Origin of the sequence: Acinetobacter sp. AC1-2 (assembly GCF_016124155.1) — a bacterium.
Lineage (GTDB): Bacteria > Pseudomonadota > Gammaproteobacteria > Pseudomonadales > Moraxellaceae > Acinetobacter > Acinetobacter calcoaceticus.
Window position 1 is genome coordinate 749,729 of sequence record NZ_JABFFO010000001.1, and the last position, 57,671, is coordinate 807,399.

Annotated in this window: 57 protein-coding genes, 1 other RNA gene and 1 riboswitch (2 of these 59 running past the window's edge); of the genes, 32 read left to right on the forward strand and 26 right to left on the reverse strand. The window is 37.1% G+C overall.

Going from position 1 to position 57,671, the window contains the following annotated elements; all coding sequences use genetic code 11:
• Window positions 1–1,107: the 3' portion of a molybdopterin molybdotransferase MoeA gene (locus HL290_RS03440; RefSeq protein ID WP_198495603.1), read on the forward strand. It extends 129 nt beyond the left edge of the window; the window shows 1,107 of its 1,236 coding nt (coding positions 130–1,236); its start codon lies beyond the left edge, outside the window; its stop codon occupies window positions 1,105–1,107.
• 216 nt (window positions 1,108–1,323) lie between these two features.
• On the forward strand, window positions 1,324–1,806 hold the full coding sequence (locus HL290_RS03445; protein WP_004643133.1) for a winged helix-turn-helix transcriptional regulator: 483 nt from the start codon (window positions 1,324–1,326) through the stop codon (window positions 1,804–1,806).
• A 16-nt stretch (window positions 1,807–1,822) separates the two neighbouring features.
• On the opposite strand, the gene HL290_RS03450 is transcribed toward HL290_RS03445, so the two are convergent.
• Window positions 1,823–3,214: a PLP-dependent aminotransferase family protein gene (locus HL290_RS03450; RefSeq protein WP_198495604.1), complete on the reverse strand. Its 1,392-nt coding sequence runs from the start codon at window positions 3,212–3,214 to the stop codon at window positions 1,823–1,825.
• Between the two features lie 123 nt (window positions 3,215–3,337).
• On the opposite strand from HL290_RS03450, the gene HL290_RS03455 reads away from it, so the two are divergent.
• Window positions 3,338–4,201, forward strand: coding sequence for a DMT family transporter (locus HL290_RS03455; RefSeq protein WP_198495605.1), 864 nt, complete (start codon window positions 3,338–3,340; stop codon window positions 4,199–4,201).
• Window positions 4,202–4,203: 2 nt separating this feature from the next.
• Here the strand turns inward: HL290_RS03455 and HL290_RS03460 are convergent, their stop codons facing one another.
• Genes HL290_RS03460 through tusD form a run of 4 tightly spaced genes read right to left on the reverse strand, consistent with a single transcriptional unit; the run spans window position 4,204 to window position 5,599 of the window.
• Window positions 4,204–4,515: a TusE/DsrC/DsvC family sulfur relay protein gene (locus HL290_RS03460; protein ID WP_198495606.1), complete on the reverse strand. Its 312-nt coding sequence runs from the start codon at window positions 4,513–4,515 to the stop codon at window positions 4,204–4,206.
• Between the two features lie 18 nt (window positions 4,516–4,533).
• Window positions 4,534–4,818 (reverse strand): DsrH like protein, encoded by a 285-nt coding sequence (locus HL290_RS03465; protein ID WP_198495607.1) that lies wholly within the window; start codon window positions 4,816–4,818, stop codon window positions 4,534–4,536.
• A gap of 17 nt (window positions 4,819–4,835) precedes the next feature.
• Window positions 4,836–5,186 carry a hypothetical protein gene (locus HL290_RS03470; protein ID WP_198495608.1) on the reverse strand — a complete coding sequence of 117 codons (351 nt, stop codon included), beginning with the start codon at window positions 5,184–5,186 and terminating at the stop codon, window positions 4,836–4,838.
• A gap of 44 nt (window positions 5,187–5,230) precedes the next feature.
• Complete coding sequence (tusD, locus tag HL290_RS03475; protein WP_003652216.1) at window positions 5,231–5,599, reverse strand: sulfurtransferase complex subunit TusD; 369 nt, start codon at window positions 5,597–5,599, stop codon at window positions 5,231–5,233.
• Between the two features lie 65 nt (window positions 5,600–5,664).
• On the opposite strand from tusD, the gene HL290_RS03480 reads away from it, so the two are divergent.
• From HL290_RS03480 to HL290_RS03510, 7 genes are all read left to right on the forward strand, one after another.
• Window positions 5,665–6,672 (forward strand): NAD-dependent epimerase/dehydratase family protein, encoded by a 1,008-nt coding sequence (locus HL290_RS03480; RefSeq protein WP_198495609.1) that lies wholly within the window; start codon window positions 5,665–5,667, stop codon window positions 6,670–6,672.
• A gap of 116 nt (window positions 6,673–6,788) precedes the next feature.
• Window positions 6,789–8,183 (forward strand): class II fumarate hydratase, encoded by a 1,395-nt coding sequence (fumC, locus tag HL290_RS03485; protein WP_005039964.1) that lies wholly within the window; start codon window positions 6,789–6,791, stop codon window positions 8,181–8,183.
• A 202-nt stretch (window positions 8,184–8,385) separates the two neighbouring features.
• Window positions 8,386–8,703 (forward strand): hypothetical protein, encoded by a 318-nt coding sequence (locus tag HL290_RS03490; RefSeq protein WP_003652210.1) that lies wholly within the window; start codon window positions 8,386–8,388, stop codon window positions 8,701–8,703.
• Between the two features lie 273 nt (window positions 8,704–8,976).
• Entirely contained in the window at window positions 8,977–9,207 is a 231-nt protein-coding gene (locus HL290_RS03495) for a hypothetical protein (RefSeq protein ID WP_198496378.1), read from the forward strand.
• Window positions 9,208–9,508: 301 nt separating this feature from the next.
• Window positions 9,509–10,060, forward strand: coding sequence for a cysteine hydrolase family protein (locus tag HL290_RS03500; protein WP_198495610.1), 552 nt, complete (start codon window positions 9,509–9,511; stop codon window positions 10,058–10,060).
• Window positions 10,061–10,388: 328 nt separating this feature from the next.
• The gene (locus tag HL290_RS03505; RefSeq protein ID WP_198495611.1) at window positions 10,389–10,880 is read left to right on the forward strand and encodes a hypothetical protein; all 492 of its coding nucleotides are present in this window, start codon (window positions 10,389–10,391) and stop codon (window positions 10,878–10,880) included.
• 150 nt (window positions 10,881–11,030) lie between these two features.
• Window positions 11,031–11,118, forward strand: a riboswitch (glycine riboswitch).
• A gap of 175 nt (window positions 11,119–11,293) precedes the next feature.
• Window positions 11,294–12,538, forward strand: a complete 1,245-nt coding sequence (locus HL290_RS03510; RefSeq protein WP_198495612.1) for a D-amino acid dehydrogenase — start codon at window positions 11,294–11,296, stop codon at window positions 12,536–12,538.
• A gap of 44 nt (window positions 12,539–12,582) precedes the next feature.
• Here the strand turns inward: HL290_RS03510 and HL290_RS03515 are convergent, their stop codons facing one another.
• Entirely contained in the window at window positions 12,583–13,227 is a 645-nt protein-coding gene (locus tag HL290_RS03515; RefSeq protein WP_004643120.1) for a hypothetical protein, read from the reverse strand.
• Between the two features lie 97 nt (window positions 13,228–13,324).
• Here HL290_RS03515 and ispF point away from each other — a divergent pair, with 97 nt between their 5' ends.
• Window positions 13,325–13,816, forward strand: coding sequence for a 2-C-methyl-D-erythritol 2,4-cyclodiphosphate synthase (ispF, locus tag HL290_RS03520; RefSeq protein ID WP_003652198.1), 492 nt, complete (start codon window positions 13,325–13,327; stop codon window positions 13,814–13,816).
• Here the strand turns inward: ispF and HL290_RS03525 are convergent.
• From HL290_RS03525 to glnL, 5 genes are all read right to left on the reverse strand, one after another.
• Window positions 13,804–14,328: a protein tyrosine phosphatase family protein gene (locus tag HL290_RS03525; RefSeq protein ID WP_004643117.1), complete on the reverse strand. Its 525-nt coding sequence runs from the start codon at window positions 14,326–14,328 to the stop codon at window positions 13,804–13,806. The two genes, ispF and HL290_RS03525, sit on opposite strands and share 13 nt — an antisense overlap.
• Window positions 14,329–14,528: 200 nt before the next feature.
• Window positions 14,529–15,443: an ornithine carbamoyltransferase gene (gene argF / locus HL290_RS03530; protein ID WP_003652194.1), complete on the reverse strand. Its 915-nt coding sequence runs from the start codon at window positions 15,441–15,443 to the stop codon at window positions 14,529–14,531.
• 112 nt (window positions 15,444–15,555) lie between these two features.
• The gene (locus tag HL290_RS03535; protein WP_005039977.1) at window positions 15,556–16,209 is read right to left on the reverse strand and encodes a TetR/AcrR family transcriptional regulator; all 654 of its coding nucleotides are present in this window, start codon (window positions 16,207–16,209) and stop codon (window positions 15,556–15,558) included.
• Window positions 16,210–16,463: 254 nt separating this feature from the next.
• On the reverse strand, window positions 16,464–17,957 hold the full coding sequence (gene glnG, locus HL290_RS03540) for a nitrogen regulation protein NR(I) (protein ID WP_005039979.1): 1,494 nt from the start codon (window positions 17,955–17,957) through the stop codon (window positions 16,464–16,466).
• Window positions 17,944–19,053 carry a nitrogen regulation protein NR(II) gene (gene glnL / locus HL290_RS03545; protein WP_003652188.1) on the reverse strand — a complete coding sequence of 370 codons (1,110 nt, stop codon included), beginning with the start codon at window positions 19,051–19,053 and terminating at the stop codon, window positions 17,944–17,946. Before glnL ends, glnG begins: the two co-directional genes overlap by 14 nt.
• A 341-nt stretch (window positions 19,054–19,394) precedes the next feature.
• Between glnL and rimO the strand changes: the two genes are divergently transcribed.
• The 12 genes from rimO to lpxA all read left to right on the forward strand — a co-directional run bounded on the left by rimO (window position 19,395) and on the right by lpxA (window position 31,745).
• Window positions 19,395–20,738: a 30S ribosomal protein S12 methylthiotransferase RimO gene (rimO, locus tag HL290_RS03555; protein WP_080027282.1), complete on the forward strand. Its 1,344-nt coding sequence runs from the start codon at window positions 19,395–19,397 to the stop codon at window positions 20,736–20,738.
• 49 nt (window positions 20,739–20,787) lie between these two features.
• Window positions 20,788–21,516 (forward strand): UMP kinase, encoded by a 729-nt coding sequence (pyrH, locus tag HL290_RS03560; protein ID WP_003652185.1) that lies wholly within the window; start codon window positions 20,788–20,790, stop codon window positions 21,514–21,516.
• A gap of 85 nt (window positions 21,517–21,601) precedes the next feature.
• Window positions 21,602–22,156, forward strand: coding sequence for a ribosome recycling factor (gene frr / locus HL290_RS03565; RefSeq protein WP_003652184.1), 555 nt, complete (start codon window positions 21,602–21,604; stop codon window positions 22,154–22,156).
• A 5-nt stretch (window positions 22,157–22,161) separates the two neighbouring features.
• Entirely contained in the window at window positions 22,162–22,914 is a 753-nt protein-coding gene (gene uppS, locus HL290_RS03570; RefSeq protein ID WP_198080010.1) for a polyprenyl diphosphate synthase, read from the forward strand.
• Window positions 22,914–23,738, forward strand: coding sequence for a phosphatidate cytidylyltransferase (locus HL290_RS03575; protein WP_198495613.1), 825 nt, complete (start codon window positions 22,914–22,916; stop codon window positions 23,736–23,738). The genes uppS and HL290_RS03575 overlap by 1 nt, the downstream gene beginning before the upstream one ends.
• Entirely contained in the window at window positions 23,739–24,935 is a 1,197-nt protein-coding gene (ispC, locus tag HL290_RS03580; RefSeq protein WP_198495614.1) for a 1-deoxy-D-xylulose-5-phosphate reductoisomerase, read from the forward strand.
• Between the two features lies 1 nt (window position 24,936).
• Window positions 24,937–26,292 (forward strand): RIP metalloprotease RseP, encoded by a 1,356-nt coding sequence (gene rseP, locus HL290_RS03585; protein ID WP_198495615.1) that lies wholly within the window; start codon window positions 24,937–24,939, stop codon window positions 26,290–26,292.
• 82 nt (window positions 26,293–26,374) lie between these two features.
• Window positions 26,375–28,852, forward strand: a complete 2,478-nt coding sequence (bamA, locus tag HL290_RS03590) for an outer membrane protein assembly factor BamA (protein WP_413784446.1) — start codon at window positions 26,375–26,377, stop codon at window positions 28,850–28,852.
• 40 nt (window positions 28,853–28,892) lie between these two features.
• On the forward strand, window positions 28,893–29,393 hold the full coding sequence (locus tag HL290_RS03595; protein ID WP_004643108.1) for an OmpH family outer membrane protein: 501 nt from the start codon (window positions 28,893–28,895) through the stop codon (window positions 29,391–29,393).
• A 4-nt stretch (window positions 29,394–29,397) separates the two neighbouring features.
• A complete protein-coding gene (gene lpxD / locus HL290_RS03600) occupies window positions 29,398–30,468 on the forward strand; it encodes a UDP-3-O-(3-hydroxymyristoyl)glucosamine N-acyltransferase (RefSeq protein ID WP_198495617.1) in 1,071 nt (356 codons plus the stop codon).
• A 6-nt stretch (window positions 30,469–30,474) separates the two neighbouring features.
• Window positions 30,475–30,960 carry a 3-hydroxyacyl-ACP dehydratase FabZ gene (gene fabZ, locus HL290_RS03605; protein ID WP_003652176.1) on the forward strand — a complete coding sequence of 162 codons (486 nt, stop codon included), beginning with the start codon at window positions 30,475–30,477 and terminating at the stop codon, window positions 30,958–30,960.
• Entirely contained in the window at window positions 30,957–31,745 is a 789-nt protein-coding gene (gene lpxA / locus HL290_RS03610; protein WP_003652175.1) for an acyl-ACP--UDP-N-acetylglucosamine O-acyltransferase, read from the forward strand. Before fabZ ends, lpxA begins: the two co-directional genes overlap by 4 nt.
• A 57-nt stretch (window positions 31,746–31,802) precedes the next feature.
• Here lpxA and HL290_RS03615 read toward each other — a convergent pair whose 3' ends face one another.
• A complete protein-coding gene (locus HL290_RS03615; protein WP_198495618.1) occupies window positions 31,803–32,663 on the reverse strand; it encodes a YbgF trimerization domain-containing protein in 861 nt (286 codons plus the stop codon).
• 313 nt (window positions 32,664–32,976) lie between these two features.
• On the opposite strand from HL290_RS03615, the gene ffs reads away from it, so the two are divergent.
• An RNA gene (gene ffs / locus HL290_RS03620) (signal recognition particle sRNA small type) lies at window positions 32,977–33,073 on the forward strand.
• Between the two features lie 15 nt (window positions 33,074–33,088).
• Here ffs and HL290_RS03625 read toward each other — a convergent pair.
• From HL290_RS03625 to HL290_RS03640, 4 genes are all read right to left on the reverse strand, one after another.
• Window positions 33,089–33,571 carry a regulatory protein RecX gene (locus HL290_RS03625; RefSeq protein ID WP_056480607.1) on the reverse strand — a complete coding sequence of 161 codons (483 nt, stop codon included), beginning with the start codon at window positions 33,569–33,571 and terminating at the stop codon, window positions 33,089–33,091.
• 56 nt (window positions 33,572–33,627) lie between these two features.
• Window positions 33,628–34,674, reverse strand: coding sequence for a recombinase RecA (gene recA, locus HL290_RS03630; RefSeq protein WP_005040004.1), 1,047 nt, complete (start codon window positions 34,672–34,674; stop codon window positions 33,628–33,630).
• Window positions 34,675–34,819: 145 nt separating this feature from the next.
• Window positions 34,820–35,248 (reverse strand): RNA-binding S4 domain-containing protein, encoded by a 429-nt coding sequence (locus tag HL290_RS03635; protein WP_045431059.1) that lies wholly within the window; start codon window positions 35,246–35,248, stop codon window positions 34,820–34,822.
• Window positions 35,232–35,918, reverse strand: a complete 687-nt coding sequence (locus HL290_RS03640) for an HAD-IA family hydrolase (protein ID WP_198495619.1) — start codon at window positions 35,916–35,918, stop codon at window positions 35,232–35,234. Before HL290_RS03640 ends, HL290_RS03635 begins: the two co-directional genes overlap by 17 nt.
• Window positions 35,919–36,315: 397 nt before the next feature.
• Between HL290_RS03640 and HL290_RS03645 the strand changes: the two genes are divergently transcribed.
• Window positions 36,316–36,609: a hypothetical protein gene (locus HL290_RS03645; protein WP_045431062.1), complete on the forward strand. Its 294-nt coding sequence runs from the start codon at window positions 36,316–36,318 to the stop codon at window positions 36,607–36,609.
• A 47-nt stretch (window positions 36,610–36,656) separates the two neighbouring features.
• Here HL290_RS03645 and HL290_RS03650 read toward each other — a convergent pair whose 3' ends face one another.
• Entirely contained in the window at window positions 36,657–37,193 is a 537-nt protein-coding gene (locus HL290_RS03650; protein ID WP_198495620.1) for a GNAT family N-acetyltransferase, read from the reverse strand.
• Between the two features lie 41 nt (window positions 37,194–37,234).
• Window positions 37,235–37,684 carry an Lrp/AsnC family transcriptional regulator GigD gene (gene gigD / locus HL290_RS03655; RefSeq protein WP_017392227.1) on the reverse strand — a complete coding sequence of 150 codons (450 nt, stop codon included), beginning with the start codon at window positions 37,682–37,684 and terminating at the stop codon, window positions 37,235–37,237.
• 145 nt (window positions 37,685–37,829) lie between these two features.
• Here gigD and kynU point away from each other — a divergent pair, with 145 nt between their 5' ends.
• The 6 genes from kynU to HL290_RS03680 all read left to right on the forward strand — a co-directional run bounded on the left by kynU (window position 37,830) and on the right by HL290_RS03680 (window position 43,793).
• The gene (gene kynU / locus HL290_RS03660) at window positions 37,830–39,080 is read left to right on the forward strand and encodes a kynureninase (RefSeq protein ID WP_198495621.1); all 1,251 of its coding nucleotides are present in this window, start codon (window positions 37,830–37,832) and stop codon (window positions 39,078–39,080) included.
• A gap of 40 nt (window positions 39,081–39,120) precedes the next feature.
• Entirely contained in the window at window positions 39,121–40,527 is a 1,407-nt protein-coding gene (locus HL290_RS03665; protein ID WP_198495622.1) for an amino acid permease, read from the forward strand.
• A 7-nt stretch (window positions 40,528–40,534) separates the two neighbouring features.
• Window positions 40,535–41,281 (forward strand): alpha/beta hydrolase, encoded by a 747-nt coding sequence (locus HL290_RS03670; protein WP_198495623.1) that lies wholly within the window; start codon window positions 40,535–40,537, stop codon window positions 41,279–41,281.
• Between the two features lie 530 nt (window positions 41,282–41,811).
• The gene (locus HL290_RS03675) at window positions 41,812–42,090 is read left to right on the forward strand and encodes a DUF6527 family protein (protein WP_198495624.1); all 279 of its coding nucleotides are present in this window, start codon (window positions 41,812–41,814) and stop codon (window positions 42,088–42,090) included.
• 162 nt (window positions 42,091–42,252) lie between these two features.
• Entirely contained in the window at window positions 42,253–42,366 is a 114-nt protein-coding gene (locus HL290_RS18585) for a hypothetical protein (RefSeq protein ID WP_227602185.1), read from the forward strand.
• A gap of 248 nt (window positions 42,367–42,614) precedes the next feature.
• Window positions 42,615–43,793, forward strand: coding sequence for a S8 family peptidase (locus HL290_RS03680; protein WP_198495625.1), 1,179 nt, complete (start codon window positions 42,615–42,617; stop codon window positions 43,791–43,793).
• Window positions 43,794–43,839: 46 nt separating this feature from the next.
• Here HL290_RS03680 and HL290_RS03685 read toward each other — a convergent pair whose 3' ends face one another.
• Window positions 43,840–45,294, reverse strand: a complete 1,455-nt coding sequence (locus tag HL290_RS03685) for a SulP family inorganic anion transporter (protein WP_198495626.1) — start codon at window positions 45,292–45,294, stop codon at window positions 43,840–43,842.
• A gap of 612 nt (window positions 45,295–45,906) precedes the next feature.
• On the opposite strand from HL290_RS03685, the gene HL290_RS03690 reads away from it, so the two are divergent.
• Window positions 45,907–47,349, forward strand: a complete 1,443-nt coding sequence (locus HL290_RS03690) for a glucose/sorbosone family PQQ-dependent dehydrogenase (protein ID WP_198495627.1) — start codon at window positions 45,907–45,909, stop codon at window positions 47,347–47,349.
• A gap of 57 nt (window positions 47,350–47,406) precedes the next feature.
• Here the strand turns inward: HL290_RS03690 and HL290_RS03695 are convergent, their stop codons facing one another.
• From HL290_RS03695 to ptsP, 7 genes are all read right to left on the reverse strand, one after another.
• Window positions 47,407–47,850, reverse strand: a complete 444-nt coding sequence (locus tag HL290_RS03695) for a universal stress protein (protein ID WP_005040033.1) — start codon at window positions 47,848–47,850, stop codon at window positions 47,407–47,409.
• Between the two features lie 140 nt (window positions 47,851–47,990).
• Complete coding sequence (locus HL290_RS03700) at window positions 47,991–50,087, reverse strand: EAL domain-containing protein (protein WP_198495628.1); 2,097 nt, start codon at window positions 50,085–50,087, stop codon at window positions 47,991–47,993.
• A 596-nt stretch (window positions 50,088–50,683) separates the two neighbouring features.
• On the reverse strand, window positions 50,684–50,899 hold the full coding sequence (locus tag HL290_RS03705) for a hypothetical protein (RefSeq protein WP_003652142.1): 216 nt from the start codon (window positions 50,897–50,899) through the stop codon (window positions 50,684–50,686).
• Window positions 50,900–51,096: 197 nt separating this feature from the next.
• Window positions 51,097–51,561 carry a MarR family winged helix-turn-helix transcriptional regulator gene (locus HL290_RS03710; protein WP_002121027.1) on the reverse strand — a complete coding sequence of 155 codons (465 nt, stop codon included), beginning with the start codon at window positions 51,559–51,561 and terminating at the stop codon, window positions 51,097–51,099.
• Between the two features lie 839 nt (window positions 51,562–52,400).
• Window positions 52,401–54,119, reverse strand: a complete 1,719-nt coding sequence (locus HL290_RS03715; protein WP_198495629.1) for a fructose-specific PTS transporter subunit EIIC — start codon at window positions 54,117–54,119, stop codon at window positions 52,401–52,403.
• Window positions 54,106–55,053 carry a 1-phosphofructokinase gene (pfkB, locus tag HL290_RS03720; RefSeq protein WP_198495630.1) on the reverse strand — a complete coding sequence of 316 codons (948 nt, stop codon included), beginning with the start codon at window positions 55,051–55,053 and terminating at the stop codon, window positions 54,106–54,108. Before pfkB ends, HL290_RS03715 begins: the two co-directional genes overlap by 14 nt.
• Before the next feature lie 15 nt (window positions 55,054–55,068).
• On the reverse strand, window positions 55,069–57,671 hold the 3' portion of the coding sequence (gene ptsP, locus HL290_RS03725) for a phosphoenolpyruvate--protein phosphotransferase (protein WP_198495631.1). Its footprint extends 253 nt past the window's final position; only the last 2,603 of its 2,856 coding nucleotides appear in the window; its start codon lies beyond the right edge, outside the window — the gene reads right to left on this strand; the stop codon is at window positions 55,069–55,071.

The window sequence follows — 57,671 nt, forward strand, 5'->3', positions numbered from 1 at the left end:
AAAGAAATTTATTCAGAAATTAATCTTCCAAGCTTTTCTCAAAGTGCGGTAGATGGTTATGCACTTTGTAGCCATGCGGAAGATTTAAATAATCAAAAATTTCAGGTTACTGGCGAGATTCGTGCTGGAAGCGAAAGTCATGACATTCTGAGTGAAGATCAAGCAATTCGTATATTTACGGGCGGTAAAATTCCTGAAGGCACAACGCATGTAGCTCGGCAAGAAATCGTATCGGTTGTTTCGCCTCAAGAGATTTGTTTAACGGAGCATATACGCCCTCAAGCTGATATTCGTTTTACTGGTGAAGAAGTCCAGAAAGAACAATTGCTTGCACAAACAGGGCAATTCCTTAATATTGGAAGCTTAGCTGCCTTAAGTATGGCAGGTGTGCAAACGGTTGAAGTTTATCGTGCACCGAAAGTCGCTGTTTTGGTGACTGGTGATGAAGTTGCAGAAACGGCAGAAGATCTTGTCGACGGCAAAATCTTTGATGCAAATGGGCCATTATTAAAAGCTTGGTTTGAAGATTATGGCTTGGATGTTGAACTGATTCATGTGGCAGATGAGGCAGAGCAAGTCACACATTACTTTAATAAGCTAAAAGACAGCCATGATGTCATTATAACGACAGGTGGTGTATCTGTAGGTGATTATGACTTTGTACGACCATGTGCTTTTGAGGTTGGTTTTGAACAAATCTTTTGGAAAGTAAAACAGAAACCTGGCAAACCATTGTTCTTTGCTGAATATTCAAACCCAGAAACAGATCATTGTTGTTATTTGCTTGGTTTGCCGGGTAATCCCGCTGCGGTCTATGTGTCTATGCAGGTGTATGGTAAGGTATTACTAGATACCCTACAGGGAAATCCAACAGGGCCGGAGTGGTTTAGTGCAATTTTAGATCATGATTTAAAAGAAGATGCACGTGAACGTTTTTTACGAATGTATGCTTATTTTGAAAATGGACAGCTTAAAATAAAAAGTCTGGCAAAACAGCAATCGCATATGCTGAGTAATTTAATGCAGGCCAATTGTCTGGTTCGTATTCCGGCAGGTGTAAAACTAGAAGCAGGCAATATATTAAAGGGCGTATTTATTTCAAATTAATTATAAAAGATGATAAATATGACTCATTATGAAAATGGGTGGGTTATATTTATTTAGTAATTTTTAATAATAACTTTCTATTTTTTCATAATGAAATTTTTTTTATAAAGTGGATAAGAAGTTATTTTATAATGAATGTTGCATACATCGTAGTAAGTGGTTTAGGGTATAAACAATAGGGCCGTTGGGCTAGAAAATATCGAGGAACGCATAAAGATGAAATGGGATGACATCGGTGATCAACCTTGTTCGGTTGCTCGTATGCTATCAGTGATTGGCGATCGATGGACGATGCTAATATTACGTAATGCTTTTATGGGAATACGACGTTTTGACGATTTTCAAAAATCATTAGGCGTAACTCGTCATGTCCTTTCTGATCGTTTAAAGCGTTTGGTTGAATATGAAATATTAGCCAAAGCTCCTTATTTTGATCGTCAAGAACGCTTTGAATACAAACTCACTGATAAGGGCTTTGAACTTTATCCAATTATTTTGTCTATGGCGAATTGGGCAGATAAATGGATGGACCAAGGCTTAGGCAAGCCACTAGAATATCGTCATAAAACTTGTGGACATAAGTTTGAACCAGTCATGGTATGTTCGGTTTGCCATGAACCTTTACATGCAAAACAAGTGCAAGTTTCAGCTGGGCCAGGTTATTTTGCATATATTGAACAAAAACAGAAACAAGCTTAATTTTTCTCTCTATAAATTATGAAGACTCTTGTTGAATAGCATCAGCTAGAGTCTTATAAATGTGGTCATGATTTGACTGTGTTACATTAAAACGTATGAATTGACCAGCATTAGGAGCTTGGCTAAAAGCATTGCCTGGCGCAAGAATAACATTATGATTAATACAATATTTCGCAATTTTTGAGGCTTCAATACCCTCTGGCAAATGGCACCAAACAAAAATTCCCGCTTGAGGCTTAATCCATGGCTTTATACCCAGAGGTTCAAGTTTTGTAATAGTATCGTGCATGGCTTTTGCTAAACGAACTTTTAGTAATTCTAGGTGCTTACGGTAAGAGCCATCTGTTAAAGCAGTAAGCAAAACTTCAGCAGAAACACCATTGTGAGAAAAACTTGTGGCAATTTTTAGGTCGGTGAGCTGATCCATCCATTCAGGTTTGGCAATAATATAGCCACAACGAATAGAAGCAGATAATGTTTTAGAAAAGCTTCCAATAAAGATGACGCGTGAAAGATTATCTAAAGCAGCGAGCCTAGGAGCTGATGTATATTCAAAATCTGAGAAAATATCGTCTTCAACTACTATTAAGTTAGATTGCTCAATCAATTTTAAGAGTTGGTGCGCCGTAGAAAGAGAAAGCGTTGCTCCAGTTGGATTGTGAATTCCTGAGTTGGTGATATAAAGACGTGGGTTATAAGTATCAATTGCTTCTTTAAATGCTTCTAAGTCGGGACCTGTTGGTGTGTACGGGATACCAATGACCTTGACTTGATGAACTTTAAGCAATGCATGAAAATTAAAATAACAAGGATCATCAATCAGAACGACGTCATCGGGCTTTAGTAAAAACCGGAAAACTAAATCGATCGATTGAGTACCAGAATCTGTTAAAAGTACTTGATTCAGATTTGCATCTATTCCTTTTGATTGTGCACGCCTTGCTAACAAATCCCGCAAAGCTGGTAATCCTAACGGGGTTGAATAACCCATTAAACAAGCGTCTGAACTCCTTGCAGCCATCCTTAAAGCTTTACGAATACTGTCTAGTGGCATCCAGTCATCTGGTAGCCAACCGCAGCCGGGCTTAAAAACATCTGCTTTCGCTTCCAAAGATTGACGTGAAATCCATAATGGATCAACTGAACGATCTAATTTAGGGCCTAATTCACTTAAAGCTAAGGGTGCGAGCGGACCAACAATATAAAAACCAGATCCAGTTCTTGATTCAATTTTCCCTAAAGCAATTAATCTTTCATACGCTTCTACAACAGTTGATACTGAAAAGCTAAGATCATTTGCTAACTTGCGAACAGAGGGTAAGCGTGCTCCGGGCATTAAAGATCGATTTTTTATTTGTTGCTCAATCTCTGAAATGACAATTTCAATTTTTGTTTTGCTCTGGTTCACGGGCTTACAATCTCAACTGTACTGGTTGTGAGTACATAACAGTTCTTTTAAATTGTACTGCTTTGTATCTGGTTTAATCACCTTAGCACAGCTTAAATTCTTCGTATAGTGACGGAGAAAATTATGAATAGGTTTATGAATGGCTGGGTGAATGGTTTTATTGGCGTGGCTATTTTTGCGGGGTCATTACCAGCGACACGTGTAGCTGTAATGGGGTTCGAACCGGGCTTTCTAACCGCAGCACGAGCTGCGATAGCTGGTATTTTAGGGCTTATTCTTATATTGGTTTTAAAACAAAAGAAACCAGCCAAACAAGATTGGTGGCCTCTTGCCATTGTTGCTATAGGGGTAGTGATTGGTTTTCCATTATTTACCGCCCTCGCTTTGCAATATATGAATGCAGCTCATTCAATTGTCTTTGTTAGTCTTTTGCCGCTTGCAACTGCAATATTTGCTGTGTTGAGAGGTGGAGAAAAGCCGAATCAATTTTTCTGGATATTTGCAGTCTTGGGGAGTGCGGTTGTTTTCGCTTATATGTTTTTTATTTCTGGTGATACATCACTTGGAATAGGGGACTTTTATATGTTGATGGCGATTATTTTCTGTGGCTTTGGCTATGCAGAAGGCGGTGTACTTTCAAGAAAAATAGGCGGGTGGCAGGTCATTTGTTGGGCACTCATTTTGTCATTACCTTTCATGCTATTTTTTACTATTTTTTATATGCCAGCTTCATTTCAGAGTGTGTCTACATCAGCTGTAGTCGGTCTCGTTTATGTGTCTTTGTTTAGCATGCTAATTGGTTTCTTTTTTTGGTATAAAGGACTTGCTCAAGGTGGAATTGCTGCGATTAGTCAACTACAACTCTTACAGCCTTTAATGGGGCTAGCCATTGCTGCAGCCTTATTGCATGAACATGTGAGCTGGTCGATGTTGGTGGTTACAGCAGCAACCCTTTTATGCGTCGCTGCTGCTAAAAAGTTTGCTTAGCTTTATAAACAATTTGCTGGTTTAGGAACACCTGCCAAACGACTTAAATGGCGGGCAACTAAACCAGTATTAAATTGTTGCTGCAACACGGCATTATTAATATCTGGACTTACGGTTTTCATTAAAAATTTAATGAGTGGGCGAGTTGCTGGAGAGTGCCCAAACTGTTGATAAAACTGACGCACAGCAGCTAAAACTTCGAAGTGCCAATCGGTTAGTTCAAGATCAAGTGACTTGGCAAGCTCTTGTGCAACTTCAGGATTCCAAATTGTATAATCAACCAAATGACCATCTTGGTCTAATTGTAAATTCATGAAACTAGCCTAAATCTATTATTTAAGAGAAATACAGCGATTAAACGTTAAAACCAGATCTGCAAATTGATCATAGTCCAATACATTTATCTGAGCTAAAGTATTCGTATCGAGTAAATCTTTTTCGGTGCTTAAGCATGAAACACTTTCAAACTGTTGAATCATTTCAGTTGAAAGTCGTGCAACAGAATCACCCATAAAAATAATTAGGTCACCTACCTGATAAAGATGACCTAATTCATCAATAATATTCGGTGTATTGTGATAAGTAGATTGCACGAGATAAAGTGTTGATGGATTCATTAAAATTACACCTTCATCTACCAATATAAGACATGGTCAAAAGACTGAATGAGCTCATTATTTAACTGAATGAATTCGAGCTCTTGTTCTGTTTGCTGAACAAAAGGATTTTGTTGATTTTTACTTTCGATAAGAATGGGGCTTAAATCATAAAATTCAAAGCTTTCGACCATATTTGATGCTACTTTGAAGATATGATGAAACTGGTTAAAGCTCAGGTCATTTTGCAAGAGACTAAGAGCAGCATCTTTCAATAATACTTTGACTGGCGAGCCAAAGGTTGCTAAAACCATAGTAGCGGAAAGGCTTTCATTGATTTGAAGACTAGTTAAGTTGGCTTGGCTTAAAATGACGAGTACAGATTTCACACAATATACCTTTTAAAAGCAACAATCTAAGCAAACAAAGTAACTTAAAATTGAATAAGACGAGATGCTGACTGTACCGCATCAGCAAGTTCACCTAACCCGACGAGTTGAAAGTCTTTGGCAAGGTTGTAATGAGTAAGGTGATGGCGACTGGCATTTTCTGCATCGGTAATACCACGAGCGAGGGCAGCACTCACACATACAGGAAGTCGAATCGAAAGCTTTTGCCATTCATGCGTTAAATTACGCTGGTCGTCAGGAACCCATTGAAAATCATTAGCAACCTGCACGCCGTCTTGGTAAAAGAATACACGAAAGTCTTCATTTTTACTTTTGAGTGCCTGAGCAAGTCCTAACGCATGCCAAGCATGAATGGAAGTAGGAGCAGAGGTAATTAGTAGTAATGTACTCATTAAGAATTCACTATGGTCATACGTCTAAATGGGCGTAGATGCATTAAGAGAAAGGTAAGTATACAATGATTTTAGTGACAGGTGGTTTAGGCTTTATCGGTTCACACATTGCTTTGAGTCTAATGGCCCAAGGGCAAGAAGTGGTAATTGTCGATAATTTGGCTAATTCGACCCTGCAAACGTTGGAGCGACTAGAGTTTATTTCTGGTATGTATGTTCCGTTTGTTAAACTTGATGTACGTAATACACCCGCATTGAATAAGGTCTTTGAGCAATATTCAATTGATGCAGTTATTCATACTGCTGGGTTTAAATCAATTGAAGAATCTAATCTTAAACCTCTTGAATATTATAATGATAATGTAAGTTGCATCATGAGTTTACTGCGTGCCATGCAACGCACAGGTGTTCGTCACTTTATTCAGCTGTCAAGCCTTGCTGCCTATGGAAAATCTGGTTTGCAATTAAGCGAAACAGAAGAATTTAATTACACTTATCCTAATCCTTATATTAAGTCTCAACAGATGATTGAGGAAATTATCCGTGATACTTATAAAATTGATCATGAGTGGAAAATTGCGATCTTGCGCTTATCTAATATTGTAGGTGCATTTGAACATGGGGTACTCGGAGAATATGTCGCACAGCTCCCTAAAAATATTGTACCGCTTGCGATGCAAGTTGCAGCCATGCAACGTGATTTAATTGAATTACAAGATCAAGCTGAAACATCAGACCATACGACTGAACGCAGTTTTCTACACGTTTTAGATGTGTGTGAAGCTGTAATTGCAAGCTTACATTGGCTGCGTAATCAAACACATTGTTGTGAGGCATTCAATATTGCCCATGACCAAGTTCACTCTATTCGTCAATTACTAGATGAAATTTCACAGGTAACTCAAGCCGAAATTGTGACTCAACCTGCCATTTATAAGCATGTAGAGTTAGGTCAGGTTGGGGCAAATATAGAAAAAGCAAAAACATTATTGCAATGGACACCTAAACGCTCGTTAAAACAAATGATTGAAGATGAATGGCGCTTTTATCAAAATACATTAAATGGAAGATAAGATAATGATTCTTATTTACAATAATGGAATGCTTGAGTACGATATTAAAAATTAACTAGCCAGAGCAAATACTTGCTTCAGCCCGTAAGTTCTTTAACCAGACAACTGAGGTTTCTATGCAAACACGAATTGAACATGACACTATGGGTGAGATTGAAGTTCCAAATGAAGCATTGTGGGGAGCACAGACTCAACGCAGCTTACAGAACTTTAAAATCGGGCAAGAACGATTACCACGTGCCATGATTCGAGCAATGGGGCTAGTAAAAAAGGCTGCTGCGATAACCAATGCTGAGCTTGAACAGTTACCGCAAGATTTGAGCCAATATATTGTGGGCGCGGCTGAAGAAGTAATTGATGGTAAATGGGATTCACAGTTTCCTTTAGTTGTCTGGCAGACTGGTTCTGGTACGCAAAGTAATATGAACTGCAATGAAGTGATTGCAAATATTGCAAACCAAAAATTAGGTCAAGTGTTAGGTGCCCAAAAACCTGTACATCCAAATGACCATGTCAATCGTGCTCAATCAACGAACGACTCATTTCCAACGGCAATCCATGTTGCTGCAAGTCTGCAAATTAATGAATTACTCATTCCGGCAGTAGAACAACTTAAAGCGACTTTGCAAAAGAAATCTGATGAGTTTCAATCTATTGTTAAAATTGGTCGTACCCATTTACAAGATGCAACGCCATTAACATTAGGTCAAGAATTCAGTGGCTATGTATCTCAGCTTGAGCATGGTGTAGTGCGATTACAGCAAGCTTTAAGTGGTTTATATGAATTGCCACTAGGTGGTACTGCAGTAGGTACAGGGCTAAATGCACATCCTGACTATGCAGTGAAATCAGCTGCGCAACTTGCCTTGCTTACAGGCTTACCGTTTGTGACTGCTCCAAACAAATTTGAAGCACTGGCAGGACGTGATGCTGCTGTTTTTGCTTCTGGTGCATTAAAAACGCTTGCTGTTAGTTTAAATAAAATTGCGAATGATATTCGTTGGTTGGCAAGTGGGCCACGTTGTGGTTTTGGTGAAATCCGTATCCCAGAAAATGAGCCTGGTTCAAGCATTATGCCGGGTAAAGTCAATCCGACACAAAGTGAAGCAATGACGATGGTTGTTGCACAAGTGCTTGGAAATGATACGACCATTAATGTGGCAGGTGCTTCAGGTAACTTTGAATTAAACGTATTTATGCCAGTGATTGCTTACAACTTATTGCAGTCTATTCAGTTGCTTGGCGATGCTTGTAATAGTTTTAATGATCATTGTGCGGTGGGAATTGAGCCTAATCAAGATAAAATTGATCACTTCTTACATAACTCTCTTATGCTGGTAACTGCTTTAAATCCAGTGATCGGTTATGAAAATTCTGCAAAAGTTGCAAAGACCGCTTATAAAGAAAATAAAACTTTAAAGCAGGTCGCTGTTGAGCTTGGCTTGGTTACGGCAGAGCAATTTGATGAAGTGGTTAAACCTGAAAAAATGGTTTCACCAAATAGTAAATAATCTCTTCTGCTGGGCTTTTTTATTGTCAAATACTTCTGTAATATCCGCGAGTTGCTAAGTACAACAAAAGTCCTGAATGATCAGCGCAAAAAATCATAAGGGGAAGGCCTGCTTGAAAAAGTGGGCTTTTTTATACCTTGAAATGTTAGTGTCATATTTAAACCTTATTTTTGCTACGTTATTTTATTTTAAGTTCAAATAAATGAAAAAGACTAAATCAATAGTTGTTTTAGCAATAACAGCTTGTATGTTGTCGGGTTGTCTACAAATGTTTCCACCTACTGTAGCTGAGGTGAATCCTGGTGTTTACCAACTTCATGCTCAAAGTAATGCATTTGGTTCACGAGAAGCGTTGAGGTCAAAGTTAATAGGGAAAGCAGAAGAAATATGTAAAGATAAGGGTTTTGATGAGTTAGATAGCAACAACAAAATCGTAAATCATCATACTGTCTATAATTCAGGACTGCTTATTCCAGTGAATACCAAAGCAGCCGTTTTAAAAGTTAAGTGTAAAGATTAATTTAAATAGCAGTTAGTTCATGTGAGAGTTAGTTCTCTCAGACATATGATGGTACAAGAAACCCGACTCAGTATCGACTAATGGCGGGGTTTTTTATTGTTAAGTATTTCTGTAATATTTATATATTAGTTTAGCGCTGAATGATTAGTGCTAGAAATCAAAAGAAGGGCGAATCTTTTTTTCGCTAGCTTCATTTCTGCTTGAGAAGAGGAAGTGAGCTTTTTTTTATTATTTAAGAAAAAACATAATTTTTTAGATGGAATTTAAATAGTGATGTACACAATTAGATATGTTCATCGGAACAATACTTACTATATTGCTTCGAATATCGAAGGGAATTTTATTATTCTTGAGTCAATTGATTCAGAATTCCGTATGGGCCATCAAATTTCTTATGATGGTGAGAAGGTATTTAACTTTACTTTGAATGATGAAACTGATGCAGTCATTAAACTACAGAGTGATGAAAAAACAGCATATGAATACTTACTTTCGATTAAATAAATTAGTTTTTTAGTATGAAGTATTTCTGTAAGAACTAGGTAAGAGTAAAAGGTACTTCACAAAATAAAAAATTTAAAAAGCTTTGTTTCTTTTGAAAAAGCTATGGTATGGTTAATCACGCTTTAATTATGGGCAGTTAAAACAAATGAACTGTTTCTTGAATAAAATCACCACCACCACGACCTTTAAGGAAGGCTGCGTGTGATTTTTTATTAAAGTGACTTAATAAGATAACCAAACCCAGCCAATAATGGCTGGGTTAATTTTTCTCTGTTCATTATTGGTTTTACAGAGAAAGATTATGAAAAAACTCAGTAGTAACCCAAAATCGGCTTTACTCGTTATTGATATGCAAAATGGCTTATTTAACGGGGACCCGAAGCCACATAATGTCAAACTTGTACTTTCAAATATTCTTAGCCTTATTGAATATTGCCGGTTGAATGATAGACCAATTATCTTTATTCGGCATGTCGGTGAGAAAGGTACACCATTAGATCCAAACGGCCAGAACACTCAACTAATTACAGACTTATCTTTTAATCCACATAAAGATACAGTCATTGAAAAAATGTACCCGAGCAGCTTTAAAAATACTGTTTTAAAAGAAGTATTAGAGAAACTTGATATTGATGAAATCATAATGACTGGAATGAAAACTGAATATTGTATTGATACTACTGTTAGAGCTGCTTCAGAGTATGGATATAAAGTGACACTAATTTCAGATGCACATACAACAACTGATTCAGCAGCTTTAAATGCTCTGCAAATCATTGATCATCATAATCAAGTTTTAAGAAATGCTTTTGTTCAGTTAAAAACTACAGCAGAGTTTATTTCTTCAGTTTAGTTTAGAACTAGGATGAACAACTTTATTAAAAAGTCTTATTAGCTGTATATCTATTACGGCATAAGATGCCCTGCTAAAGACAAGTTATTGGTGGAGTTTATAGCGATGGCAAGAATTGAGTCTGCATCAACAAAGAGCTCTTTTCGGAGGGCTTTTTGTCAGGAGGGTGTAAGTTTCAGTAATTAATGGCGAATTAGCGTTGAATAAGCTGTCATAATTGTTAAAATGCGCACCTTGTCCTGTTTTTATATTGTTTTTGTTTTGCATCTAATTTGCAGAATTGAGGATAAAATAATTGAAAACAGAAGCTTAGCTAAGGATGTTTTGAATGCTCTCTATTTATTTAACAGATACCGAACAACATGTGCAATTTAATGATTATCCCGGTGATCAGCCTGTTAAGTTTCTGTTAAATCTTAAAAAGATTTTCCCAAGTACAGGTGATCTGTTATTGCCAGTTTTACCTGATGATAATGATCTGGAAAATGTAACGTGGGAATCAAATTCTGAAGATTTTGATGTGTTTAAAAAGCTATTAGCTGGATGGGGTGTTATTGAACTTCGTTTAAATGCAATTACGGCTTATAAAGATAAAAACTTTGCGAATGAGTTAGTGAAACAAGCTCAAGCGAAACGCAAAAAAACTGCCCAAAAAAATCATGAACTTTCTTTGGTTGCACTTGATTATATTTTTATGCACGAAGTTCACGCATTGATTGATGCAGAATTGGTCACTATTGGTGAGAAATTTTATTTACCAACCTTGCGTGAGCAATGGAAGGGTACAGTTTCAGACCCAGTGCTCAATGGAAAACTCTAATTAAACACAAAAGGTGAATTTTTAAAGATTCACCTTTTTTATTTTTATAATTAAATTAATGATTTATAACTTGATAATTATCGGTACAAAAGTTTACAAGAAAAGAATGCGTTTTTTTTAAAGTGGCAGATACATTGCTTATATAAATACAAAATTATTGCGGGAGAGAGGTTCGAAAGAACCCGCCGAAGGAGCAACAAGCCCGGAAACTCTCAGGCAGAAGGACTGTAATAATTAAAAAATCTGGAGAGAAGCTTAGATTTATAAGAAGTGAAAATAATAACTTATAAATTATAAACTCACCGAAGGGGAAGATCTAAACGTTAAAAGGTAACGTTGGGGTCGAAACTCTCAGGTACCAATGACAGATGGGCTGTACTGATGAAATGTTTTGCATTTCTGAGGAGTCTGTTATGCCACATGTTATTGTGATAGGTGCGGGAATCACAGGGGTTACCTCTGCCTATGAATTATCGCAACTGGGTTATCAAGTCACAGTGATTGATCGACATCTATATCCTGCAATGGAAACATCATTTGCCAATGGAGGGCAATTATCGGCTTGTAACGCCGAAGTATGGAACCAAAAAGCCACTGTAGTTAAGGGCTTTAAGTGGATGAGACAAAAAGATGCGCCGCTATTACTGAATCCTTCATTTAGTTTGCATAAGTATAGTTGGCTGGTTGAGTTCTTATCCCATATTAAACACTATGAAGCTAATACGATCGAGACGGTCCGATTGGCATTACTCGCTCGTAAGCGCTTGTTTGAAGTTGCAGAAAAAGAGCAACTTCAGTTTGATTTGGAGAAACGTGGCATTCTTCATATGTATCATAGTAAGGCTGACTACGAGATTGCTAAACAAGTCAATGATGTCTTGAATAAAGGCAAATTAGAGCGCTATTCAGTTTCACCTGATGAAATGAAAACGATAGAGCCATCGTTAACGGGTGAGTATTTTGGTGGTTATTACACACCAAGTGATGCAACGGGGGATATTCATAAATATTCAACCTCTTTGGCTGAAAAGACTAAACAATACGGTGTTGAGTATAAATTTGGTCTGGAAGTCACAGATATTAAGTGTCATCCAGACAAAGTGATTGTAAGTTGTCAGCCAAGTACAGAGCATCCTTATCTTGTTGAATCCGATAGCATCCAGATCGAAGGTGATGTGCTTGTGGTTTGTGGTGGTGTAGGGAGTTATCAACTCGCCGATATGATTGGTGAGCGAGTAAATGTTTATCCCGTAAAAGGCTATTCAATTACTGTGCAATTAAAAGATGAGCAAAGTGTGAAGAATGCACCATGGGTAAGTTTACTAGATGAAAGTGCTAAAATCGTGACTTCTCGTTTAGGTAAAGATCGGTTGCGCGTGGCAGGGACTGCTGAATTTAATGGTTACAACCGCGACATACGGGCTGATCGTATTCAACCATTGGTGAATTGGGTAAACCGTAATTTCGATATTTCAACCGAGCATGTGGTGCCTTGGGCGGGTTTAAGACCTATGATGCCTAATATGCTGCCTGTGGTGAAGCAGTCTAAACAACCGCGTATTTTCTATAATACCGGACATGGGCACTTAGGTTGGACTTTGTCTGCGGCGACAGCAGTTTTAGTGGGTCAGGATATTGCTCAAAAATATCCGGTCTAGAAAGTAAAAAGCCAGTGTTTAAACACTGGCTTTTATTTTACGTATTAATCATATAGTCGGTAGATTCCACTAAACCGCTCACAGCCTTTTTGTTGGGTTTTCACATTAAGTAAAGCTTTTTGAAAATTAAACTGATATTTACAGTTGTGCTCATTGTCTAAAATTTCACTTTTTTGTTCAGGTGAACTATAGGCCATTAGGGAAATCGTTTGAGTTTCTTTACGGTTACTTGGATTGCGGTATGCGATTCCTTCAATCTTGATTTTATCCTTTGCAAGCTGATGGACTTGAATGTGAACAGGCTGTGCAGCTATACGTCCATTTTCAAACTTAAGATAATGTTGGGTAAGCGTTTGCTTAAGTGATGCATAAAAATTTAGGTCATCAGTACGTAAATCAAACTGTTGCTGAACGCATGTATTACTCTTGCATTGCTCAGTATGTTTAGACCATAACTTTTGTGTATCCTGTAAAAGCTGTAAGGGGGCATCAGTAACTAAATATGCGGAAAGATATTTATTATCGAGTTGTTTCTTCGAGTCACTAAATGTTTTTGAGCAGATTTTAAGCTCAGTTCCAGAATTGGAGCAGTCTATTGATTCTGCAAAGACAAGAGATGAACACAAACAACTCAGTGTCACGGCAAAACTTAATCTTTTCAATTGATTCATATCAGTATTAGACAGCATGATCGCTTATACTTTCAGTCTACTTTGCTAGGTGTACTATAGCGAAACAGAAAGGCTGAATACAAGATTTCTTAAGTTTTTATGGAAGGTAATAGTTATGGTTGCTCAAATTCGCATTGGACAAGGAATGGATGTACATGCCTTTGAAGCGGGGGACTTCGTTACATTGGCCGGCATTCAAATTCCACATACACATGGCTTGAAAGCACACTCTGATGGCGATGTGGTTCTTCATGCTCTGTGTGATGCTTTGTTAGGTGCTTTGGCACTCGGAGATATTGGACAACACTTTCCTGACACTGACCCAGAATACAAAGGCGCAGATAGTCGAGTATTGTTAAAGCATGTTTACCAACTCATATTGGATCGCGGTTATCAGTTAAATAATGCTGATATTACGGTGGCTTGTGAGCGTCCCAAATTAGCTAAGCATAATTTAGAAATGCGTCAAAGTATTGCTGATGTTTTAAATGTAGATGTTAATCAAATCAGTATTAAAGCGACGACAACCGAAAAACTTGGGTTTACCGGTCGTCAAGAGGGTATTTTAGCTACAGCAACTGTTCTAGTCTCTCATCACACTAAGTGATCGACCTGTTGCAAAGACTGTTGAAGCTCTAGAGTTGCCTTACGGCCTTGTAGCTGTAAGGTAATGCTATGAATAAGACCTGTCCAAGTTTCATTAGGTTCCCAAATTTCATGGAGTAAATCTTGAGAAGTAGGCATGTCCATATTCATATAAAACTGTCTATAGACATACATGAGGCAACTAGAGCGATCGTTTTTAGTACAGTGAATCCAGACAATTTCATTCTGGACTAAATGATCAATGAGATCGAGTACCAATAAACATTGCTCGGCAGATGGAGTCTCCCAATCAATTGGAATATGGATATAATTTAAACCGAGGTCTAAACAAATGCGATCTTCATTTTCAATATGATTTGGTGCGTTACTTAAAGCGAGATTAATGACTGTACTGCAACCATATTCTTTAATCAGTTTCAGTTGTTCGATTGAGGGTTGAGCTGAACTAAATAAGTGCTCATGAATAACAGAAAAAGTAGGGATTTGAGCTAATGATTGTTCAAGAGTGGTCATGATCGTACTCAGCAAGAGTGAGTTTGGCTTATTGTGTTCAATGTTATACACGATTATATATGAGAGATAAAATACGGCTTGCTTATATATTCATCAGCCTAAACAAGAATATTAAAAAAATTATACTAAACAAAAGAAGTAATTTAGAAAATAAAAAAACAGCACGATAAAAGTGCTGTTTTTAAAGAAAGGAATTAAGCTTATTTCAGATGTTCATTTAATAAAAATTCCATCAAGGCTTTTTGTGCATGTAGGCGGTTTTCGGCTTCATCCCACACCACTGCATTTTTATGGTCTAGCATTGTTTCAGAAATTTCTTCACCACGATGGGCAGGTAAACAGTGCATGAACAAACAGTCAGGATGAGCAAGTCCCATTAATTTTTCATTGACCTGAAAAGCAGCAAAGGCTCTTTCACGAAGCTTCTGTTCTTCTTCTTGTCCCATGCTTGCCCATACATCTGTCACAATGAGGTCAGCATTTACAGCAGCGTCTTCTGCATTGTCAAAAACTTCAACACAATGACCAAACTCTGCTAGAAATTCAGGTTTAGGCTCATATCCTTTCGGCGATGCAATTTTGAGTTTAAAGCCCATCATGTGTGCAGCTTCAATATATGAGTTACACATATTATTGCCATCACCAATCCAAGCAACAGTTTTGCCTTTAATGCTACCGCGGTGTTCATTATAAGTCTGTAAATCTGCAAGTAACTGGCAAGGATGATGGTCATCTGTCAAACCGTTAATAACAGGAACTTTTGAATACGATGCAAAACGTTCAACAATGTCATGACCGAAAGTACGAATCATCACAATATCAAGCATACTTGAAATTACACGTGCTGAGTCTTCAATCGGTTCACCACGACCTAATTGTGTGTCGCGAGGCGATAGAAAAATCGCACTACCACCAAATTGATTAATGCCTGCTTCAAAAGAGATACGTGTACGCGTGCTTGATTTCTCAAAAATCATTCCCAATACTTTACCAACAAAAGGTTGGAATACCTTATTGTCATGCTGCATTTTTTTAAGCTCGCTTGCGCGTTCTAAAATGCGATTAAGTTCTAGAGTGGATAGATCACGTAAAGTCAGGAAATGTCTTAGAGCCATGTAGCTACTCCATAATAATTGTTAGGAAATACAACAATTATCTGTTGTTGGCTGGGTGGATGTGGAAAAAAAGAAGTCTACTATACTATAAGCATTTTAAAATGCAAAAGAATTAGACTTTATGGTGGCCCTTGAGGAAGATATCTACGCAATATTCAATATAATCAATAGCTTCTTTCTCATCTGGTAGAGCAGGCATACCCATAATCATACGCCATTCAATATCGCGTAAAATCCCAAAATACATGAGTGAAGAATAATAGGGAGAATTGCATGTAATTTCCCCTGATTTATCTGCAGACTCTAATGCTTGGGTAAGCGTGTTTTGTAAATTGTGTACCCATTTGTCATATAGGTATTGTATGAGCACAGTATTACACTCGGTCTGTTCGATAATAAGTCGTAAAAAAGCAACATGTTCGGGTTGAATAATGTGAACATAAACACGATTGAGTGTTTGAATAAGATATTCTCTTAAAGTACTTTTTTCTGGTTGGAATGGAATACATACATCTTTAAAAAACATTTCACGTTTATGATCACAAATAGCGGCAAAAAGCCCCTCTTTATTGCCAAAATATTTATAAATAGAAGCCTTAGAGCCACCAGCATGATTAACAATGTCATCAAGTGAAACGGCATCATATCCTTTTTCCAAGAACAGCTCGGTCGCGCTTAACAGAAGAGCTAAACGACGTTCAATACCGCGGCGTGTTTGAGGTTTTTCACATACTGAATGATGTGACTCAAGGACTGAATCATGCATAAAATTTAATAACAACGACTAACTTTGCTTATTTAGTATAGCAAAACTATCTTTAAGGATGGTCATCACTATTTTTTTAGATCAACTGCTGAACACTAAATAAAATAACTTTAAAATTAACTTATATAAAATAGTTGGTTAGATCTATTTTTAGGGTGCTCTAATGATGTAACCTGATGTTCATTTTTAAATTTAATAAAAAAATAAAGCGGCTAAGACAACCTTAGCCGCTTTTAATTTAGGTAATAAGCTTTTTAGGCTTCAGTTTGGGTAACCTTATGTTCATCTTCTTCATCATCGTCAGCAGAATCCATTCCAAGTTCTTTTAACTTGCGAGTTAGAGTGTTGCGGCCCCAACCCAGTAATTCTGCAGCATGGCGTTTGCGTCCACGTGTTTGTTGTAAAGCAGCGTTAATTAAGGTGCGTTCAAACATTGGTGTAGCGATATCCAAAATCTTCATTTCACCATTCTTAAGCTTTTGAATTGCCCACTGGTTTAACAGTTCATCCCAATGGTGTAAAGAAATGCGTTCAAATGAAGGGGCAGGTTGTCCAGCATCAGTATTCTTTTGCAATGGAACCTGTTTGAGTTCAGAAGGTAAATCTTCTGGATACACTTCACGCCCGGTGATCATTACAGTTAACCAGCGGCATGTGTTTTCAAGTTGTCGAACATTGCCGGGCCATGGCAACTGTTGCATATAGTCTGTTGTCTCGGTACGTAAGATTTTTGGACTTACGCCAAGCTCTTTACCTGCACGCGCAAGAAAGTGCTGAGCCAGCATTGGGATATCTTCGCTACGGTGAGCAAGTTTAGGAATGTGAATGCGAATCACATTTAAGCGATGATATAAGTCTTCACGGAAGCGACCTTCATTTACCAGTTTTTCTAAATCCTGATGCGTTGCTGCAACGATTCGAACATCAACTTTAACTGGGATATGTCCACCTACACGATAGAACTCACCGTCAGCAAGGACACGAAGTAGTCGAGTCTGTGTTTCAAATGGCATGTCACCAATTTCATCAAGGAATAGTGTTCCACCATTTGCTTGTTCAAAGCGGCCTTGATGCTGGGTGTTTGCTCCTGTAAAAGCGCCTTTTTCATGACCAAATAACTCGGTTTCAATCAAGTCTTTTGGAATTGCAGCCATATTTAAAGCAATAAAAGGCTTAGCACGGCGTGGGGAGTGTTTGTGTAAAGCATGCGCAACTAATTCTTTACCTGTACCTGATTCACCATTAATTAAAACGGTAATATGAGATTGAGATAAACGGCCGATGGCGCGGAAAACCTCCTGCATTGCTGGAGATTCACCAATAATTTCTGTTGATTGAAGAGGTAAAGCTGTTTTTGTAGCTTCTTGCTGTTGTAGCTTGTTGATATGCAGGATTGCACGATTTACTAAAGCTAAAGCTTCATCAATATCAAATGGCTTTGGTAAATATTCAAATGCACCTGTTTGATAGCTTGAAACAGCAGATTCTAAATCGGAGTGTGCAGTCATAATAATGACAGGTAAATCTGGATGAGTGTTTTTGACTTTAGATAAAAAAGTTAACCCATCAATCCCAGGCATGCGGATGTCAGTTAAAATGACATCGGGAGCGTCATGATGCAAACGTTCAAGCGCAGTTTGAGCTTCTTCAAAATTGGTAACATCAAAACCCTCTTCTTTAAAGGTTTTTTCCAATACCCATCGCATGGCGCGATCATCATCAATAACCCATATTTTATTTCGCGACACGGTCTGACTCCCAAGGTAAATATAAGCTAAAAATAGTTTTTCCAGGAACAGATTGGCATTCAATCATTCCGTTATGTTGATGCATAATATTCTGTGCAATACTCAGGCCAAGCCCAGTACCTTTTGCTCGTCCAGTAACCAATGGATAGAACACTGACTCCAAAATACTTTCAGGAATGCCTGGTCCATTATCTTCAATGTCGACCCGAACGGTGGATCGATTCAGTACACCATTAATCGTGACAAGACGCTGTATTCGCGTACGTAGAATTAACTCTGGTTCCTGATCTATAAAAAATGCTTTGTTTTCTGTAATGGCTTGAATTGCATTTACACTAATATTGAGCATGACCTGTATTAACTGATCTCGATCGGCATTAACATCCGGTAATGACAAATCATAGTCACGTATAATTTTGATTTTCTTCTTTGTCTGGTTTGCAATAAGAGAGCGTACTCGTTCTAAGGGTTCGTGTACGTTAACATTTTCATAGCTTGGTAGTTGTCTAGAACCTAACATGGTATCAGCCAAGTTAGTTAAACGATCTACTTCATTAATGATGACATCGGTGAATTCTGCATAAGTCTTATCATTTAAACTGCGAGCGAGTAACTGGGTTGCTCCCCGAATACCTGCAAGTGGGTTTTTAATTTCATGTGCAACACCACGTACGAGCTGCCTAGCGACTTGATGCTGTTGAACTAGATTTTCTTCTTTTGAAATCTTTAACATGCGATCAATTGGATTAAGTTCGATCAACAGTAATGGATGGTAGCTTTTACCTGCATTTAATTGAGAAACTGTGTAATCCACATGGAGGTCTTTAAAGTTGACATTAATGACAGCTTCTCGGCGCGTATAGGGTTGTCCAGTTTTTATGGTGTTCAATAAAGCTTCATGCGTATTAAAAGTATCGTCAGGGGCATGAAGCAAGTTTAAAACGGGTTGTCCTGAAGCACGGAGCAAACTAATGTCAAATAGTGCTTCGCAGGCTGAATTTAAATAAAAAATATTCAAGTTACTATCGATTAATAAAATCGCAGTAGTTAAATTGTCTACCAATAGGCGATAGTCGATAGGGTTGTGTTGATCCATTAGCGAATCGTTCCTGTCTTAAAATAGCGCAATGGCATCTTCTTGGTTATCGGATTTTCACCGTTATAGAACATGAACGATGCAAAATATACGCCAACTTTGTTTATGGGTTATTTTAAAGTTTTAAGGTACTTAAAAACGCGCTGAAATCGTTCTTTATATCTTTTGATCAAAGCGGATGGCTCAAGTTTAGATAATAACATGATCTAAATTGGTGCAAAGGTGAGTTTTGGTGCAAATGTTGGTTGTATTTTGGTGCATTACACAAAGAGTAGGCTTTCCACCTATGCTTGAGACAAGAAAAGACATACAATACGCGCATTCAAGTGGAGCGCAGATTCATGAAGACCCCCAAAGTCGGTTTTGTTTCTTTAGGTTGTCCTAAGGCATTGGTAGATTCTGAACGAATTTTAACTCAGTTAAAGACTGAAGGTTATCAAGTTGCATCAGATTATGATGGTGCTGATTTAGTAGTTGTTAATACCTGTGGTTTTATTGAATCTGCGGTACAAGAGTCGCTAGATGCAATTGGCGAGGCCATGAGTGAAAATGGTCGAGTGATCGTTACTGGATGCTTAGGTAAAGACGAAGATAAAATTCGTCAAATGCATCCAAACGTTTTAAAGGTTACTGGTGCAGCAGCTTATCAAGATGTGATGGAAGCTGTGCATGAATATGTACCAGCACCACCTAAACATAACCCGTTTGTTGACTTAGTTCCTGAACAAGGAATTCGATTAACACCAAAGCATTATGCTTACTTAAAAATATCTGAAGGATGTAACCATCGTTGTACCTTCTGTATTATCCCAAGTATGCGTGGTGACTTGGTTTCTCGTCCAGTCGGTAGTGTATTAGAAGAAGCTGCTGCACTTAAAAGAGCGGGTGTTAAAGAAATCTTGGTTATTTCTCAAGATACATCAGCTTATGGCGTAGATACCAAGTACAAACTTGACTTTTGGAATGGTCAGCCTGTTAAGACAAAATTCTTCGATATGTGTGAAGCTCTAGGCCAATTAGGCATCTGGGTGCGTTTACACTATGTTTATCCATATCCACATGTGGATGCGGTAATTGATTTAATGGCACAAGGTAAAATCCTGCCATATCTAGATATTCCATTCCAACATGCAAGCCCACGTATTCTTAAGTTAATGAAGCGTCCGGCTCATAGTGAAAATACACTAGAAAAAATTAAGTTGTGGCGTGAAAAATGTCCTGATCTTGTGATCCGTTCTACTTTTGTGGTGGGTTTCCCAGGTGAAACTGAAGAAGACTTCCAGCTGTTACTTGATTGGCTCGTAGAAGCTCAACTTGATCGTGTGGGTTGTTTTACCTATTCACCAGTAGAAGGTGCAACGGCAAATGATTTGCCAGATCATGTGCCAGAAGAAATTAAACAAGAGCGTTACGAGCGCTTTATGCAAGTCCAGCAAGAAATTTCTGCTGCCAGATTGCAAAAACGTATTGGTCAAACGATGACTGTTTTGGTCGATAGTTTAGAAGATGAATATCCTGTTGCCGTTGCACGTTCTTATGCTGATGCTCCGGAAATTGACGGTAATGTGTTTGTAGAAGATATCGATAAGAACACTATTCAACCGGGCGATATGTTGGAAGTCGAAATTACCGATGCGGATGAATACGATTTATTTGCAAAGTTAATTAAAATTAAATCGGTTTAATCGAAATATATTAAAGAGCATTCAGTTTAAGAGGTTTTGGAGCAAAGTCATGGCGGAAACAATTAGCCCTCGTTATTCACGTATTCTATTAAAATTATCTGGTGAGGCATTGTCAGGTAATAAAGACATGGGTATTGATGCCCAAGTTTTAGATCATATGTCCCTTTCAATTGCACACTTGGTTGGCTTGGGTGTACAAGTGGGTATCGTTGTGGGTGGCGGTAATTTGTACCGTGGTAGTCAGTTGCAAAAAGATGGCCTAGTTGGTCGTGTAACAGGCGATCAAATGGGTATGCTTGCAACTGTAATGAATGGCTTAGCTATGCGTGATGCTCTAGTTCGTCGTAATATCAGAACTCGTCTTATGTCTGCATTGCCAATTGGTACGGTAGTAGAGTCTTATTCAAGTCGTGATGCTATCCGTCATTTGAGCCAAGGTGAAGTTTGTGTTTTCGTTGCGGGTACAGGAAATCCATTTTTCACAACGGATACAGCGGCATGTTTACGCGGAATTGAAATTGAAGCGAATTTAATTTTAAAAGCGACTAAAGTAGATGGCGTTTATAACAAAGATCCAAGTAAATTTGAAGATGCTGTTAAATACGATCATTTAACCTTTGATCAGGTGTTAGATGAAAAACTTGGTGTTATGGATTTGACTGCTATTTGTTTATGTCGAGACCATAATGTGCCATTACAAGTTTTTGATATGAATAAATCAGGTGCGTTATTGTCAGTAGTAATGGGTGAAAAAGAAGGGACGCGCGTTACTAAATAATGTACGTGTTACCTAAAGCTCTTTATACTAGCGCTAAATTAAATTTGTTAAATATATCTTTGAATAAATAAGTAAGGTAGATCATATGATTAACGATCTGAAAAAAGACAGCGAACAGCGTATGTTAAAAACTCTAGAGTCTTTGGAACTAGGGTTTGCTAAAGTTCGTACCGGCCGTGCACACCCATCAATCTTAAATGGTGTAATGGTTCCTTACTACGGTTCTGATGTGCCTTTAAATCAAGTAGCAAACGTGGGTATCGAAGACTCTCGTACGCTTGTTGTTCAGCCATTTGAGCGTACAATGGTTTCAGCTATTGATAAGGCAATCCGTGAAAGTGATCTTGGTTTAAACCCGATTACAGCAGATGCAATTCGTGTACCTTTACCAGCATTAACAGAAGAAACACGTCGTGATATGCAAAAAGTTGCGCGTAATGAAGCTGAAAATGCAAAAGTTGCGATTCGTAATATTCGCCGTGATGTATTGGGTGATATCAAAGCATTGCTAAAAGAAAAAGAAATTTCTGAAGATGATGAGCGCCGTGCAGGTGATGATATTCAGAAAATTACTGACAAATATGTTGCAGAAGTAGACAAGCGTCTTGCAGCGAAAGAAGCAGAATTGATGAAGGTCTAATTTTTATGACCGATTCAGAAGAGTATCATCTTCCCAAGCATGTTGCCATCATTATGGATGGCAACAACCGCTTTGCAAAAAAAAATCAAATGCAAAAAGGTGATGGGCATCGGGAAGGTAAAAATGTTCTTGATCCTATCGTTGAACATTGTAAAAAAACTGGTATTCGTGCTTTAACTGTTTTTGCATTTTCAAGTGAAAATTGGAATCGACCGCAGTATGAAGTCGATCTGCTTATGAAGCTTCTGGAAGAAAGTATTCATGAGCAAATACCTCGCATGAAGAAATTTAATATTGCTTTGCGTTTTATCGGTGATCGTTCTCGATTATCCTCACACTTAGTTGCCTTAATGGAAGATGCAGAGCAACAGACAGCACACCATGACACTATGACTCTAACTATTGCAATCAGCTATGGTGGGATGTGGGACATTGCAAATGCAGCAAAACAGGTTGCTCAAGCAGTTGTCCGTGGTGAATTTGGTGCTGATCAAATAAATGTTGATTTGTTCGAAAAATATGTCAGTCTAAACGATCTGCCGGCTGTGGACCTATTAATCCGTACAGGCGGAGATTATCGCATATCTAATTTCTTGTTATGGCAAGCAGCTTATGCGGAACTGTATTTTACGGATACTTTATGGCCAGAATTTACAGTAAAAGAGTTCGATCATGCATTGAATGTTTTTTCAGGGCGTGAACGTCGTTTTGGCAAAACATCTGAACAAATTCAGCAAGAGAAAATAGAGAATTTATAATGTTAGAGCGGATTGTTACCGCATTGGTACTTGTTGCAGTTGTTTTAGGCTGTATGTTTGCTACGCAATCACATTATCCAATGTTGGTTCTTATGATTGTTGCAGCAGGGGTTGCGGGGTATGAATGGTATAAATTAATGCCTCACGAAACTGCAAATGCTGTTAAACCCAAAGCTTGGTGCTACGGTCTGCTTGTTGCATTTGTTTCAGGTGTTGCCCTATTTTTCCATGATATTGCATTACTTTTGTGGTCTGCTTCAATTTTGACTTGGATTGTAAGTGTATATTGGGTTAAGTCATTTCCTGAATTTGATGGCTGGTATAACGCTACCTTGTATGTGATTGGCATAATTTTAGTCTGTGCTGCGGTAACCTCAATTTTTGTAGTATGGCAGAGCTCACCATGGTGGTTAATGTATCTGTTCTTGCTCGTATGGGGCGCAGATAGTGGTGCTTACTTTGTTGGTCGCAAATTTGGGAAAAGAAAACTAGCTCCGACTGTAAGCCCTAACAAATCAGTGGAAGGTTTGTACGGTGGTATTATTACGACCGTAGTAATAATGTTGGTTGTGCAATATCATTATCTAAATTTAACTTTAATTCAGCAAATTCTGTTTCTTATATTGTCATTAATTACAGTATTTGGTTCAGTTTTGGGTGACTTATTTGAATCAATGATTAAACGTCGTGCCGGTATTAAAGATTCTGGTCGTGTTCTACCTGGTCATGGTGGTGTTTTAGATCGTATTGATTCTTTACTTGCTGCAGCCCCGATCTTTGCAACGGGAATGTATATATTAAAACTTATTGGTGTAGATTTATAGATGACACAATCTGTTTGCATATTAGGTGTAACCGGTTCCATTGGTCAAAGTACCTTAAAAATTTTAAATCAACATCCTGATAAGTATTCAGTGTTTGCAGTTTCAGCTCATAGCCGAATTTCTGAGTTGGTTGAAATTTGTAAACAGTTCCAACCAAAAGTTGTGGTTGTTCCAGAGCAAAAAGTTGTCGAATTAAGAGCTTTATTTGCGGATAATAAATTACAAAATATTGAAATTCTGGTTGGTCAAGATGGGCTGGTAAGTATTGCTTCACATCCAGATGTTGATGTGGTTATGGCTGCAATTGTTGGTGCCGCAGGTTTGTTGCCCACTTTGGCTGCTGTAAAAGCTGGCAAGCGAGTATTATTAGCGAATAAAGAAGCTTTGGTTATGTCTGGTGAAATCATGATGCAAGCAGCACGTGATCATCAGGCGTTGTTATTGCCAGTAGATTCCGAACACAACGCTATTTTTCAGTCATTACCTCATAATTATTTAGAAGCCGAAAGAAATGGGCAGCCACAGCAGGGTGTATCTAGAATATTATTAACAGCCTCTGGTGGCCCTTTTTTAAACCATTCTTTAGAGCAATTAAAAGAAGTTACTCCTCAGCAAGCCTGTAAGCATCCTAATTGGTCTATGGGACAGAAAATCTCAGTTGACTCGGCTACTCTTATGAATAAAGGGTTAGAGTTGATTGAGGCGTGCCATTTGTTTTCAATATCTGAACATTTTGTTACAGTTGTTGTTCACCCACAAAGTATTATTCATTCTATGGTGCAATATGTTGATGGTTCAACATTGGCACAAATGGGTAATCCAGATATGTGTACGCCAATTGCACATGCTTTAGCATGGCCTGAGCGTTTACAGACTAATGTTCCTGCTTTAAATTTATTTGAGTATTCTCAGCTTAATTTTCAAGCGCCAGATATTCAAAAATTCCCAGCACTTGATTTGGCACGTCAAGCAATGCGTGAGGGAGGTTTGGCACCTACTATTTTAAATGCCGCAAATGAAGTTGCTGTTGCTGCATTTTTAAAGGAACAAATTGGATTTACAAATATTCCACAAGTGGTAGAACATACTTTGCAAAAATTGGAAAATTCAGTTGCTGAAAATATTGAGTGCATTTTAGATAAAGATGAAATAGCACGACACGTAGCACAGCAATATATATCAAGTATAGGGGGCTGAAATGAGCGCATTATTTATGATTGCAGCAGCAGCTCTTTTACTTGGTCCTTTAATTGCAATCCATGAGTTCGGCCATTACTGGGTGGCACGAAAACTAGGTGTTAAGGTTTTAGTATATTCGATTGGTTTTGGACCAACCTTACTCAAATGGACATCAAAAAAATCTGGAATCAAATACCAGCTTTCAGCTTTACCATTAGGCGGCTATGTCAAAATGCTCGATGAGCGTGAAGGTAATGTTGCAGAGCAGGATTTACCTTATGCATTTAACCGCCAAAAACCATGGAAACGTATAGCAATTGTTGCAGCTGGTCCCTTAATTAACTTGATTTTTGCTGTTTTACTTTTCTGGGTCTTATTTTTACCAGCACAAGAACAACTAAACACTAGAGTTGGTAAAGTCATATCAAACTCACCAGCAGCCACTGCACAAATGCAAGTAGGTGACAAGATTATTGCGGTTGATGGAAAAGAAACGCAAACTTGGGAAAAACTTAACTTTGCTTTGATTGATCGTGTAGGTGAAACGGGTAGTGTAAATATTGATGTAGACCGTGCCGGTACTGAGAAAAATATTGTTTTACCAATTAAAGACTTCTTAAAAAATCAGAATGAATCAGCTTTAGATGTGTTAGGTTTTTTACCATATCGTCCTGTTATTCCAGCTGTTGTCACTGAATTGACTCAAGATGGAGCTGCAATTCGTCAAGGAATGAGAGTAGGTGACCGTATTGCTTCAATTAATGGTCAAGCAATGAAAGACTGGTTTGATGTTGTAGAGGTAGTACAACACTCTCCAGAAAAATTACTCAATATTGATGTTTTGCGTAATGGTCAATTAGTTCATTTGCAAGTCATGCCTCAAGGAAAACGGGATAACATGGGGCAAGTGAGCGGTGTTCTGGGCGTGAAAAGTGATGCAGGAAAAATTACAATTCCTGACGAATATAAGCAAACAATTCAATATACTCCAATACAAGCTTTTGAGATGTCACTAGATAAAACTGGTCAGATCTCTAGCATGATATTGAGTTCAATAGTAAAAATGGTTAAGGGTTTAATTGGTTTAGAGAATCTTTCTGGACCAATTACAATCGCGAAAGTAGCGGGACAAAGTGCAGAAATGGGATGGCAGACTTTTATCTCATTTATGGCTTTAATGAGCGTAAGTCTTGGAATTTTAAATTTATTACCAATTCCAATGCTAGATGGTGGACATCTGGTTTATTACATTATTGAAGCTATTCGAGGGAAGCCTGTTTCTGAACAAATACAAATGTTTGGTCTAAAAATTGGTATGGTACTGCTCGGTAGTATGATGCTTTTGGCTTTATTTAATGATTTTATGCGTTTGTAAACGTATATGGACTTATAACTTACTGGAAAAAACTGGCATGCGGCACACACATTTTTTAATGCCTTTGGCACTTGTTAGCGCTATGGCGGCGGTACAACAAGCATATGCAGCTGATGATTTCGTTGTTCGAGATATTCGCGTAGATGGGTTGGTCCGTCTTACTCCTGCAAATGTTTATACTATGTTGCCAATCAACAGTGGCGATCGCGTTAATGAACCGATGATCGCAGAAGCAATTCGAACATTGTATGCCACTGGACTTTTTGACGATATTAAAGCATCAAGAGATAACGATACTTTAGTTTTTAATGTCGTAGAGCGCCCAATTATTTCAAAGCTTGAATTTAAGGGTAATAAACTTATTCCTAAAGAGGCATTGGAACAAGGCCTCAAAAAAATGGGAATTGCTGAAGGCGAAGTTTTCAAAAAATCGGCTTTGCAAACAATTGAAACTGAATTAGAGCAGCAATATACCCAGCAGGGTCGTTACGATGCTGATGTAACCGTTGATACGATCGCTCGTCCAAATAACCGTGTTGAACTTAAATTAAATTTTAATGAAGGTACAGCCGCTAAAGTTTTTAATATCAATATTATTGGTAATACTGTTTTTAAAGACAGCGAAATTAAACAAGCCTTTGCAGTTAAAGAAAGTGGTTGGGCTTCTGTTGTAACGCGTAACGATCGTTATGCGAGAGAGAAAATGGCAGCGAGCCTTGAAGCTTTGCGCGCTATGTATCTCAATAAGGGTTATATTAATTTCCATATCAATAACTCACAGCTTAATATTAGTGAAGATAAAAAGAACATCTTTATTGAAGTTGCTGTAGAGGAAGGCAGTCAGTTTAAATTTGGTCAAACCAAGTTTTTAGGTGATGCACTTTATAAACCTGAAGAATTACAAGCTTTAAAAATCTATAAAGACGGTGATACTTATTCACAAGAAAAAGTGAATGCTGTTAAGCAATTATTATTGCGTAAATACGGTAATGCTGGTTATTACTTTGCAGATGTGAATATTGTTCCGCAAATTAATAATGACACAGGTGTTGTTGACTTAAATTACTATGTAAACCCAGGTCAGCAAGTCACTGTACGTCGTATTAACTTTACAGGTAACAGTAAAACTGCCGATGAAGTATTACGTCGTGAAATGCGTCAAATGGAAGGCGCTTTAGCCAGTAATGAAAAAATTGATTTGTCCAAGGTTCGTTTAGAACGTACAGGATTTTTTAAGACTGTTGATATTAAACCAGCGCGTATTCCAAACTCACCAGATCAGGTGGATTTAAACGTAAATGTTGAAGAACAGCACTCGGGAACTACAACATTAGCGGTAGGTTACTCACAAAGTGGTGGTATCACATTCCAGGCAGGTTTGAGTCAAACTAACTTTATGGGAACGGGTAATCGTGTATCGATCGATTTATCTCGTTCTGAAACTCAAGACTACTATAACTTAAGTGTTACTGACCCTTACTTTACAATTGATGGGGTAAGCCGAGGTTATAACGTTTACTATCGTAAAACGAAACTAAATGATGACTATAACGTTAATAACTACGTTACCGATAGTTTTGGTGGTAGTTTAAGTTTTGGTTATCCAATTGATGAAAATCAAAGTTTAAGTGCCTCAGTTGGTATTGATAATACTAAAGTAACCACAGGTCCCTTTGTTTCTACCTATGTCCGTGACTACTTGAAGGCTAATGGTGGTAAAGCAACAGGCACAGAGACTTACTGCCCAATTGAGAATCAAATTCCTATAAAAGATGAAAATGGTGTTATCACCGGCACTGAATGTAAGGAGGGGGGCACAAGAACTTATGACAATGCATTTGAAGGTGAGTTCTTCACATACAACTTAAATTTAGGTTGGTCATATAACACATTAAACCGCCCAATTTTCCCAACTTCAGGTATGTCACATCGTGTAGGTCTAGAAATTGGTTTGCCGGGTAGTGATGTTGAATACCAAAAAGCAACTTATGATGCTCAGGCATTCTGGCCGATTAGTAATACTGGTTTTGTACTTCGTGGCTATGGTAAGTTGGGTTATGGTAATGATTTGCCATTCTATAAAAACTTCTATGCGGGCGGTTATGGCTCAGTTCGTGGATATGATAACAGTACCTTGGGTCCGAAATATTCAAGTGTAAATTTACAAGAAGAGCAAAAAGATGACTCTTCTCCAGAGGAAGTAGGTGGTAACGCTCTTGTGCAATTTGGTACAGAGCTCGCTTTACCATTACCTTTCAAAGGAGATTGGACTCGTCAAGTACGCCCAGTTATTTTTGCTGAAGGTGGACAAGTATTTGATACCAAGTGCGACGTTGGTTCTTATTCTATGATTATGAATGGCCAGCAAATTGCAGACGCTAAAAAATACTGTGAAGATAACTATGGCTTCGACTTAGGTAATATGCGTTATAGCGTAGGTGTTGGCTTCACATGGATCACCATGATCGGACCATTATCTCTTAGCTATGCATTCCCTCTAAATGATAAGCCTGGTGATGAAACCAAAGAGATCCAGTTTGAAATCGGTCGTACTTTCTAAGTACGACTTGACTAAACATGAAATAAGGACACAAACTTAAATGAAAAAATTAAATATATTAATGTTAGGACTAGGTCTGACAGTTTCTGCTATGACTAACGCTGCGGGCTATGGTGTTATTGATCTTGCTAAAGTTGTCGAAAGCAGTGCTTATTTGAAACAACAAAATGCAAGTTTGAATCAATCAGTTAAGCCAACCACAACTCGTCTTGAGCAGTTGGGTAAAGAGTTGGAAGGTCTTCAGCGTCAAGCCCAAACTCAAGGGCAAAAAATGAAAGAAGATGATATTAAAAAGCTCCAAGCGCAATATCAGACAAAACTCAATGAATTTAACTCGACTCAACAAGGTTTGCAGTCTAAGGTTCAAACTAGTTTGCAAGGAATGAACTCAACTTTTGAGACTCGCGTGAAGCAAGCAGCTGAACAATTACGAAAAGAAAATAATCTTGACTTCATTTTGAATAAAAATTCAACCGTTGCCTATGACGCTAAATATGATTTAACTGATAAAATGATACAAAAGGTTAATTCAATGAAATAAATTAATGAAAGTGCAACATTATCGTTTAGATGAACTAGCTCACCTCGTAAATGGTGAGCTAGTAGGTACGGGTAGTCTTCAGTTTATAAACTTAGCAAGTTTAGAAAATGCTGAAACTCATCAAATTGCTTTCGTGAATGGCGAAAAGTATATTGATCAAGCAAAGGCTAGTCGTGCGGGTGCGTACATTGTTACAAGCCTTATTAAAGAACAGCTTACTGACAAACAAAATTTTATTATTGTTGATAATCCTTACTTAGCTTTTGCCATACTTACTCATGTTTTTGATAAAAAAATCACATCGGTAGGTATAGAAAGTACAGCTCAAATTCATCCTTCTGCGATCATTTCCGAAACAGCATATATTGGTCATTACGTCGTCATTGGCGAAAATTGTGTGGTAGGCGATAATACGATTATTCAGTCTCATACTCGACTGGATGATAATGTGGAAATTGGAAAAGATTGTTTTATTGATGCTCATGTCACCATTACTGGTGAATCTAAATTATCTGATCGTGTGCGAGTTCACGCAAGTACTGTAATTGGTAGTGAAGGCTTTGGCTTTGCGCCATATCAAGGAAAGTGGCATCGCATTGCTCAATTGGGCTCAGTTATTATTGGTAATGATGTTCGTATTGGTTCAAATTGTAGTATTGATCGAGGTGCACTCGACAACACAATTTTGGAAGATGGGGTAATTATTGATAACCTTGTGCAAATCGCGCATAACGTTCATATTGGTTCAAATACAGCTATTGCTGCTAAATGCGGAATTGCTGGTAGTGTTAAAATTGGCAAAAACTGTATTCTAGCAGGGGCTTGCGGTGTATCAGGGCACCTTTCTATTACCGATAATGTGACTTTGACAGGAATGTCAATGGTCACAAAAAATATTTCTGAAGCTGGAACTTACTCTTCAGGAATTGGATTGTTTGAAAATAGTCATTGGAAAAAGACAATTGTACGCTTGCGACAATTAGCAGATGTGCCATTGACCCAAATCACTAAACGACTTGATCATATACAAGCTCAAATAGAGTCTCTTGAATCAACCTTTAATTTGCGTAAATAGAATATTATGACCGAGTCAACTACACCTAAATTTGCCATCCCTGAATTACCAATGCAGATTCAAACGATTCGTCAATATTTGCCGCATCGTTACCCATTCTTATTGGTTGATCGTGTGACTGAAGTTACTGACAATAGTATTGTTGGTTATAAAAATGTTTCTATCAATGAAGAGTTCCTACAGGGACATTTCCCAGAATATCCAATTATGCCTGGTGTTCTAATTGTAGAAGCATTAGCTCAAGTTTCAGGTGTTCTAGGGTTTATTATGAACAATGAAACACCAAAACCTGGTTCTTTATTCCTCTTTGCTGGTGCGGAAAGAGTTAGATTTAAAAAACAAGTAGTTGCCGGTGACCAACTTGTATTAAAATCTGAATTAGTAATGCAAAAACGCGGTATCTACAAATATAACTGTACGGCTACCGTTGACGGTATTGTAGCAACAACCGCTGAAATTATGATTTCACACCAAAAAACAGAGCAGGCATGAGCAATCACGACTTAATTCATTCTACGGCCATTATTGATCCATCTGCAGTGATTGCTCCAGATGTCCAGATAGGACCTTATTGCGTTATCGGTCCAAATGTGACGATTGGTGCGGGTACTAAGCTACATTCACATGTCGTAGTGGGTGGTTTTACCAAAATTGGTCAAAATAATGAGATTTTCCAGTTCGCAAGTGTTGGTGAAGTTTGCCAAGACTTGAAATATCAAGGTGAAGAAACTTGGTTAGAGATTGGTGATCATAATTTAATTCGTGAGCATTGCAGTTTACATAGAGGAACTGTGCAAGATAATGCTCTAACTAAAATAGGAAGCCATAACCTATTGATGGTTAATACACATATTGCACATGATTGCATTGTTGGTGATCATAATATTTTCGCGAATAATGTCGGTGTTGCCGGACACGTACATATAGGTGATCACATCATTATTGGTGGTAATTCTGGCATTCATCAATTCTGTAAAATCGATTCTTACAGTATGGTGGGTGGAGCATCACTAATTTTAAAGGATGTACCAGCTTACGTTATGGCTTCTGGTAACCCAGCCCATGCATTTGGTATTAATATCGAAGGAATGCGTAGAAAGGGTTGGTCTAAAAATACAATTCAAGGTCTCAGAGAGGCTTATAAGTTAATTTTTAAATCAGGGCTTACCTCTGTTCAAGCTGTTGAGCAGATTAAAAATGATATTCTTCCGAATGTTCCTGAAGCTCAATTATTAATTGACTCTGTTGAACAGTCAGAACGTGGTATTGTGCGCTAAGACAATATATTAAAAAAAGACACTGCAATATGCGGTGTCTTTTTTTGCTTAAAATTATTATTTATTAAAAAATTTAGCCTCTTCAGATTTTGGATACTGACTTAAAATTTTAGTTTTATATTGGTTTGCTGAAGCTGTATTTTTATCAACATCTTTAGCAATGCTATAGAGTTGATAAAGAGCACGAGGAGCTTTACTAGAATTTGGATATTGAGTTGCTACTACATTGTAGTTCTTTTTTGCCTCATTGTAGTTTACCGGATCAGTTGCTAAATTAAATTCAGCTAACCAAAAGTAAGCATTTCCCGTATAAACACTATTTGGGTGATTTTTAATAAAGTTTTGCATTGGAGCGATGGCTTTTTTTGCGCCACCTTGCTTATAGGCATCTAAAGCTACAGTGTAAGCAGCCTTTTCAAGCTCTACTGGGTTTGATTGATTTTGTGCTGGTGGTTGAGACGCTTCTGGTTGTGGAGGAGGAGTGGAGGGATTGCTTGTTGGAGTAGCATTTACTACTTTATTATCTACTGTGGAGGTTTCTGCGCTTGTCGTAGCTGGAGTGTCACTGTTTGCAGGATTATCTGATGGTGCACTTTCCGGATCAACTTTCTGATTAAGTAGTTCTAAACGTTGATCTAGGTCAGTATAACGATTAGATAAATCTTTTTTTAATTGTTCAATATCATTTGATTGCTCTTCTAATTGTCCACGTAAGGCACGAACATCATTCTCTAATTGTTGGTTTTTTTGCATTAACTCCCAGTTTAAATTACTAGGTACCGAAACATTATTAGAAGAAGTGTTACTTGGATTGCCACCACTTTGGCTTAAACCGCGAGACTCAATTGGAATGTTGGCATAGAGAGAGGTAGTGCTCATTAAGGCAATAAATAATAAAGAATGCTTCATCAATCGCATGAGTATAGGTCCATAATTTTATGTAAAAGCCAACTTGAGAAAGGAATATATAAACTATTCACTTAACTATCTAAGGTTTTAATTGGTTAATGCAATTAAAACAGCTAACAATATAAATGCAAGAATAGTTTACAATCTTCAAGCATATTTTATCCAAAATAAGATACAAGAAAGAATAAAGGAGAGAGAAGAATAGAAAGTTATGTATTTTTGCTGATGAATTAATCAATCGAAACATAAACTTTCTTAAAACTGGGAAGAAGGCTTGCAACTCTTTTAAAAATCTCTATACTTTGTCTGGCAATGGTAGCCCTGCTGGTGGCTTCGCAATTGTACTCTGTGAACCCCGCCAGGACCGGAAGGTAGCAACGGTAGCAGATCTATGATGTGCCGAAGTTTTGCTAGTGGGGCTGCCACCCTTCTTATTAGTCCACTTTCCGTTGGACTGCTTTAATAATTACATCTAAATCAAATCCTCTATATTGTAAAAATCTAATCTGTTTTGCTTTAAGCTTTGGATCTTTTTCCACTTCTTCACCAAATTTTTTCACTTTGAGCTCATACGCTTGCTCTACCCAATCAATATCATGAATTTCATCTGCAATTAAATCATTTTCAAGCTGTTTGGTTTTTAAAGCTTGTTGAATGCGTTTTGGTCCTCTACCTTTACGAATTTGGCTAGCAAGCATTTGTTCAGCAACACGTTGATCACTTTGATAGTTTTGTTCAGATAGCTCTTCAACGAGTTGCTTAACCTCTTCTGGGTTCTGAGCATAACGAGTCAATTTTTCAGTAAGTTCTGCTTTTGAATAGTCTCGGCGAGTTAGTAAAGCAAATGCATACGAGCGTAAACGCTGGCCAGTAAGCGGAGTTCGTTGTTGAGACTGTTCTTCAGTTCTTTTGAACATATTAGGATTCCCTTGTAAAAAAACGCCCCGAAGGGCGTTTTATGAAGAATGAGCAATTAAGATTCTAATAAAAGATCAGCTTCTTCCTCATCTTCAACTTGAGCAGTATTAGTACCTGTTGTTAACAGTTGTTCACGGATATTACGTTCAATCTCTCCAGCCATTTGAGGGTTCTCTTCAAAGTGGCGAATAACATTGTTCTTACCTTGACCAATTTTATTGCCTTGATATGAATACCAAGCACCTGCTTTTTGTACGATATCTTGCTGTACAGCTAAATCTACAAGTTCGCCTAGCTGGTTTGTACCTTTACCATAGAGAATTTGGAAAAGAGCCTCTCTGAAAGGAGGAGCCATTTTGTTTTTAACAACTTTAACTCGAGTTTCAGAGCCGACGATTTCATCGCCTTCTTTTACTTGCCCAATACGGCGGATATCTAAACGTACAGAAGCGTAGAACTTCAACGCGTTACCACCAGTCGTGGTTTCAGGGCTACCAAACATTACCCCAATCTTCATACGGATCTGGTTAATGAAAATAACCATACAGTTTGAGCGTTTAGCATTACCAGTAATTTTACGCAGTGCCTGACTCATTAAGCGAGCTTGTAAGCCCATATGAGAGTCACCCATCTCACCTTCAATTTCTGCTTTAGGGGTAAGTGCAGCGACTGAGTCGACAACAATCATATCAATTGCGCCAGAACGAACTAGCATATCCGCAATTTCGAGAGCTTGTTCACCGTTATCAGGCTGTGATACAAGCAGGTTATCAATGTCTACACCGAGTTTACGTGCATATTGTGGATCTAATGCATGCTCTGCATCGATAAATGCACAAGTACCGCCAGCTTTTTGACATTGTGCAATCGCTTGTAGAGTCATTGTGGTTTTACCAGAAGATTCTGGACCATAAATCTCGACAATACGGCCTTTTGGTAAACCGCCAATCCCCAATGCAATATCTAAAGTCAAAGAGCCTGTAGATACAGCTTCAACAGCTTGAACAGTGTTGTCACCGAGACGCATCACCGTATTTTTGCCAAATTGTTTCTCAATTTGACTTAGCGCGGCTTGTAATGCTTTGCTTTTATTCTCATCCATCTCAAAAACCTCAATACTCTATGTTCATCACGTTTAACCCAAGTGGATGCATTGAATCTCAACTTGTTTCACTAGGTTAATAGTGACAGATTTTTTCTATAGCTTCTATGTGTTGTATGTGTGTGTGCGACACAACTCGACGTTTTTATTCATCATCGTATGACCAATTTTGATCATTCTCCTGTTTAAACCGAATAATTTGTCGACGATCCTTTTTACCCGGTCTATGGTCAGGTCGAGCTAGATTATGCAATTTTCGTTGGGATGCAATCAACTCCCGTCTAGCAATACTCACTTCGGTTTCTTCATAAAGTTGCTGTGCAACTGGCGCTGGGCCACGTGTATTAGAAAGCGCTTTTATCACAACAGTTTTTTTATCAAACCCTTGCTGAATAATAAGCTCCATTCCCACTCGAATTTCTTTGGAAACTTTTACACGTTCATTGTTGTGATGTACTTTACCTCCTTCGATTGCTGCTTTAGCAATTGAACGAGTTTTAAAAAAACGAGCAACCCATAACCATTTGTCAACACGCATGGTTTCTACAGCATCGTCTTCACGCAATTTTGACATCGTTATCCTTTCTATCAATTTGATTCAATATAGACAGCAACTCTGTAAGTCGATCTAGTGCTTTATATTCTAGTTCCTGATGCTGTCTTATAACATTTAGACTTGAGGGCTGTGAGATAGTAAACAAGTGTTTAATACCAAATTTTTCTGCTGTTTTTAACACGGGAGTCGTATCGTCAATAAAAATTGTTTCATCTGGATTGAAGGAGTGTAATCGTTGGAGTTCTTTCCAAAAATTAATATCTTCTTTTGCATAACCTATTTGTTCGCTTGATATGATTACATCAAAAAAATGTTCGATTGCAATATTATCGAGTTTTAAGCGTAAGCTAGGGCGGTCAGCATTAGTCACTAGCCAACAGGCGTATCCTAGTTCTTTAAGTTGCTGTAGAAGTTCAAGACAGCCCGAGCGAGCTTGGATTTTAGATTGAAATTCTTGTTGTAAGTTGAGTACATCAACGCCTACTGTTTTTGTCCAATAGGTTGATGAATACCAAACAAGAGTGTGCCGATGTGATTGATAAAACTGATATAGCTTTTTTTTACTCTCGGCGAGGGGAATTTGATGTATTTGCGCATGTCTCATCGGGAGACATTCATTCCAAATGAAGTCATCAAAAGCTAAGTCTAATAGCGTACCATCCATGTCAAACATTATGATTTTAGACATATTTTTAAATATCTCCAAAATCATTCAAAGCAAACTTTTTAAGACACATCTACCATATATCCTTTTAAAATCATAAATTAATTCAAAGCTCCATCCATTAATTTTTCTAAAAATTGTATAGATTAATGGTATGGATAGGGAAGATAAATGGTTTGAAATTATAACGCGGAAGTTTGCAAAACAAAAAATAATAATGAAACAGTTTAGTAGAAAATTCTTCCTTTATTTAGAGTAAAACAATAGTCAGCATCTTCTAAATTAGAAATCCAAATGATTATCTAATCGTTTTCTCTAATTATAGTTACATACGATACTTTTTGATAAACAATATATAAATTGAAGAGTACTCAATTAGCGCTATATTGAAAATTATCCTAATAAGAATTTAGAGAAAGCAATGAAAATTGGATTTATTGGTGGAACCAATGACGGTATCGTAATCAATGCTGCCGATGGCCTCGATACTTATAAGCTTGAATGGCACTACAAAGCAGAAAAACACTGTGAATCGCAACCTACACTAGGGCTTAGTGGACCAGAGTATGATTATTACAACTTATTAATTCTAAGAAAAAATAAAGAGGCCAAACTCTTTTACGTACTGACTACAATGGAAAAAGAAGAAATAGCAAATAAAATCCATGAATATTGGGAACAGTCTACTTCTGTTGGGTATGATTTCGATGAGTAAGCATTTTTAAATTTTTAGTTGTCTAAAGGCGTAAGTTTTAACTTTAATCATAAATTGAATGAAAAGTTAGTGATTTCATATAGCACATGCGCTTTTAATTCATGATGGAGGGGTACTTTGGGATGATCAAAGTTTTTAACTTTTTGCATTCCTATCCGCTCCATTACAGCTTGAGAAGGTGTATTAAGAGTAGCTGTGAACGAAACGATCTTATCTAAATTAAGTATATTAAAACCATAGTCTAAAACGGCTTTTGCTCCTTCGGTAGCATAACCTTGTTTCCAGAATTCTTTTGCAAGTCTCCAACCAATTTCGACACATGGAGAAAAATCAAATTGCTCAGGTTGGTTGTGTAAACCAATAAACCCGATAAATTGATGGCTTTCCTTTAATTCTACTGCCCAAAAGCCCCAACCATTTTCATCAATGAGACGTGAAATTTTCTGGATTAAGTTAAGACTTTCTTGAGGTGTTAGGAGGCTTGGGAAGAATTGCATGACGTCTTGATCTAGGCCCATTTTGATAAAAGGTTCAAAGTCACTTTCTTTCCATTGTCTTAGGATTAGACGTTCAGTTTCAATCATAGAAAAACTCTTTAATAAACGATAACTTTTTTATAAGAAGGTTAAAGCGGTTTCTGCACAATCTTCTGTAAAATGATTTTGGAATTAATACTGACGACACCTTTAATTTTGTTTAAGGTATTAATGACAAAATGGGAAAACGAATTTAAATCTTTAGTCGCAACGTGCAAAACATAATTAGATTCGCCTGTAATAATATAAGCATTAATGACTTCATCAAAATTTTTGATCTGACTTAAAAAAAAGTTGTGATCGTTTTCGGTTAATTGTGCAAGTTTAATTTCGACAATTGCCTCAATTTTTATGCCTAATTTTTCATAATTAACTTTTGCCTGATATTTTTCAATTACTCCATTTGCCTCTAAAATTTTAACGCGTCGATGACAAGCCGATGCTGAAAGATTAACGAGATCGGCGAGTTCCTGGTTACTTAACCGCGCGTTATCTTGCAAATGCTTTAAGATTTTTAGATCGATTGCATCTACATTCATTTTAGAATTTCATCCGGATTTTTTAATTATATTTAGAATTTTATACGAAAATTAAAGATTTTAATCAAATATTATCGAATAAATCATAAGAATTGCCATGATAAAATTCAAAAACAAAGGAAATGTTGAAATAGGTGAAATAACAATGATTACTCATGAACAGTGTCTCTATTGGGATCAGGAAGATGAACTCAAAAAATTTAAAGAGGAATTTGCGCTTCCAAAAGAAGTGATTTATTTAGATGGTAATTCTTTAGGTGCGAGACCGAAGAAATCATTAGATGTCGCTCAGCATATTATTTCCCAAGAATGGGGAGAGGACTTAATTAATAGCTGGAACAAAGCAGATTGGTGGGGTTTACCTACTCGACTTGGCGATAAAGTAGCTAAACTTGTTGGTGCAGAGCAGGGTGAAGTTGTTATTTCTGACTCTACTACTCTGAACTTATTTAAAGTTCTATCAGCTGCGGTAAAAATTCAAGCCGAAAAATTTCCAGAACGTAAAATTATTGTGGCGGAAAAAGATGCTTTCCCAACAGACATTTATATTATTGAGGGTTTCATTGATTTAATTCACCAAGGTTATCAAGTTGAATTGATTGATGGCGTAGATGATTTATCACGGGTATTAGAAAAGCACGTAGCAGTAGTTGTACTTTCTCATGTGAATTATCGGACCGGATATTTCTATGATATGGCATCTATTAATCAACAAATTCACTCTAAAGATACTTTGATTATTTGGGATTTATGCCACTCAGTTGGTGCAGTTCCTATGGATCTAAACCAGAGTAATAGTGATTTTGCGATTGGATGTACTTATAAATATTTAAATGGTGGCCCAGGTTCTCCTGCTTTGTTATGGGTAAATCAAAAGCATCGTGACCAGTTTTGGCAACCTTTATCGGGTTGGTGGAGTCACAAGAAGCCATTCGATATGGCACAGCATTATGAGCCAGCTAATAGTATTCGTCGTTACTTATGTGGAACTCAGCCCATCATTTCTATGAGTTTGATTGAGTGTGGTGTCGATATTTTCTTGCAAGTGGATATGCAAAAAATACGCGAGAAATCTCTTAAATTGACCGATTTATTTATCCAACTTGTCGAACAAGAATGTGGTCAGTTTGGTTTTGAACTCATTACACCTTTGACTCATCAATATCGTGGTAGCCATGTGAGTTATCGCCACGAATATGGCTATGAAATTATTCAGGCACTCATTACTCGAGGCGTGATCGGTGATTACCGAGAGCCAGAAGTATTACGTTTTGGAATTACTCCCCTATATCTAGGTTTTGAAGATGTTTGGAATGCTGTACAGCATCTTAAGCAAATTATGCTGAATAACGAATGGAAAAATGAGCGTTATCTGGTTAGAGGCGAAGTGACCTGATATTCAGGAAATCAAAATCAGCAAAAGGCTAGGAGGGCCTATGAGTAGCTTTGACGAAATACAAAATAGAGAAGCGGGCTTACATAAGAAATTATCCGCAAAACAAATGGGAATGATTGCAATTGGTGGAGCGATTGGTACAGGACTGTTTATGGGAAGCAAGTTTGCAATCAGCTTTGCTGGCCCAGCAGTCATTGTAAGCTATGCCATTGGTGGTTTAATTGCATTTGCTATCATGGCTTGTTTAGCTGAAATGACAGTTCAGCATCCCACTTCAGGTTCCTTTGGAGCCTATGCAGAACATTATATTAGTCCACTTGCCGGGTTTTTAGTCCGTTATTGCTATTGGGCATGCATTGTATTAGCTGTGGGCACAGAAATCACAGCAGTTGCTGACTATATGAAATTATGGTTCCCACATGTTGGTTCTTGGATCTGGATTGCTTTTTTTTCAATGACCTTGCTGGTAGTAAATGCATATAGTGTTAAGGCTTTTGGATTGGTTGAATATTGGTTTTCGACCATTAAAGTTTTTGCCATTATTGTATTTATTCTTTTGTCTATTGGCATCTTGACTCAAAGTCATGAAGGAACTGGGCAAGTCATTTCCAATTTAACTGAACATGGTGGCTTTTTCCCCCACGGCTTTAGTGGAGTCTGGATTGGGGTCATTATTTCAATATTTAGCTATTTAAGTATCGAAATGATTGCTGTTGCGGCAGGTGAGGCTAAAGATCCAGAACAAGCTGTTAAAACAGCCTTTAAAAGTACGGCTATTCGGTTAATCCTGTTTTACTTATTGTCTTTATTTTTAATTGTGGCGCTTGTTCCATGGACAGATTTAATTGGTTCTGAGGCGACTAGTCCTTTTGTAATGGTAATGAAGATTGTAGGTATTCCATATGCAGACAGTATTTTAAATTTCATTGTAATTGTCGCAGCTCTATCGGCTATGAACAGTATGCTCTATATCTCAACACGTATGTTGTTTAGCTTGTCACGAGCTGGTGATGCACCAAAACTCTTTGGGCGTATTAGTAGTAATGGGGTGCCAGTTAACGCACTACTCTTGTCTGCAGTTGGTATTGGTATTGCGAGCATTGTTTATACGATTAATCCTGCTTCGGCTTTCCCGATTATGATTGCACTGTCCATGTTTGGAGCATTGTTTACGTGGGGCAGCATCTTTGTTATCCACATGTTTTTTAGAAGAAATATGGCGCAACAAGGCTTGCAGTTAAAGTTTAAAGTTCCTGCTAGTCGGTTAATTTCTTGGTTGGGATTAATTGCAATTTTAAGTATCACCGTTACGACTTGGTTTACTAACGAATTTAAGTCAACTTTACAATTTGGTGTTCCTCTAATTATCGTTCTTACTTTTTTCTATTATTTAAAACGCTCATCAGCCAAGCTCTCTTTAAGTGCCCATGAAGAATCATTAAAGTGAGAAAAGCATGAGAGAATATGATAATGCCACGACAGTGCCTAATGAAGATGAGATACTGACTGACTTTCAGCTAAGAAGCTTGGTGAGCTATCAAAAATATAGGCATATCAGAGATATTCAATATGGTGTTCACCCCAGATCTACGTTGGATTTATTTCCTGTAGAACAGGCGAATAAAACCATTATTTTTATCCATGGTGGATATTGGCAGTGGTGTGAGAAATCAGATTTTGCATTTATCGTGCCTCATGTTTTAGCGCAAGGTGTCCAATATATTTTGTTGGAATATGATTTGGCGCCACAGAGTAAAATTGCAGATATTGTGGCTCAAGTTTATGAAGCGCTCGATTTTATTGCAAAGCAAGAGTGGATAACTGATGAGGTTATTTTGGTTGGTCACTCAGCTGGAGCACATCTCGGCGCATTAGTTGTAGGCCATCCGCTCATATCTGAGATGATCTTATTAAGTGGAATTTATGATTTAGAGCCAATACAAAAGACTCATTTAAATCATGCACTGAATTTGACAAAAGAAGATATTTTGAAATATAGCCCAATTCATCATAAAGAGCGGATTGATATCCCGTGCAAAATTTTATGTGGAGAACTTGAACTCGAAGAATTGAAATGGCAAAGCCAAAACTATTTTGAAAGTAAAAAAGATCAAGAACAGGGGGTAGTATCTTTTACACTTATTACTCACATTAATCATTATACGATTTTAGAGTATTATTTTAGGCATATATTAAGTTAAGTATTTGAAAAATAATATATGCAATATTGTTTTATAAAATTCTTAACCTAAGCCGATCATAAGATAAATGTGAGATAAATCACAACTTACCCTGATTTTTACACAAAGTGTGAGTTGTTCTTGACCTGAATATAGAACTTAATTAGATTAAAAATATAGTGCTTTCTCACTAAGCGACAAAATGTTTAGCTGTTGTTTAGATGAGTTTTTAAGTCCGTAGCTTCCCAAGATACGGACTTTTTTATTTTTTAATTAAAAGTAAAATATAATAGTTTTTTATTCTAATTTTAGAACTTATTTAGAATCTATGGATTTTAAATGTGTGCTTATAAAATCATTTCATAATAAAATTTATGTAAAATATAATTAAAAAAATCTTCATCAATCTGTAATATCTCTTGGTTAAAGTAAAAGCAGAAAAACAAAAAAGAGAAAACTATAACGAATAATTAAATAATAGGTAGTGTTCTTACGTGGATAGATTTAGTCGGCTCATATGGGTTGGCTTTTTTATTTAAAAAGGAGCCTTTATGAAAGTACAATATTTTGAAGGTGGGATGTATGTACATATGTGTCCGGCTTGTGGGCATTTCCACTATATTCCGGTAGAGCACCCCTTTTCTAATGGAAATCAGTGGTTCTTTAACGGTAGCCTTGAAAAACCAACATTTAATCCGAGCATAAGTATCATTGGGTGTTGTCATTATCTTATAGAAGAAGGTTTTATTGAATACTCTCTTAATTGTAAACATCATTTAGCGGGACAAAAATTGGAATTGCCTGAACTAAAAATCAAGAATAATTTATAATTGGATAATATATTTATTTTTATTTGTCTTTTTTTGAAGTAATATTTTTTTACGTATTTGATACTGAACCTTTATAGTTAAAAAAATTGTAAATCTCTTCTAGTTGCTGCTTTATTTAAAGTCTGAAATAATTTTTATAAATAATTGTTTTATTATGTGTTTATGGATATCTGGAAATTTTTGCGAAGTTTTAATACAGTTGGTACCTATCTTGCAATTTCTATTTTTATATTATTGGTAATGATTATATATTTTTATATTATAGTTCCTTCTTGAAGTTTTATAGGTAAGAATAATAATTAATCTTTAAACGCAAACCTATAATTCTCTAATTTTTAGAATTGGTTCACGTTTTTGATCGAAAAAAGATACTAGCGTTGTATAAAACAAAGTTTTATGAAAATATGATTTAGTTTTGATACATGGGAGTTCAAGCAAAATTTCTTTCCAAAAAATAATTCTTAAATATAACGACAGTACAGATCATAACAACGATGTATGAATAAAAGATATGGAGATTTTTCATGAAGTTTTGCCAAGTATCGGCTGCTTTCTTAACATTGGCCGCCGTCCATCTAGTCCATGCAGCCCCAAACACAACAAGTTCTTTACTAGATTCTTCTCAAGCAAAGGGAATTATTAAAAATCAATACATTGTTATTCTTAATAAAGATGCTGGACCATCTATAGATTTTGCCCAAAATATTGCTAAGCAACATGGTGCCAAGGTCTTACAGTCGTATGACACTGTACTTAAGGGTTTCGCAATTTATTTACCCGATACAGCGGCTACTGCTTTTGTCGAAGCAATGAAAAAAAATCCGCAAGTACTTTCTATAGAAAACGATACAGTCATGAAAATTGATGCCACTACTCAGAGTAATCCGGATTGGGGACTAGATCGTATTGACCAAAAAGCTTTACCTTTAAATTCTGCTTATTCATATTTACAGACGGGTTCTGGTACGACAGCTTATATTGTTGATACAGGTATATTGTCTAGCCATCAACAATTTTCTGGGCGGGTATTAAGCGGGTATACCGCAATATCGGATGGGAATGGTACAACTGACTGTAATGGGCATGGTACACATGTCGCAGGAACGGTTGGCGGCAGTACTTATGGTGTTGCTAAGAATGTAAATTTGGTTCCAATCCGGATTTTAGGATGTGATGGCTCTGGTGCATCTAGTAATGTGATTGCTGGTTTAGATTGGATATTAAAAAATGGTAAAAAACCGGCTGTTGTGAATATGTCATTAGGTGGGGATGCGAGTACCTCTTTAGATAGTGCAGTTGAAAATTTATTTAATAATGGTTATGTCATGGTCGTGGCTGCTGGAAACTCAAATACTGATGCTTGCAGTGCCTCACCAGCAAGAGTAAATAAAGCACTTACAGTTGCTGCTACAGATAATACTGATACGCGAGCCAGCTATTCTAATTATGGAAGCTGTGTTGACATCTTTGCACCAGGAAGCCAAATTAATTCTTCTTGGATAGGCAGTAATACGGCTACTAAAGTTCTAAATGGAACATCGATGGCTACGCCACATGTTGCAGGTGTCGTTGCTGAAATGCTGCAAAGTACACCCACTGCGACGCCACAAACCATCTCTACTAATCTTTTAAATCAAGCAAGTAGCAATGTGGTAAAAAATCCATCTGGTAGTCCAAATCGTTTGTTGTATAAATCTCCTTAATAAAAAATTTAATCTGTAGATCGTAAAAGGTCCCGAAGGACCTTTTTTAAATTTTAGCGTGAGTACCATATTTATCAATCATGATGGAACTGGCTTCATTTAAACCACGTACAGTAACTTTTATGCCATTTTTTTGAAATTTATTGATGGCCGAATCAAGCATTGCTACTGAAGTTACATCCCAAATATGTGAGTGTGTAAGATCAATAATGACTTCTTTTACATCTTCCTTAAAATTAAACCCTTGCATGAACTTTTCAGAAGAACTAAAAAATATTTGTCCTCTTAAATCATACAAACGCGTTTCACCTTCAAAGGATGTATTTACGTGAATATCATTTTCAAGTTTATTGGCTAAGAACAACGCTGAAAGTAAAACACCGGTTAATACGCCTAGCGCTAGGTTGTGTGTAGCCACAACAACAATGACAGTTGCAATCATAACGACATTGCTACTTTTAGGATTCGCTTTAAAGTGAATAAGCGACTTCCATTCAAAAGTACTGATTGATACCATAATCATGACTGCAACCAGAGCGGCCATAGGAATTACTTTTAGCCAATCACTTAAAAATACAACTAAAATCAGTAAAAATATGCCTGCACAAAAAGTAGATAAACGTGTGCGACCCCCAGATTTTACATTAATCATGGATTGACCAATCATGGCACAACCGGCCATTCCTCCCATAAAGCCTGAGGCAATATTGGCAATCCCTTGACCTTTACACTCTTGGAACTTATCGCTTGGAGTATCTGTCATTTCATCAACAATTGTTGCTGTCATCATCGATTCAAGTAAGCCGACAGCCGCAAGGGCTAATGAGTAGGGAAGAATAATAAGCAGTGTTTCTAAATTAAAAGGAATATCTGGAATTAAAAATATAGGTAGGGTATCTGGTAATGATCCCATATCACCCACTGTTCGAACATCAATACCTAAAAAAATGGCGAGTAGTGTAATGACGACAATACAAATAAGAGGGGAAGGAAAAAACTTTCCAATTTTGGGTACATAAGGGAATAGGTAAATAATTGCTAAACCAATTGCTACCAATAAGTAGACATGCCACTTCACGTTTACCAATTCTGGTAGTTGAGCCATAAAAATGAGTATGGCTAGGGCATTAACAAAACCAATAACGACTGATTTGGAAACAAAACGCATGAGTTTGGCGAGTTTGAAATATCCAGCTAAGATCTGTATGGCGCCAGTTAAAACAGTTGCTGCAAATAGATATTGAAGCCCATGCTCCTTTACAAGTGTAGTCATGACTAGAGCCATGGCACCTGTAGCTGCCGAAATCATAGCGGGACGACCGCCTACAAATGAGATAATGACTGCAATACAAAAAGACGCATATAACCCAACTTTCGGGTCTACACCCGCAATAATTGAAAATGCAATTGCTTCAGGAATTAAAGCAAGACCAACAACGAGACCGGAAAGAATATCTGCACGGACATTAGAGAACCATTGTTCTCGGACATTCGTTAACATGAGGGGGATAGCCTATAGTTCTAAATTTTGAAAAGGCTAGTGATGTGATATATCAACACAAACGACTACACCACATCACTAAACAGTGATGAGTTATTTACAATGGATAAGGGTAAATAAACTTAAGGTGGCGTAAGTGTCATGATGATAGAGAATTTGAGGCTTTAAAAAGTGGCCGAAGAATAGCATAAGTTTTTAAGGTTGACTAACCTGAGCTTAGGAAATTAGCATAGCAAAAACTTTATAATTGAATGTTTTTCATCATTGGGTTTATTAAATTGTTTTATGAGAGGACACTGATCTGCATTCATGGTTAATAGTGATATTGTGCTAACTTTAGAAGACCATTTCAAAAAACATTAAGATATAAAATTAATTGAGCGTGTATAAAAATAGATCAAAATTAGCTTTAAGTTACTCATCTTAAAAAGACTTTGTAAGAGTGTTTATCCATTTTTAATAGCTACTTTTATGCAACAGAGCCTTTCAGAAATTTAGATTTTAATAGATTCGTTATTCATCATAATACAAATCATATAGAGAACTCCTACAAACCCTTTATTAACGGTTTAAAAATTCTCGGAAAATTTTGACAATTTATAAGGTGGACATATGAATAAACATTTATTGGCTAAAATTACTTTATTAGGTGCTGCTCAGCTACTTACGCTCAATTCAGCATTTGCTGATGTCCCTCTTACTCCATCTCAATTTGCTAAAGCGAAAACAGAAAGCTTTGACAAGAAAGTTCTTCTATCTAATTTAAATAAGCCACATGCTTTGTTGTGGGGACCTGATAATCAAATTTGGTTAACGGAGCGGGCAACAGGTAAGATTCTAAGAGTTAACCCTGAATCAGGCAGTGTAAAAACAGTTTTTCAGGTTCCTGAGATTGTAAATGATGCTGATGGACAAAACGGTTTATTGGGTTTTGCCTTTCATCCTGACTTTAAAAATAATCCTTATATCTATGTTTCAGGTACATTTAAAAATCCGAAATCTACAGATAAAGAATTACCGAATCAAACTATTATCCGTCGATATACCTATAACAAAGCAACAGATACTCTTGAGAAACCAGTAGATTTATTAGCAGGATTACCTTCATCGAAAGACCATCAGTCGGGTCGTCTTGTGATTGGTCCAGACCAAAAGATTTACTATACGATTGGTGATCAGGGACGTAACCAGCTGGCTTATTTATTCTTGCCAAATCAAGCACAGCATACGCCGACTCAACAGGAACTGAGCGGCAAAGACTATCATACCTATATGGGTAAAGTATTACGCTTAAATCTGGATGGAAGTATTCCAAAAGATAATCCAAGCTTTAACGGTGTAATTAGCCATATTTATACGCTCGGTCATCGTAACCCACAGGGCTTGGCATTTACTCCAAATGGTAAACTGTTGCAATCTGAACAAGGTCCAAACTCTGACGATGAAATTAATCTGATTGTTAAAGGTGGTAACTATGGCTGGCCAAATGTAGCGGGTTATAAAGATGACAGTGGTTATGCCTATGCAAATTATTCGGCAGCAACCAATAAGTCACAAATTAAAGATTTAGGGCAAAATGGAGTAAAAGTAGCGGTAGGTGTACCTGTGATGAAAGAGTCTGAATGGACTGGTAAAAACTTTGTACCGCCGTTAAAAACTTTATATACCGTCCAAGATACCTATAACTATAATGACCCAACTTGTGGGGATATGACCTACATTTGCTGGCCAACAGTTGCGCCGTCATCTGCTTATGTCTATAAGGGAGGCAAAAAAGCAATTTCTGGTTGGGAAAATACATTATTGGTTCCATCTTTAAAGCGTGGCGTTATTTTCCGTATTAAGCTAGATCCAACTTACAGTACTACTTATGATGATGCTGTGCCGATGTTTAAGAGCAACAATCGTTATCGTGACGTGATTGCAAGTCCAGATGGGAATGTTTTATATGTATTGACTGATACTTCCGGAAATGTCCAAAAAGATGATGGTTCTGTAACGAATACATTAGAAAACCCAGGATATCTGATTAGATTTACATATAAAGCTCAGTAAAACAGGCTATTAAAAAACCGATCTTCATAAGATCGGTTTTTTTCAGCTTCAGAAAAACTATTCGGTTACGACTAATACCGGTAAATGAATTTCTCCTAAAAGAGCTTGAGTCACACTTCCTAAGAAGAACTTTTTAAACCCTTTTCGACCATGAGAACCAATGACTAACAAGTCTGCTTTGAGTTCGGTCGCTGCTTTAATAATTTCTGTGTGGATTGTTTGACCCTCAACAATTTTTGTCTCAACATAAATTCCATGTTGGCTAAATTGTTCTTTCGCTTGGTCTAAAATGCCCTGAATTGATGCTCTAGCTTTATTAAAATAATCCTGTGCTAATTCTGTACTATCAATGAATTCTACAGAAATGAAAGGATCTATCGTAAGCGCATATACTAGAGTCACTTTACTACCAAAGGCTTTAGCAAGTGCTGCTGCATGATTAACAGCAATGAGTGAAGTAGGAGAACCATCGACTGGAACCAAGATATGGTGATAACTCATATATTGCTCCTTATTGTCCTATGACAATGTATGGTGCCAAAACACCGATTTATTATCTTTATGCTTATATTATGAACAATTTTTAAAAATTTATTGTTTATTTTTAGTATGAATAGAGGCGAGAAAGTTTATTAAAGATTTTATCTTAAAGCATTGTAATGACTTTCTAGGTAGGGTTGATTCTGTTTGAGAATTGAAATGACTTGATTAGCGTCTATAGCGGACTCAAACAAGAATCCTTGACCTATACTATATCCAAATTGTCGAAGTAGTTCTTCTTGTTCTGGAGTTTCAATTCCTTCTGCAATGAGCCCCAGTGATAAATTTGGAGCGAGTAAACCAATTGCTTGGACAATCGCATAAATTGATGGGTCATGTTGCATCTTTTGTATAAAACTACAATCTACTTTTAAGCTGTCAATTGGATAATCGCGAATATGGGTGAGCGATGAAAAACCAGTACCAAAGTCGTCTAGTGCAATACTTACGCCATGCTGCTTTAATTTATTAAGTGCTCGGATCACATATTCTGAACCTCGATCGCCAAGCATATGTTCGGTGACTTCTACTTCAATATAATGTGTCGGTATTTGAAATTGATTGATCTTTTTCAAAAGCTTTTCAGCATAGTTGTCTCTTAAGAACTCAACTGGGGCAGCATTGAGCGAAACAGGAAGAGGTTTAATACCAAGATCTATCCATTTGGCGATGTCACGTAAAACTTGATGTTGCATAGTTTCACCGATCTTACTCGCTAAATTATAATCTTTAAAAGCCTCTGCAATTTGTGCAGGGTAACCTCTTTGAGCTGAAGTAGTATGCCATCGTAATAGAGCTTCAAAACCTACAACACGATGAGTTCTTAAATCTACTTTGGGTTGGTAGTAGGGCTGGATGGTATGATGACGAATAAGCTGACGTGCTAAATTGAGTTGAGAAGCAACTGTTTCGGTCATTTGCATCATGCATGGATCATACATGCGAATACCACCACGACCACGCGCTTTTAAGTCATGCAATGCCATATCTGCACAACTGAGTAAACCTGACTGGTCTACGGCATCTTGAGGATAAATTGCACAACCAATACTCATACCACCATTTAGCACATTACCTAAATAGGTGATAGGTTGATTTAACTGCTGAAGCAAAATGGCTGCTAGGTCACGTACATCATTTTCAGATTTGAGGTTATTAATAATAACTGCAAACTCATCTCCACCCAGTCGTGCAACAAAACATCTTTCATCATCAACACAATGACTAAACCGTTTGGATAAGACTTTTAAAAGATGATCGCCTGCGCTATGCCCTAAAGTGTCATTAATATGTTTAAAATGATCAAGATCAATTAATAGTAAACCCACACTTGTTTGACTATCTTTTGAATATGCAAGGGTTCGTTTAAGTTGAAATTTAAATGAGCGCCGATTACATAAACCGGTCAGGTCATCTCTTTCACTCATATTTCTGAGCTGATTTTCTGTCAAATGCTGTTGAGTAACGTTACGAGATACACAAAGTATTTGTCCGATTTCACCATTTTCCCGATGAATCGGGGTCAGCATATTATCCCAATATTCGGGGTCCTGATCTGGTAAACAGCTCATTCCAGCAAATCTGGCAACTTTGCCTTGAAGGGCTTTTTTTAAAGCAACGCGTCCACGTTTACGAATATGAGGTGGCAAAAGCTCAAGCCATTTCATTCCAAATTCTGTTTCATCAACAGGAACGCCTAAAGCGAGGCATCCTGATTTATTCATATGAGAAACTGTGCCATCAACATTTAATACTTTAATGCAATCAACACTGATGTCTAACATTTGATTTTGTATTTCAATATTCTTTTGCAAGTTTTGTTGTTCTTGAATATCGTGATCAATATCTAAAAAGCTGACATACCATTCACTGGCTAGAGAAGAGCCGCGATATTTGGAGGCTTGAATAGAAAGTTTGCACCATCTATATTGATTGCCACTTTGTAAAAGTCGGCATTTTAATTCTATTCTTTTTTGCAGGCGAATTGCTTCGAGCCATCTATTTTTGACTTCATCTAAATCGACAGGAGATATAAAATCTAACCATTGCTGAGGTAATGGAGAAAAAGTATCCTGCCAATATTCTGTACACTCTACATTGCAATATAATATCAAGCCATTTTCATCACTTACCCAAGTCGGTAGTGGAATTTGCTCAACAATAAAATGCTTTTGGGTGTTGTTCGACATTGAAGTCATAACATGCCTAGAAAGATTGTATGGGGTTAATCTATTTATAAGTCATTATTGTAATCTTTCTGTAGTAATCAAAACAGCAATAAATAAATTTCACCTGTCTTTTTTTTGAACTAAAATTGAGGTGTTAAATATATTATATACTTAATATTTAATTTATGTTTTTGTTATTTATTGATTTTTATCTGTATTAAGTTAAAAAAAGATTTATGCTTATTTTTGTAAAAAACTTATTAAAACAGAAACTTATAATTGTCTTTAGAAACCTATCTTAATAAAACTAATGAAAATAAATTATAAAATGATGAGAAGTAAATTGTGATGATTAAAATTTTAATAACTCAAATTTTAACCATAATATATAAAGAGGGGCAGGTTTAAAAATTCTAAATAAATACAATAACCACCATTAAGTTTACAAAAGTAATATAAAATAAAGGCTTATATTATCGTAAAATTCTTTTTATCAAGAAGGATATATATTTCCTTTTTGTGCATTTTATAGCCTACATTTTCCCCAAGATGTAGGTTTTTTTTATTCCTAATTTTTGATTTTATAATTTCAAACTATTAAAAATAAAAAAAGCCAAATGGCTTTTTTATACAGTTTCAGGTTTTTTCAACTCTTGTTGAATGTAAAGATTCATATAGTATTGTTCAATATAATCATCTGCATAGTTGTTTGCTAAGGTTTTGGTTGCCACTTGTTCATGTTTTAAATAGCAGTTTGATTCGAGGTCTTTTTCAAGTACCCACCATTGACGGTTAATACGGCGCACTTGAAACTTGTCACTTTTGTATTTTCTTTTAGCCATTTTCAAAAATTTGCTATTCAGTTATTGAAAGAGAATTTCTACTGGAGTTAAGAGCTCAAGTCAACAGATGTGAAGTTAATTGATTATTTTATGTAGGGTATTGTTTCTATCAATGCTTAAACGAGGCATTACAATAGAAAAAGCTCTCCTGACAGAGAGCTTAGTTATTGCTAACGAGTAAAACATCTATTCCATTTTTAACGAGAAAGATTTTTTAAAAGTAATTTTAAACTTTCCATCATTTTTTCTAATTGCAATGGAGTGATACCTTCGAATGATTGCTCGAGTACTACGCTGGTTAGATCATTAATCTTATTGATCATTTCGGTACCTTTTTCTGTAAGTACCACGCGGGTGATTCGACCATCGGTCTGACAAGAATAAGTTTCAACTAAACCTTCATCTTTTAAACGATAGACAATTTTAGTCGTCGTCGACATTTTTGAAATAATCATGTCTGAAAGTTCAGAAACACTCGCATGGGGCTTACTGCTTAAAGCCAACATAATGCGTCTACGTGAGTTATCTAAACCATATTTTTTTAAAGCATTATCAATATTTTGTACATACTGAGCATGTACTTGAGTAATCCAATAATATGGAAAATCTTCAAGAGTAAAAGATTCTGTTGTAGGTAAAAAACGCGCATACTTCTTTGTCATTGACTTTTCCCCATACCTTGGTGGATCGCATTTCTGGTGAACTATCTTTAATAGTTGAAAAATATAGTTTCATCAAGCAAGTTATATCAGGACTTTGCTTGCTGAGCAAAATTTATATAGCTAAATTTAACAATGACATGGTTTAGTTACGCTTGTCTTGATAAACATCCCTATACTTTGCACAAACTACAAATACTTTTCTTCTATAGTCAAAGTTTGTTGAAAATTAATGTGACTTGATAAGTCATAGCCATTAATTCCTTAAAATCTTTGAACAGATATACAAGATTGCATCTAGGCTTACTTGATCGTTAATTAAACGATATTGGCTTGCAAACGCATCGTAGAAAAAAAATTATGATTTGACCGTGGCATTGTACGAGATAGTTTTTGTCTCTAAAGTCATAACTATGAAAAATCAAGATATTCAAATAAAAAATATTTATAAATATCAGTATCTTAGTTTATTTTATTGTTGGTGGAATTTACCATACATTTAACATGAATCATCTATTATTTAGCAAAATAAAATGGGTTTGTTTAGTAACTTATTAATTTTTTTATATAAAATTAAAAAACTAGTTGAATGATTAGCGTTATAAATTTAGCTTTTTTGTCTATAAATTATATTTTTAACAATTTTTACTCAGGCAGTATGTCGCTCATCTACTAAATCCCCAAAAAAGAACCAACTTTAACTGTTATGTTAGCAGAAGAAGTACCTGCACAGATTATGGCGAGAGCTACTCAGATTAAGTGATATAAGCACTATTAAAACAGATTGTTGAATAGTATTTAATTTAAAAAAAGGGAGAATTAATATTCTCCCTTTTTTTAAATTATGAAATGGTCACAATTTTTTCTTCTACTTTTTTCTTAACGATTGCATAGCTTATTCCTGTAACGATACTACCTGCAGCAATTGCAGCAAGATATAACCAAGCATGGTTAATTGCATTTGGAATTAAAAGAACAAATACACCGCCGTGAGGAGTCACTAATTCACAATGGAATAGTGCAACAAGTGCGCCAGTTACTGCGCCACCTAAAATACAAGTCGGAATAACGCGCATTGGGTCTTTAGCTGCAAAGGGAATAGCACCCTCGGAAATAAAACATAACCCTAATACGAAAGCAGCTTTTCCGGCATCTTTCTCTCCTGTACTAAATTTATTTTTAGCCACGAAAGTCGCTATAGCCATACCAATAGCAGGGACCATACCGCCCGCCATTGTTGCTGCCATAGGCATATAGGTATTTGTTGTCAATAATCCGACAGTAAAAGCGTAGGCTGCCTTATTGATTGGGCCACCTAAATCGATACACATCATGCTTGCTAATATAATTCCCATTAACACAGCATTTGTTGTACCCATATTATTTAGGAAGTCTTTCATGAGCTCGAAAATATGTGCTACAGGCTGTCCAACCACATAGAACATAATAAGGCCAACAAATAATGTACCTAATAAAGGAATAATTAAAATCGGTTTAAGTGCTTCTAGACTAGTAGGAAGTTTGAGTTTTTTTGCAATAAAAAGTGCGATATAGCCCGCAAGGAAACCTGAAACGATGCCGCCTAAAAAGCCTGCTTGTAATTGAGAGGCGAGTAAGCCGCCGATTAAGCCAGGTGCGAGGCCAGGGCGATCAGCAATGGAGTAGGCAATATAACCCGATAACATCGGGACCATGAGGATAAATGCAGCGGCCCCAATTTGTTTTAATATGGCTGGTAAACTGCCTGCTTGCTCAGCAGCATTTAAGCCAAAGCATAGGGATAGGGCAATTAGAAGACCACCAGCTACCACCATAGGTAACATATAAGAAACACCTGTTAAGAGATGTTTATATACGCCAACTTTTTCGGTTTTATCCTTGTTCTCTGCTGATGTTTGTTGTTTACCTTGATCTAGAACTTGTGCATTACTAATCGCGTCAGCAAAGGCTTTATCTGTTTGCTTTAATGCAAAACCAGTACCGCATCGGTAAACACGTTTGCCTACAAAACGGTCTGTATTAACTTCAATGTCAGTAGCAAGAATCACGATGTCCGCTGCAGCAATAGCTTGAGCTGATAAAATATTTTTTGCACCCACAGAACCTTGTGTTTCTACTTCAATTTCATAACCAAGTTTTTCTGCACCTTGTTGTAATGCTTCAGCAGCCATAAAGGTATGGGCAACACCTGTAGGGCACGCAGTGATTGCAACAAATTTAGTCGCTTTATTTGGCGATGGCGTATTATCACTCTGCCAATCTTGAGCTGGCTTTAAATTATCTAAGCCAGCTTGAAAAGCTGAATGAGCATCATTTTTGATTTCTTCAATGCTAATTAAAGATAAAGGGTGTGTACCAAAAATATTAAGATTTTTCGGACGTTGTCCAATAACAATGATTTGATCAAAGTTTTGATTTTCTTCGAATTCATCGAGCGAAATTATATTATTTTCGTAACCCTGTTGGGATGCTACCTGTGCAAGCTTTCGAGCTAAAATCAAAGCATTGACTTGCTGTTGCGGACTATTAATGACAAATAATAAATGTTTAGCAGTTGGCATCAGATTCACTCAATGAATTGATTGTAGTTTGGGCTTTTAATTGGTTTAGCATTTCAGCATTTGGAATACGAAAGCCAATTTGTGTTACAGCATGGCTCGCAATTGCAGTAGCCGTTTTCAATGTTTCTTCGGCAGAGAAGTTATTTATTAAGCCGTGAATCATGCCAGCTAAAAGAGAGTCGCCCGCACCAACGGTACTTTTAACTATCACTTTAGGGGCTTGGGCATGTAGTGGATGTGTTTCATGTAGCCAGTTTACACCGTCTTCACCCATCGAAATAACGACATGCTCAATTTTAGCTAAATTTTTAAAAAGCTCTTTTTGCTGGACATAGGTTGCGGCAGGAAGCTGATAGCTTTCTACTAACTCATCGGTGTTTGGTTTAATCATCCATGGTTGGCATGCAATTGCAGCGACTAAGGCTTTACCACTTGTATCAAGGGCAACTTTTTTACCATGTTTTTGAATGAGCTTAATAAGCTTTTGAAACTCATCAATACTAAAACCTTGTGGAAGACTACCAGCAATAGCAACGACTTCTACTTGCGGCAAAATCATTTCGATTTTTTGGAATAGATTCTTTTTATCCAGTTCAGATACTAAAAATCCTTTTCCATTTAAATCGGTCATACGGCCGGAATGTTCAGCAATTTTTATATTCTGGCGCGTTTCACCCTCAACATAAATAAATTCAGATTGAAATTGAACTTGCTCAAAATGTGTATCAAAAATCTGTCGATTACTAGTTCCTAGAAAACCTGAAACAATAACATCATGTTCTAAATCTTTTAAAACTTGTGCAACATTTAGCCCTTTTCCAGCAGCATGAATCTCTACAGATTCTTGGCGATTTACTTCACCTATCTGCAACTCATTGAGTTGTATCGTGACATCAATTGCAGGATTTAAAGTAATTGTTAAAATTTTAGCCATTACCATTCCTAATCTTTACAGTTCTTGTTCGGATAACTGACGTACAGCAGGGGCGCTATCACATTCAAGTGCACGCTGTGCAAGTATTTGAGCTTGGCTGTAGTTTAGTGTACGAATCTGTGCTTTTACCAAGGCAATACTATTCGGTGACATACTGAGTTCATCTACACCTAATCCCATAAGAATAGGTACAGCTTTTGGATCAGCTGCTAGTTCACCGCATATTCCTACCCATTTGCCATGTTTGTGTGCAGCTTTTACTGTTTGATCAATCAATTGCAAAATACTTGGATGAAGACCATCTGCTTCAGCAGAGAGGATAGGATGGCCACGGTCAATGGCTAAGGTATATTGAGTTAAGTCATTTGTTCCAATGCTGAAAAAGTCCACTTCTTGCGCAAGAATAGGGGCAAGTAATGCGGCAGAAGGAACTTCTATCATAATGCCAACTTGTAAGTTCGCACATGTATATGCAGCTTTTACTTCATCAAGAATTGCTTTAGCAGCACGCCATTCCTCTACACGGCCAATCATTGGGAACATGATTCGTAAAGGACGGTCATCTGCTGCTTTAAGCAAAGCAGTAAGCTGTTGACGTAATAGCTCAGGTCGTCTTAAGGTTAAGCGAATGCCTCTTAGTCCTAAAAACGGATTTTCTTCTTCCGCAATTGGTAGGTAAGGCAGAGGTTTATCACCTCCTACATCTAAAGTGCGTACTACGAGAGGACGACCAGCAAGTGCATCTAAGACAACCCGATAATCTGCTTCTTGGGCTGCCTCATTTGGGGCGCTGCTATGAGCCATAAAAACAAGCTCTGTTCTAAGCAGGCCAATTGCTTCCGCGCCACATTCTACTGCGTGGGCTGTGGCTTGAACTTTTCCTAAATTGGCTGCAATTTCGATCTGATGTTGATCTAGAGTAATCGCAGGTTCTTGGCAGTGGCGTTCAGCCTCTTCACGAATTTTTTGTTGAAGCTCACGTTCTTGTTTTGCGTGTTCGATTTGTTGAGCAGTTGGATCTAAAACGAAAGCTCCCGTGTCTCCATTAATTAGAAGAGAGCTTTTCTGCTCAATATCTAATACTTGATCACCAGCACCAACAATTGCAGGAATACCTAAAGCACGCGCAACAATAGCACTATGGGCACTAGCACCGCCCACAGCTGTTAAAATACCAGCAACACGATCTTTATTAAGGCGAGCCACATCACTTGGCCCCACATCATACATAATTAGGATATAAGGCTCTTTAGGTTCTTCGATGATAACTTCACCACAGAGTTGAGCCAAAACTCGCTCACCAATATCACGTAAATCTGTAGCACGTTCAGCCAGTAAACGGTCTGGTAAAGCCGCTTGCTCTTTAGCTGCTGCTTCAATATGTTCATGCCAAGCAGCAGGGGCAGAAAGATTTAAGTTAATCTTTTGATAAACACCATTAATGAGATCGGGGTCATCAAGCATTTCCAAATGTGCTTGGAATATTTGTTTAATTTCAGAAGCTTCAGATTTCGCAATAACTTGGTGAATATTGTTTTTAACTGCATGAAGAGCAATATCAAGTTTCTCTTTCTCAGCTTTAACACTTAAACCCATACGTTCATATTGATAAACTTTAGGTTTAATTACATGTACTGGGCCAAAAGCTAAACCACTAGAAGCTGGAATACCTGTATTTGTACTCAATGTTTTTGGTAATGATGTTACTGTTTGAGGTGTTTGGTCTTCTTTGGTATGTGAAGAGAGTAGCGGTTCAATTTCTTCCCCTAAGCCTTGTTGTACTGCCAAAATTACTTTATCTAAAGCTTCTACTGCATCTGTTCCCGGTTCTGCAATGAAACGTAAAGTTTGACCTCGTTTACATCCTAAAGCCAATAAGCGAGTCAAACTCTTAGCTGAAACAAAACTACCTTCATCTACTGCGACTTGAATATCACCTTGAAAAGTTTTTGTTAAGTTAACTAAATGAGTCGCGGGTCTGGCATGTAATCCATGTGCATTGGCCAATACAACTGAACGGTTTGGCCAATCGGGAATCACTTCCGCACCAATAATTTTAGCAATTTCATTTGGTGCTTGGGTTTGATCTAATTGAGCAACTTGTTCTGGATTAAATAAAATATCAATCAGCCGATTAAATCTTTGGCTATCTAACTGATCATTTGCAGCAACACAGACTAAAGTATTTAGTTTCTGCCCGTTTAAATCTAAAGGATGACGTGGTTTTACAATACTAATAGCTGGTTGTTGAACAAACTGTTTACTAGAAACAGACCAGATCTGGTCTTGCAACTGAATGACTTGCTCTGGAGCTAGAGAACTTAAAAAACCACATTTTACGAAATTCTGTTTTTTAAGCACTTGAGTTGCTGCCCAAAACAAATCTTCAATATCTTGAGCTTCAATTTCTGTTTGAATTAAATTTTCATGTAGTGTTAAAGATAATGGTTGAGCTTGTAATAGTTCAATAATTTGTTCAGGTTGTGATGCATTTTTTACTTGTTCACTTACGTCGTGCATTAACGCTCTAGTTAATATTTGTAATACTTGTAAATGTTCATCGGATTTTGCTGCAATAACAACAGCTAAATAAATCGTATTTTCCCCATCCCATATTA

What these genes read in the sequence shown, in the direction of transcription:
- HL290_RS03445 (WP_004643133.1), top strand. Translation starts at nt 1,324, where the DNA reads ATGAAATGGGATGACATCGGTGATCAACCTTGTTCGGTTGCTCGTATG.
- HL290_RS03455 (WP_198495605.1), top strand. Translation starts at nt 3,338, where the DNA reads ATGAATAGGTTTATGAATGGCTGGGTGAATGGTTTTATTGGCGTGGCT.
- HL290_RS03460 (WP_198495606.1), bottom strand. Translation starts at nt 4,515, where the DNA reads ATGAATTTACAATTAGACCAAGATGGTCATTTGGTTGATTATACAATT.
- HL290_RS03465 (WP_198495607.1), bottom strand. Translation starts at nt 4,818, where the DNA reads ATGAATCCATCAACACTTTATCTCGTGCAATCTACTTATCACAATACA.
- tusD (WP_003652216.1), bottom strand. Translation starts at nt 5,599, where the DNA reads ATGAGTACATTACTACTAATTACCTCTGCTCCTACTTCCATTCATGCT.
- HL290_RS03480 (WP_198495609.1), top strand. Translation starts at nt 5,665, where the DNA reads ATGATTTTAGTGACAGGTGGTTTAGGCTTTATCGGTTCACACATTGCT.
- fumC (WP_005039964.1), top strand. Translation starts at nt 6,789, where the DNA reads ATGCAAACACGAATTGAACATGACACTATGGGTGAGATTGAAGTTCCA.
- HL290_RS03490 (WP_003652210.1), top strand. Translation starts at nt 8,386, where the DNA reads ATGAAAAAGACTAAATCAATAGTTGTTTTAGCAATAACAGCTTGTATG.
- HL290_RS03495 (WP_198496378.1), top strand. Translation starts at nt 8,977, where the DNA reads ATGTACACAATTAGATATGTTCATCGGAACAATACTTACTATATTGCT.
- HL290_RS03500 (WP_198495610.1), top strand. Translation starts at nt 9,509, where the DNA reads ATGAAAAAACTCAGTAGTAACCCAAAATCGGCTTTACTCGTTATTGAT.
- HL290_RS03505 (WP_198495611.1), top strand. Translation starts at nt 10,389, where the DNA reads ATGCTCTCTATTTATTTAACAGATACCGAACAACATGTGCAATTTAAT.
- HL290_RS03510 (WP_198495612.1), top strand. Translation starts at nt 11,294, where the DNA reads ATGCCACATGTTATTGTGATAGGTGCGGGAATCACAGGGGTTACCTCT.
- HL290_RS03515 (WP_004643120.1), bottom strand. Translation starts at nt 13,227, where the DNA reads ATGCTGTCTAATACTGATATGAATCAATTGAAAAGATTAAGTTTTGCC.
- ispF (WP_003652198.1), top strand. Translation starts at nt 13,325, where the DNA reads ATGGTTGCTCAAATTCGCATTGGACAAGGAATGGATGTACATGCCTTT.
- HL290_RS03525 (WP_004643117.1), bottom strand. Translation starts at nt 14,328, where the DNA reads ATGACCACTCTTGAACAATCATTAGCTCAAATCCCTACTTTTTCTGTT.
- argF (WP_003652194.1), bottom strand. Translation starts at nt 15,443, where the DNA reads ATGGCTCTAAGACATTTCCTGACTTTACGTGATCTATCCACTCTAGAA.
- HL290_RS03535 (WP_005039977.1), bottom strand. Translation starts at nt 16,209, where the DNA reads ATGCATGATTCAGTCCTTGAGTCACATCATTCAGTATGTGAAAAACCT.
- glnL (WP_003652188.1), bottom strand. Translation starts at nt 19,053, where the DNA reads ATGGATCAACACAACCCTATCGACTATCGCCTATTGGTAGACAATTTA.
- rimO (WP_080027282.1), top strand. Translation starts at nt 19,395, where the DNA reads ATGAAGACCCCCAAAGTCGGTTTTGTTTCTTTAGGTTGTCCTAAGGCA.
- pyrH (WP_003652185.1), top strand. Translation starts at nt 20,788, where the DNA reads ATGGCGGAAACAATTAGCCCTCGTTATTCACGTATTCTATTAAAATTA.
- frr (WP_003652184.1), top strand. Translation starts at nt 21,602, where the DNA reads ATGATTAACGATCTGAAAAAAGACAGCGAACAGCGTATGTTAAAAACT.
- uppS (WP_198080010.1), top strand. Translation starts at nt 22,162, where the DNA reads ATGACCGATTCAGAAGAGTATCATCTTCCCAAGCATGTTGCCATCATT.
- HL290_RS03575 (WP_198495613.1), top strand. Translation starts at nt 22,914, where the DNA reads ATGTTAGAGCGGATTGTTACCGCATTGGTACTTGTTGCAGTTGTTTTA.
- ispC (WP_198495614.1), top strand. Translation starts at nt 23,739, where the DNA reads ATGACACAATCTGTTTGCATATTAGGTGTAACCGGTTCCATTGGTCAA.
- rseP (WP_198495615.1), top strand. Translation starts at nt 24,937, where the DNA reads ATGAGCGCATTATTTATGATTGCAGCAGCAGCTCTTTTACTTGGTCCT.
- bamA (WP_413784446.1), top strand. Translation starts at nt 26,375, where the DNA reads ATGGCGGCGGTACAACAAGCATATGCAGCTGATGATTTCGTTGTTCGA.
- HL290_RS03595 (WP_004643108.1), top strand. Translation starts at nt 28,893, where the DNA reads ATGAAAAAATTAAATATATTAATGTTAGGACTAGGTCTGACAGTTTCT.
- lpxD (WP_198495617.1), top strand. Translation starts at nt 29,398, where the DNA reads ATGAAAGTGCAACATTATCGTTTAGATGAACTAGCTCACCTCGTAAAT.
- fabZ (WP_003652176.1), top strand. Translation starts at nt 30,475, where the DNA reads ATGACCGAGTCAACTACACCTAAATTTGCCATCCCTGAATTACCAATG.
- lpxA (WP_003652175.1), top strand. Translation starts at nt 30,957, where the DNA reads ATGAGCAATCACGACTTAATTCATTCTACGGCCATTATTGATCCATCT.
- HL290_RS03615 (WP_198495618.1), bottom strand. Translation starts at nt 32,663, where the DNA reads ATGCGATTGATGAAGCATTCTTTATTATTTATTGCCTTAATGAGCACT.
- HL290_RS03625 (WP_056480607.1), bottom strand. Translation starts at nt 33,571, where the DNA reads ATGTTCAAAAGAACTGAAGAACAGTCTCAACAACGAACTCCGCTTACT.
- recA (WP_005040004.1), bottom strand. Translation starts at nt 34,674, where the DNA reads ATGGATGAGAATAAAAGCAAAGCATTACAAGCCGCGCTAAGTCAAATT.
- HL290_RS03635 (WP_045431059.1), bottom strand. Translation starts at nt 35,248, where the DNA reads ATGTCAAAATTGCGTGAAGACGATGCTGTAGAAACCATGCGTGTTGAC.
- HL290_RS03640 (WP_198495619.1), bottom strand. Translation starts at nt 35,918, where the DNA reads ATGTCTAAAATCATAATGTTTGACATGGATGGTACGCTATTAGACTTA.
- HL290_RS03645 (WP_045431062.1), top strand. Translation starts at nt 36,316, where the DNA reads ATGAAAATTGGATTTATTGGTGGAACCAATGACGGTATCGTAATCAAT.
- HL290_RS03650 (WP_198495620.1), bottom strand. Translation starts at nt 37,193, where the DNA reads ATGATTGAAACTGAACGTCTAATCCTAAGACAATGGAAAGAAAGTGAC.
- gigD (WP_017392227.1), bottom strand. Translation starts at nt 37,684, where the DNA reads ATGAATGTAGATGCAATCGATCTAAAAATCTTAAAGCATTTGCAAGAT.
- kynU (WP_198495621.1), top strand. Translation starts at nt 37,830, where the DNA reads ATGATTACTCATGAACAGTGTCTCTATTGGGATCAGGAAGATGAACTC.
- HL290_RS03665 (WP_198495622.1), top strand. Translation starts at nt 39,121, where the DNA reads ATGAGTAGCTTTGACGAAATACAAAATAGAGAAGCGGGCTTACATAAG.
- HL290_RS03670 (WP_198495623.1), top strand. Translation starts at nt 40,535, where the DNA reads ATGAGAGAATATGATAATGCCACGACAGTGCCTAATGAAGATGAGATA.
- HL290_RS03675 (WP_198495624.1), top strand. Translation starts at nt 41,812, where the DNA reads ATGAAAGTACAATATTTTGAAGGTGGGATGTATGTACATATGTGTCCG.
- HL290_RS18585 (WP_227602185.1), top strand. Translation starts at nt 42,253, where the DNA reads ATGGATATCTGGAAATTTTTGCGAAGTTTTAATACAGTTGGTACCTAT.
- HL290_RS03680 (WP_198495625.1), top strand. Translation starts at nt 42,615, where the DNA reads ATGAAGTTTTGCCAAGTATCGGCTGCTTTCTTAACATTGGCCGCCGTC.
- HL290_RS03685 (WP_198495626.1), bottom strand. Translation starts at nt 45,294, where the DNA reads ATGTTAACGAATGTCCGAGAACAATGGTTCTCTAATGTCCGTGCAGAT.
- HL290_RS03690 (WP_198495627.1), top strand. Translation starts at nt 45,907, where the DNA reads ATGAATAAACATTTATTGGCTAAAATTACTTTATTAGGTGCTGCTCAG.
- HL290_RS03695 (WP_005040033.1), bottom strand. Translation starts at nt 47,850, where the DNA reads ATGAGTTATCACCATATCTTGGTTCCAGTCGATGGTTCTCCTACTTCA.
- HL290_RS03700 (WP_198495628.1), bottom strand. Translation starts at nt 50,087, where the DNA reads ATGACTTCAATGTCGAACAACACCCAAAAGCATTTTATTGTTGAGCAA.
- HL290_RS03705 (WP_003652142.1), bottom strand. Translation starts at nt 50,899, where the DNA reads ATGGCTAAAAGAAAATACAAAAGTGACAAGTTTCAAGTGCGCCGTATT.
- HL290_RS03710 (WP_002121027.1), bottom strand. Translation starts at nt 51,561, where the DNA reads ATGACAAAGAAGTATGCGCGTTTTTTACCTACAACAGAATCTTTTACT.
- HL290_RS03715 (WP_198495629.1), bottom strand. Translation starts at nt 54,119, where the DNA reads ATGCCAACTGCTAAACATTTATTATTTGTCATTAATAGTCCGCAACAG.
- pfkB (WP_198495630.1), bottom strand. Translation starts at nt 55,053, where the DNA reads ATGGCTAAAATTTTAACAATTACTTTAAATCCTGCAATTGATGTCACG.